General features: G+C 64.2%; 48 protein-coding genes (1 of these 48 running past the window's edge). 31 read left to right on the plus strand and 17 right to left on the minus strand.

Translation table 11 applies throughout. The annotated features are described in order from the left end of the window. The 3 genes from ACPUER_RS07835 to ACPUER_RS07845 all read right to left on the minus strand — a co-directional run. The coding region (locus tag ACPUER_RS07835; protein WP_425130828.1) for an NAD(P)-binding domain-containing protein at positions 1–141 on the minus strand (141 nt) is incomplete at its 3' end. A gap of 15 nt (positions 142–156) precedes the next feature. After that, on the minus strand, positions 157–1,683 hold the full coding sequence (locus tag ACPUER_RS07840; RefSeq protein ID WP_425130783.1) for a CoA-acylating methylmalonate-semialdehyde dehydrogenase: 1,527 nt from the start codon (positions 1,681–1,683) through the stop codon (positions 157–159). A gap of 124 nt (positions 1,684–1,807) precedes the next feature. Beyond that, positions 1,808–3,127, minus strand: coding sequence for an MFS transporter (locus ACPUER_RS07845; RefSeq protein WP_425130784.1), 1,320 nt, complete (start codon positions 3,125–3,127; stop codon positions 1,808–1,810). A 157-nt stretch (positions 3,128–3,284) separates the two neighbouring features. On the opposite strand from ACPUER_RS07845, the gene ACPUER_RS07850 reads away from it, so the two are divergent. Next, on the plus strand, positions 3,285–4,244 hold the full coding sequence (locus ACPUER_RS07850) for a LysR family transcriptional regulator (RefSeq protein WP_425130785.1): 960 nt from the start codon (positions 3,285–3,287) through the stop codon (positions 4,242–4,244). 67 nt (positions 4,245–4,311) lie between these two features. Here ACPUER_RS07850 and ACPUER_RS07855 read toward each other — a convergent pair whose 3' ends face one another. Beyond that, entirely contained in the window at positions 4,312–5,034 is a 723-nt protein-coding gene (locus ACPUER_RS07855; protein ID WP_425130786.1) for a haloacid dehalogenase type II, read from the minus strand. A gap of 199 nt (positions 5,035–5,233) precedes the next feature. Beyond that, complete coding sequence (locus tag ACPUER_RS07860; protein ID WP_175958814.1) at positions 5,234–5,872, minus strand: hydrolase; 639 nt, start codon at positions 5,870–5,872, stop codon at positions 5,234–5,236. A gap of 196 nt (positions 5,873–6,068) precedes the next feature. Between ACPUER_RS07860 and ACPUER_RS07865 the strand changes: the two genes are divergently transcribed. Both ACPUER_RS07865 and ACPUER_RS07870 read left to right on the plus strand, forming a co-directional pair. Then, on the plus strand, positions 6,069–6,962 hold the full coding sequence (locus ACPUER_RS07865; RefSeq protein ID WP_175958815.1) for a LysR substrate-binding domain-containing protein: 894 nt from the start codon (positions 6,069–6,071) through the stop codon (positions 6,960–6,962). Between the two features lie 208 nt (positions 6,963–7,170). Continuing rightward, positions 7,171–9,420 (plus strand): putative bifunctional diguanylate cyclase/phosphodiesterase, encoded by a 2,250-nt coding sequence (locus tag ACPUER_RS07870; protein ID WP_425130787.1) that lies wholly within the window; start codon positions 7,171–7,173, stop codon positions 9,418–9,420. Between the two features lie 22 nt (positions 9,421–9,442). Here the strand turns inward: ACPUER_RS07870 and ACPUER_RS07875 are convergent, their stop codons facing one another. Both ACPUER_RS07875 and ACPUER_RS07880 read right to left on the minus strand, forming a co-directional pair. Further along, entirely contained in the window at positions 9,443–10,510 is a 1,068-nt protein-coding gene (locus tag ACPUER_RS07875) for a diguanylate cyclase (RefSeq protein ID WP_425130788.1), read from the minus strand. A gap of 58 nt (positions 10,511–10,568) precedes the next feature. Beyond that, the gene (locus tag ACPUER_RS07880; protein ID WP_425130789.1) at positions 10,569–11,573 is read right to left on the minus strand and encodes a chemotaxis response regulator protein-glutamate methylesterase; all 1,005 of its coding nucleotides are present in this window, start codon (positions 11,571–11,573) and stop codon (positions 10,569–10,571) included. Between the two features lie 329 nt (positions 11,574–11,902). Here ACPUER_RS07880 and ACPUER_RS07885 point away from each other — a divergent pair, with 329 nt between their 5' ends. Further along, a complete protein-coding gene (locus ACPUER_RS07885; protein ID WP_244137175.1) occupies positions 11,903–12,352 on the plus strand; it encodes a hypothetical protein in 450 nt (149 codons plus the stop codon). Between the two features lie 49 nt (positions 12,353–12,401). Here the strand turns inward: ACPUER_RS07885 and ACPUER_RS07890 are convergent, their stop codons facing one another. Further along, positions 12,402–12,626 carry a hypothetical protein gene (locus tag ACPUER_RS07890; protein WP_072436500.1) on the minus strand — a complete coding sequence of 75 codons (225 nt, stop codon included), beginning with the start codon at positions 12,624–12,626 and terminating at the stop codon, positions 12,402–12,404. 344 nt (positions 12,627–12,970) lie between these two features. On the opposite strand from ACPUER_RS07890, the gene ACPUER_RS07895 reads away from it, so the two are divergent. From ACPUER_RS07895 to ACPUER_RS07915, 5 genes are all read left to right on the plus strand, one after another. Then, positions 12,971–13,660, plus strand: coding sequence for a DUF969 domain-containing protein (locus tag ACPUER_RS07895; protein WP_034179849.1), 690 nt, complete (start codon positions 12,971–12,973; stop codon positions 13,658–13,660). After that, positions 13,657–14,607, plus strand: coding sequence for a DUF979 domain-containing protein (locus tag ACPUER_RS07900; protein WP_072436502.1), 951 nt, complete (start codon positions 13,657–13,659; stop codon positions 14,605–14,607). Before ACPUER_RS07895 ends, ACPUER_RS07900 begins: the two co-directional genes overlap by 4 nt. Positions 14,608–14,626: 19 nt before the next feature. Further along, positions 14,627–15,649, plus strand: coding sequence for a DUF2891 domain-containing protein (locus ACPUER_RS07905; protein ID WP_175958819.1), 1,023 nt, complete (start codon positions 14,627–14,629; stop codon positions 15,647–15,649). Between the two features lie 121 nt (positions 15,650–15,770). After that, positions 15,771–16,094: a hypothetical protein gene (locus ACPUER_RS07910; protein ID WP_204422694.1), complete on the plus strand. Its 324-nt coding sequence runs from the start codon at positions 15,771–15,773 to the stop codon at positions 16,092–16,094. 296 nt (positions 16,095–16,390) lie between these two features. Continuing rightward, positions 16,391–17,455 (plus strand): asparaginase, encoded by a 1,065-nt coding sequence (locus ACPUER_RS07915; RefSeq protein ID WP_425130829.1) that lies wholly within the window; start codon positions 16,391–16,393, stop codon positions 17,453–17,455. Between the two features lie 108 nt (positions 17,456–17,563). On the opposite strand, the gene ACPUER_RS07920 is transcribed toward ACPUER_RS07915, so the two are convergent. After that, positions 17,564–18,538 (minus strand): LysR family transcriptional regulator, encoded by a 975-nt coding sequence (locus tag ACPUER_RS07920; RefSeq protein ID WP_175958822.1) that lies wholly within the window; start codon positions 18,536–18,538, stop codon positions 17,564–17,566. A 142-nt stretch (positions 18,539–18,680) separates the two neighbouring features. Here ACPUER_RS07920 and aspA point away from each other — a divergent pair, with 142 nt between their 5' ends. Beyond that, positions 18,681–20,087: an aspartate ammonia-lyase gene (gene aspA / locus ACPUER_RS07925; protein ID WP_425130790.1), complete on the plus strand. Its 1,407-nt coding sequence runs from the start codon at positions 18,681–18,683 to the stop codon at positions 20,085–20,087. Between the two features lie 103 nt (positions 20,088–20,190). Then, on the plus strand, positions 20,191–21,696 hold the full coding sequence (locus tag ACPUER_RS07930) for an amino acid permease (protein ID WP_425130791.1): 1,506 nt from the start codon (positions 20,191–20,193) through the stop codon (positions 21,694–21,696). 50 nt (positions 21,697–21,746) lie between these two features. Here the strand turns inward: ACPUER_RS07930 and ACPUER_RS07935 are convergent, their stop codons facing one another. Then, positions 21,747–22,430, minus strand: a complete 684-nt coding sequence (locus ACPUER_RS07935; RefSeq protein ID WP_425130792.1) for an alpha/beta hydrolase — start codon at positions 22,428–22,430, stop codon at positions 21,747–21,749. Positions 22,431–22,691: 261 nt separating this feature from the next. Here ACPUER_RS07935 and ACPUER_RS07940 point away from each other — a divergent pair, with 261 nt between their 5' ends. The 7 genes from ACPUER_RS07940 to ACPUER_RS07970 all read left to right on the plus strand — a co-directional run bounded on the left by ACPUER_RS07940 (position 22,692) and on the right by ACPUER_RS07970 (position 28,987). Beyond that, positions 22,692–22,934 (plus strand): antitoxin, encoded by a 243-nt coding sequence (locus ACPUER_RS07940; RefSeq protein WP_072436899.1) that lies wholly within the window; start codon positions 22,692–22,694, stop codon positions 22,932–22,934. After that, on the plus strand, positions 22,931–23,338 hold the full coding sequence (locus tag ACPUER_RS07945) for a type II toxin-antitoxin system VapC family toxin (RefSeq protein ID WP_425130793.1): 408 nt from the start codon (positions 22,931–22,933) through the stop codon (positions 23,336–23,338). The genes ACPUER_RS07940 and ACPUER_RS07945 overlap by 4 nt, the downstream gene beginning before the upstream one ends. Before the next feature lie 567 nt (positions 23,339–23,905). Next, positions 23,906–26,284 (plus strand): MCP four helix bundle domain-containing protein, encoded by a 2,379-nt coding sequence (locus ACPUER_RS07950; RefSeq protein ID WP_425130794.1) that lies wholly within the window; start codon positions 23,906–23,908, stop codon positions 26,282–26,284. Positions 26,285–26,306: 22 nt separating this feature from the next. Continuing rightward, positions 26,307–27,035, plus strand: a complete 729-nt coding sequence (locus ACPUER_RS07955; protein WP_425130830.1) for a methyl-accepting chemotaxis protein — start codon at positions 26,307–26,309, stop codon at positions 27,033–27,035. Next, a complete protein-coding gene (locus ACPUER_RS07960; protein ID WP_425130795.1) occupies positions 27,032–27,604 on the plus strand; it encodes a hypothetical protein in 573 nt (190 codons plus the stop codon). The genes ACPUER_RS07955 and ACPUER_RS07960 overlap by 4 nt, the downstream gene beginning before the upstream one ends. 22 nt (positions 27,605–27,626) lie before the next feature. Continuing rightward, a complete protein-coding gene (locus tag ACPUER_RS07965) occupies positions 27,627–28,586 on the plus strand; it encodes a chemotaxis protein CheX (RefSeq protein ID WP_425130796.1) in 960 nt (319 codons plus the stop codon). 35 nt (positions 28,587–28,621) lie between these two features. Further along, positions 28,622–28,987: a response regulator gene (locus tag ACPUER_RS07970; protein ID WP_060238818.1), complete on the plus strand. Its 366-nt coding sequence runs from the start codon at positions 28,622–28,624 to the stop codon at positions 28,985–28,987. A gap of 465 nt (positions 28,988–29,452) precedes the next feature. On the opposite strand, the gene ACPUER_RS07975 is transcribed toward ACPUER_RS07970, so the two are convergent. The 7 genes from ACPUER_RS07975 to ACPUER_RS08005 all read right to left on the minus strand — a co-directional run bounded on the left by ACPUER_RS07975 (position 29,453) and on the right by ACPUER_RS08005 (position 36,340). Further along, a complete protein-coding gene (locus tag ACPUER_RS07975; RefSeq protein WP_175958831.1) occupies positions 29,453–30,070 on the minus strand; it encodes a DUF746 domain-containing protein in 618 nt (205 codons plus the stop codon). Positions 30,071–30,172: 102 nt separating this feature from the next. Then, on the minus strand, positions 30,173–31,276 hold the full coding sequence (locus ACPUER_RS07980; RefSeq protein ID WP_425130797.1) for an ImpA family type VI secretion system protein: 1,104 nt from the start codon (positions 31,274–31,276) through the stop codon (positions 30,173–30,175). Beyond that, the gene (tssG, locus tag ACPUER_RS07985; RefSeq protein WP_310140124.1) at positions 31,273–32,346 is read right to left on the minus strand and encodes a type VI secretion system baseplate subunit TssG; all 1,074 of its coding nucleotides are present in this window, start codon (positions 32,344–32,346) and stop codon (positions 31,273–31,275) included. The genes ACPUER_RS07980 and tssG overlap by 4 nt, the downstream gene beginning before the upstream one ends. After that, positions 32,346–34,235, minus strand: coding sequence for a type VI secretion system baseplate subunit TssF (gene tssF / locus ACPUER_RS07990; protein ID WP_425130798.1), 1,890 nt, complete (start codon positions 34,233–34,235; stop codon positions 32,346–32,348). Before tssF ends, tssG begins: the two co-directional genes overlap by 1 nt. 32 nt (positions 34,236–34,267) lie before the next feature. Then, a complete protein-coding gene (gene tssE / locus ACPUER_RS07995) occupies positions 34,268–34,825 on the minus strand; it encodes a type VI secretion system baseplate subunit TssE (protein WP_175958835.1) in 558 nt (185 codons plus the stop codon). Beyond that, complete coding sequence (locus tag ACPUER_RS08000) at positions 34,818–35,669, minus strand: type VI secretion system accessory protein TagJ (RefSeq protein ID WP_425130799.1); 852 nt, start codon at positions 35,667–35,669, stop codon at positions 34,818–34,820. The genes tssE and ACPUER_RS08000 overlap by 8 nt, the downstream gene beginning before the upstream one ends. Continuing rightward, complete coding sequence (locus ACPUER_RS08005; protein ID WP_175958837.1) at positions 35,666–36,340, minus strand: TagK domain-containing protein; 675 nt, start codon at positions 36,338–36,340, stop codon at positions 35,666–35,668. Before ACPUER_RS08005 ends, ACPUER_RS08000 begins: the two co-directional genes overlap by 4 nt. 529 nt (positions 36,341–36,869) lie before the next feature. On the opposite strand from ACPUER_RS08005, the gene tssH reads away from it, so the two are divergent. The 13 genes from tssH to tssM form a co-directional block, all read left to right on the plus strand. Beyond that, on the plus strand, positions 36,870–39,563 hold the full coding sequence (gene tssH / locus ACPUER_RS08010; protein ID WP_175958838.1) for a type VI secretion system ATPase TssH: 2,694 nt from the start codon (positions 36,870–36,872) through the stop codon (positions 39,561–39,563). 38 nt (positions 39,564–39,601) lie between these two features. Next, positions 39,602–40,144, plus strand: a complete 543-nt coding sequence (tssB, locus tag ACPUER_RS08015; RefSeq protein WP_006750147.1) for a type VI secretion system contractile sheath small subunit — start codon at positions 39,602–39,604, stop codon at positions 40,142–40,144. Between the two features lie 27 nt (positions 40,145–40,171). Further along, a complete protein-coding gene (gene tssC, locus ACPUER_RS08020) occupies positions 40,172–41,665 on the plus strand; it encodes a type VI secretion system contractile sheath large subunit (protein WP_175693566.1) in 1,494 nt (497 codons plus the stop codon). A gap of 92 nt (positions 41,666–41,757) precedes the next feature. After that, a complete protein-coding gene (locus ACPUER_RS08025; protein WP_175671864.1) occupies positions 41,758–42,243 on the plus strand; it encodes an Hcp family type VI secretion system effector in 486 nt (161 codons plus the stop codon). 86 nt (positions 42,244–42,329) lie between these two features. Then, positions 42,330–42,836 (plus strand): type VI secretion system lipoprotein TssJ, encoded by a 507-nt coding sequence (tssJ, locus tag ACPUER_RS08030; RefSeq protein ID WP_175958840.1) that lies wholly within the window; start codon positions 42,330–42,332, stop codon positions 42,834–42,836. A 31-nt stretch (positions 42,837–42,867) separates the two neighbouring features. Beyond that, entirely contained in the window at positions 42,868–44,211 is a 1,344-nt protein-coding gene (tssK, locus tag ACPUER_RS08035) for a type VI secretion system baseplate subunit TssK (RefSeq protein ID WP_175958841.1), read from the plus strand. A 288-nt stretch (positions 44,212–44,499) separates the two neighbouring features. After that, positions 44,500–47,229 carry a type VI secretion system Vgr family protein gene (locus ACPUER_RS08040; RefSeq protein ID WP_244137176.1) on the plus strand — a complete coding sequence of 910 codons (2,730 nt, stop codon included), beginning with the start codon at positions 44,500–44,502 and terminating at the stop codon, positions 47,227–47,229. A gap of 30 nt (positions 47,230–47,259) precedes the next feature. Continuing rightward, positions 47,260–49,230, plus strand: a complete 1,971-nt coding sequence (locus ACPUER_RS08045; protein ID WP_310140100.1) for a phospholipase D-like domain-containing protein — start codon at positions 47,260–47,262, stop codon at positions 49,228–49,230. 12 nt (positions 49,231–49,242) lie between these two features. Further along, on the plus strand, positions 49,243–50,886 hold the full coding sequence (locus ACPUER_RS08050; protein ID WP_425130800.1) for a DUF6396 domain-containing protein: 1,644 nt from the start codon (positions 49,243–49,245) through the stop codon (positions 50,884–50,886). Further along, positions 50,883–52,073 carry a DUF6396 domain-containing protein gene (locus ACPUER_RS08055; protein WP_425130801.1) on the plus strand — a complete coding sequence of 397 codons (1,191 nt, stop codon included), beginning with the start codon at positions 50,883–50,885 and terminating at the stop codon, positions 52,071–52,073. Before ACPUER_RS08050 ends, ACPUER_RS08055 begins: the two co-directional genes overlap by 4 nt. Positions 52,074–52,090: 17 nt before the next feature. Then, positions 52,091–52,354: a PAAR domain-containing protein gene (locus ACPUER_RS08060; RefSeq protein ID WP_310143702.1), complete on the plus strand. Its 264-nt coding sequence runs from the start codon at positions 52,091–52,093 to the stop codon at positions 52,352–52,354. Between the two features lie 53 nt (positions 52,355–52,407). Next, positions 52,408–53,667: a type VI secretion system protein TssL, long form gene (gene tssL, locus ACPUER_RS08065; RefSeq protein ID WP_425130802.1), complete on the plus strand. Its 1,260-nt coding sequence runs from the start codon at positions 52,408–52,410 to the stop codon at positions 53,665–53,667. Positions 53,668–53,692: 25 nt separating this feature from the next. Continuing rightward, positions 53,693–57,671 carry the 5' portion of a type VI secretion system membrane subunit TssM gene (gene tssM, locus ACPUER_RS08070; protein ID WP_425130803.1) on the plus strand. The gene runs 119 nt beyond the window's last position, so 3,979 of the gene's 4,098 nt are visible here — the first part of the coding sequence; the start codon lies at positions 53,693–53,695; the stop codon falls past the right edge of the window.

Here is a 57,671-nt window from a genome sequence, read left to right on the forward strand (position 1 = left end):
GGCCGCCGCCGCGCCCGCGCGCACCGCGGCGTCGACCGCGTTCGCGTCGAGGTCGAACACCGTCAGCGCGTGGCCGGCCTTGAGCAGGTTGGCGGCCATGGGGCCGCCCATGTTGCCGAGCCCGATGAATGCGATTTCCATGTGCGAGTCCCTCAATCAGCGCAGCGCGATCGTCGTGTTCACGCCGCCGGCCGTCGCATCGTCGTCGAACCAACGCGCGGTGACCGTCTTCGTCTGCGTGTAGAACTGCACGACCTGCTTGCCGTACGGGCCGAGATCGCCGAGCTTCGAGCCGCGCGAGCCCGTGAAGCTGAAGTAGGGCACCGGCACCGGAATCGGGATGTTGATGCCGACCTGGCCGACGTCGATCTCGCTCTGGAACTTGCGCGCGGCCGCGCCGCTCTGCGTGAACAGCCCGACGCCGTTGCCCATCGGGTTGCGGTTGACGAGCGCGATCGCTTCGTCGAGCGTGTCCGCTTCGAGCACGACCACCACCGGCCCGAAGATTTCTTCCGTATAGATCGACATGTCGGTCGTCACGCCCGAGAAGATCGTCGGGCCGACGAAGTTGCCGCGCTCGTAGCCGGGCACCGTCACGTTGCGGCCGTCGAGTTCGAGCCTCGCGCCGGCCTTCACGCCTTCGTCGATCAGCGCGGTGACGCGCGCATGCGCGGCCTTCGACACGACCGGCCCGACATCGGTGCCCGGCTCGTGACCGGCGTTGATCTTCAGCGCCTTCGCCTTCTCGACGAGCTCGGGCAGCCAGTCGCGCGCCTGGCCGACGAGCACGACGACCGACGTCGCCATGCAGCGCTGGCCGGCCGCGCCGAAGCCCGCGCCGACGAGCGCGTTGATCGTCTGCTCGCGGTGCGCGTCGGGCAGCACCACCGCGTGGTTCTTCGCGCCCATCATCGACTGCACGCGCTTGCCGTGCTGGCTGCCGAGGTTGTACACGTGCGTGCCGACGCGCGTCGAGCCGACGAACGAGATCGCCTTGATGTCCGGGTGCGTGCACAGGCGGTCGACCACCGTCTTGCCGCCGTGCACGACGTTCAGTACACCTTTGGGCACGCCGGCCTCGATCGCGAGTTCGACGAGCTGCATCGTCGACAGCGGGTCCTGCTCCGACGGTTTCAGCACGAACGTGTTGCCGCACACGATCGCCATCGGGAACATCCACAGCGGAATCATCCCGGGAAAGTTGAACGGCGTGATGCCCGCGCACACGCCGATCGGCTGGCGCAGCGTGTAGGTATCGACGCCGCCCGCGACGTTCTCCGCGAATTCGCCTTGCTGCAGCGTGCCGATCGAGCACGCGTGCTCGACCACTTCGAGGCCGCGGAAGATGTCGCCCTGCGCGTCGGGCAGCGTCTTGCCTTGCTCGGCCGTCAGCGTGTGCGCGATCCGTTCGAGATTGCGGCGCACGAGATCCTGGAACTTCAGCATGATGCGCAGCCGGGCGCCGATCGGCGTCGTCTTCCACGTCTGGAATGCGCGCTGCGCGGACGCGATCGCGGCGTCGATCTCGTCGAGCGTCGCATACGGCACGCGGCCGATCGTTTCCTGCGTCGCGGGGTTGACGATGTCGCCCCATTCGGTGCTTTGCGATTCGACGAACGCGCCGTCGATCAGCAGCTTGGCGGTGGGCAGGGCGAGGGTGGTCTGGGGAACTGCGGCGTTCATGGAACTCTCCGGGAAGGAAGCGGTGTTGCGATGAAAAGGTGGGCCTGCGTCCGCCGCACGGGCACGTGCACGCACGACGGACAGCAGGACAAAACTGAAGTCGATTGGATCTCGATCGGCGTGCTCAGGGGCGCGGCGGCCGCATCAGTGCGGTACACACGAGCGCGAACCCGCCGAAGCCGACCAGGTACGCGATCACGTAATGCGGCTGGCCGCCGCCGGCCTTCAGCAGCGACGTCGCGATCATCGGCGCGAAGCCGCCGCCGATCACGCCGGCGAGCTGCACCGACAGCGAGAGGCCGCTGTAGCGGATTTCCGCCGGGAACTGCTGCGCGAACAGCAGCGATTCCGGCGCATAGAGGACCGGGAACACGACGCCGAGGCCGAGCACGATCGCCCACCATGCGTATGAGGTCTGCTGCGTGCCGAGCATCATGAAGAACGGTGCGGCGAACGCGCACATCAGCACGAGGCCGATCGCGAACATCCGGCGCTGGCCGATGCGGTCGCTCAGGTGGCCGCACAGCGGCATCGTGACGAGCGACAGCACCGCGCCGGCCGTGATCGCGTGCAGCATCTCGGCCTTCGGCAGATGAAGCTGCTGGGTCGCGTACGCGAGCGCGAACGTGACGACCATGTAGAACCACGTGTTCTCGGCGGCGCGCGCGCCGACGATCGTCAGCACCTCGCGCGGATGGCGGCGCAGCGCGGCCGTCACCGGCGACTTCTCGGCCTTGCCCTGGCGCTGCATCCTCTCGAAGTCGGGCGACTCGGGCACCTTCGCGCGGATGAACCAGCCGAGGCCGACGAGCGCGATGCTCGCGAGGAACGGCACGCGCCAGCCCCACGACAGCATGTCGGCTTCCGGCAGCGCGGCCACTGCGGCCATCGCGAGCGACGACAGGATCAGGCCGAGCCCGACACCCGTCTGCGGCAGGCTGCCGAACAGCCCCTTGCGGCCCTTCGGCGCGTGTTCGACGGCCATCAGCACCGCGCCGCCCCATTCGCCGCCGACGGCCATCCCCTGCAGGAAGCGCATCGCGATCAGCAGCGCGGCCGCCCAGTAGCCGATGCTGTCGTACGACGGGATCAGCCCGATGATCATGCTCGGCACGCCCATCAGCAGCAGCGTGATCATCAGCATCGACTTGCGGCCGATCCGGTCGCCGAAGTGGCCGAACACGATGCCGCCCATCGGCCGGCCGATGAAGCCGACCGCGAACGTGCCGAACGCGGCGAGCGTGCCGACGACGGGGTCCAGCGACGGGAAGAAGATGCGGTTGAACACGAGCGCGGCGGCCGTGCCGTAGAGGAAGAAGTCGTACCACTCGATCGTCGTGCCGGCCATGCTGGCCCAGCCGGCCAGCAGGTAGTGCTTCGCGGTGCGGGCGGGAGCCGGCGTCGCGACTGTCGCATGCTCATCGAGGGTGGATCGGGTCTGCATGGTGTCTCCGTGGTGGGTGCCGCGGCTCGTGGTCCGCAGGTCACGGTCGAGTATAGTTATGCGCAGATTCATGATGTACCGACAAAGAAACCGGTTGGATGTGCATTTCTGCATATCGACGGCCGGCCCGGAGACTCCAGCCCTTTTTTCCACGCCGATGCGACATGCCACCGAGCCGGTTTCCGGCAACCTGAACTGGGACGACCTGCGCTTCTTCCTCGAAGTCGCGCGCACGCAGCGCGCGAGCGGCGCCGCGAAGCGGCTCGGGGTCGACTACACGACCGTCGCGCGGCGCGTTCGCGCGCTCGAGGCCGCGATGGGCACGCTGCTGTTCGACAAGTCGCGCTCCGGCGGCTTCACGCTGACGGCCGAAGGGCAGCGGCTCGTCGCGTATGCGGACGCGATGGAGACGACCGTGCAGTCCGCATGCGACCAGGTCGCGAACACCGGCGAGGCGCTGTCGGGCCACGTGCGGATCGGGTCGACCGAAGGGTTCGGCTGCTTTTTCCTGGCGCCGCAGCTCGCGCAGTTTCGCGCCGCGCATCCGCATGTGACGGTCGACCTGCTGCCGGTTCCGCATTTCGTCAACCTGCCGAAGCGCGAGGCCGACCTGGCGATCACGCTCGAGCGGCCCGAGCGCGGGCCTTACGTGTTCACGAAGCTGTGCGACTACCAGTTGCGGCTCTACGCGACGCGCGACTATCTCGCGAACCATGCACCGATCGCGTGCACCGACGATCTCGCGCGGCACGCGTTCATCAGCTATGTCGACGATCTCGCGTTCAGCAGCGAGCTGCTGTACCTGGACCGCGCCGTGCCGGGCGCGACGGCCGGGCTGCGCACGACGAGCGTGATCGCGCAATATTTCGCGGCGCTGCAGGGCGGCGGGCTCGCGATCCTGCCGTGCTTCATGGCGGCCACGCAGCCGGCGCTGGTGCCGGTGCTGCCGGACGACGTGGTCGTCACGCGGTGCTTCTGGCTGACCTGCCGCGAGGATCTGCGCAAGCTGCGCCGCGTGACCGCGCTGTGGGATTACCTGCGCGCGGCGGCGGAGGCGAACCGGGAATTGCTGATGGGGGCGTCGGGGACGTTGAAATTCGTCGGCGAGCCGGATTAGCCGGTGACGGAAGCGACGGCGATTCGCGCGGCGCTCGCGGCGAAGGGGCGAACCGCGCAGCCGGCATTCAACCCGGGCAACCGAGCCGATCCGCGAGTTCGTTCAGGTCCTTGACGTCGAAGTCCCATGCTTCGTCGGCTTCCAGGTCGGTCGTCTGGCCGGGCCCGTGTTCGGTCGGGCGCAGCACGAACGCGGTCGACAGCCCCTGCCGGCGCGCGGCGGCGAGATCGCCGTTGTGCGCCGCGACCAGGCACAGCTCGGCCGGCGCGACGCCGAGAATCTCGACCGTGTCGCTGTACACCTGCGGCGACGGCTTGTACGCGCGGACGACTTCCGCGCCGAGGATCGCGTCCCACGGCAGCCCCGCGCGTTTCGCGACGTCGACCATCAGCCGGATGTTGCCGTTCGACAGCGGCGCGATGATGAAGCGCCGCTTCAGCCGGTGCAGCGCGGCGACGGCGTCGGGCCACGGGTCGAGGCTGTGCCATGCGAGGTTGAGCGCGTCGATGTCGGCGTCGGGCACGTCGACGATCCCGTAGCGGTCGAGCGTGCGCACGAGGTTCTCGCGATGCAGCACGTCGAGCCGCACGTAGCGGCGGCGCCCGCTGCGGACTTCTTCCATCGACGGCGAATATTCGGCGCGCCACGCATCGGCGAACTCGAACGGATCGAGCGCCGGCGCGTGGCGTTCCAGAAAGGCGGCGGCGCCGCGTGCGACGCCGCTTCTCCAGTCGACGATCGTTCCGAAGACATCGAAAACGAGCGCCTTGATTTCGGCAGGGTTCGTCATGGTGATCCAGTGAAGGTCGTTCGATGAGGACACACATCGCCGTGCCGCCGGAATGCGCGACGCCGGTTCGATCGACATTGAATCACGGATACGAAAACGCGGCTTGGCGGGGCCGCGATGGCTTCCGGGGGCTGCTGGAACGGGGGCAAGGGCGCGGCCGCCGGCCGGAAAACACCGGCGGCCGCGCGCGCCGGGCCGGTCAGCTCCTGTCGTACGAGAACTGGATGCCGGCCGTGCCGCCGGTTTCGATGAACAGGTTCACGAACGCCGGCGCGGTGGCGCTGCGCGCCCAGTCGCGCTGCAGCTCGCAGAACAGTTGCGCGACGCTGATCATCCGGCCGCCGGCCTGCTCGATGCGGCGCAGCGCGGCTTCGTGCGCAGCGACCGACGTGCCGCCGACCGCGTCGACGACCACGTACACCTCGTAGCCGGCCTTCAGCGCGTCGAGCGCCGGGAACGTCAGGCACGCTTCGGTCCACAGCGCGGTCATGATCAGCTTCTTGCGGCCGGTCGCCTCGACGGCCTTGCGGAATTCGACGTCTTCCCACGAGTTGATGCTCGTGCGGTCGTAGGTCGGATAACCCTCGAGCGCCGCGCGCAGTGGCGGGATCGGCGGCTTGTTCAGGCCGGTCTTCACGTTGACGGTCGAGTGGACGATCGGCAGGTCGTACGCGACGGCCGCCTTCGACGCGCCGACGATGTTGTTGATCAGCAGCTGGCGATCCATCGACGCGATGGAGTTCACCTGGACCGGCTGGTAGTCGATGACGATGAACGCCGCATTCTGCGGGGTGAGCAGGTGGTCATTCGCGGGGTCGCGAATCGGTTCGCTTGCCATGGTTGCCTCCAGAGACAGTGCAGGAAGTGAGGGGGAGCTCCGAGCTTGGTGAATCGTCGGTGGCCGAGGCAGCCGACCGGAAAAAATCCCGGCCGCCGCGACAACGTCGATCCAAGTCGAAACAGGATGCTATTCATGCAACAACCGGCGTTCCAGTCCCTTAAAATGCCGTCAGTGTTCTATGAGTGGAACAATCATGGATGACCTGAACGACCTCTACTATTTCGTGAAGGTGGTCGAGCATGGCGGGTTCACGCAGGCCGGGCGCGCGCTGGATGTTCCGAAATCGACGCTGAGCCGGCGTATCGCGGCGCTGGAGGCGAAGTACGACGTGCGGCTGCTGCAACGCACGACGCGTCATTTCACGGTGACGGAAACCGGGCGCGAATTCTACGAGCGCTGCCTCGCCGTGCTGGTCGAGGCCGACGCCGCGCGCGAGGTGATCGAGCGGCGGCACGCGGAGCCGCGCGGCATCGTCCGCGTGAGCTGCCCGACCGCGCTGCTCGAATATCGCGTGAGCGAACTGGTCGCGCGCTTCATGGTGCTCCATCCGCAGGTGCACGTGCATCTCGAGGCGACCAACCGCCGCGTCGACCTGCTGAGCGAAGGGTTCGACCTTGCGCTGCGCGTGCGCTTTCCGCCGCTGGAGGACAGCGATCTCGTGATGCGCATCCTCGGCGACAGCCCGCAGCGGCTGGTGGCCGCGCCGCAATGGTTGAACGGGCGCGACGCGCCGTCGGACCCGGCCGAGCTGGCCGGCGCAGCGAGCCTCGACTGGGGGCCGGCGCGGCATCACGTGTGGCAACTGGTCGGGCCGAACGGCGAGCACGCGCAGTTGCGCCATCATCCGCGCTTCATCACCGACGACATGCATGCGCTGCGCGACGCGGCGATTCACGGCGTCGGCATCGTGCAGTTGCCGTGCATGGTCGTCGAGGACGACCTGCGCAACGGCACGCTGGTCGACGTGCTGCCCGGCTGGGCGCCGAAGGGCGGCGTGATGCACGCGGTATTTCCGTCGCGGCGCGGGCTGCTGCCGCGCGTACGCCTGCTGATCGACTTCCTGGCCGAACACATCCGGAAGGATTGACGGGCGGCGCATCAACCGCGCGTAAGCCCTGATGCGCGCGGACGCGCGGGGTGTCACGGATTGGTGTTAAATACATTTCGGCGCGCGCTGGCTCGACGCGCAAACGGGGCTCACCGGGCATCGGCGTAAACCCGGAGCGAAAACGGCACGAAGGATCGAAAACGAATCGGGCGCATCAGACCCGATCGGACAGACGGCAGGATTCAACTTGAATACCGAACCGCAAAGTTCTCGTTACAGCCTCGGGCTCGCCGCGGAAGTGCTCGCGTCGGAGCAGAGCGTGCTGAGGCTGATCACGCGCAACACACCGCTGCCGGAACTGTTGATCGAAGTCTGCCGGCGCGCCGAGACTTTGCTCGGCGACGGCGCGTCGTGCACGATCCTGCTGCTCGATGCGGACGGCGTGCACGTGCGTGTCGGCGCGGCGCCGTCGTTGCCCGCGCAGTACAGCGCCGCGATCGACGGCGCGTCGATCGGGCCCGCCGCGGGCTCATGCGGCACGGCGATGTACGAACGCCGGATGATCGCCGTCGAGGACATCGAAACCGATCCGCTGTGGGCCGACTACCGCTCCGTCGCGTTGCCGCTGGGCCTGCGCGCGTGCTGGTCGGTGCCGTTCCTCGACGAGGCAGGTGCGGTGCTCGGCGCGTTCGCCGTCTATCACCGCACGCCGCGCCGGCCGAGCGACGAGGAAGCCGCACTGTTGCGCGATATCGGCAACAGCGTCGGCCTCGCGGTTCACCAGGACCGGATGGTGCGGCAGCTCGCGCGCAGCGAGGAACATCACCGGCTCGTCGTCAACAGCCTGAATGAAGGAATCCTCGTCGTGTCGCGCGACGGCGTCGTGATTGCGAGCAACCCGAGCGCGAACCGGATGATGCGCGTGAGGGGCGACCTCGTCGGCCGCCGGTTGTCGACGGTGATCCTGCGCAAGCTGCGCGAGGACGGCACGCCGATCGCGCCGGACGACTGGCCGAGCCGGCTCGCGCTCGTGACGGCCACGCCGCTGCTCGGCTACACGGTCGGCTTCGGCCTCGCGGACGGCGACGTCATCTGGGTGCGCGGCAACGCGGTGCCGATCGTGAAGCCGGGCGAGACGCAGGCCGACTCGGTGCTGGTGTCGTTCAACGACATCGGCCCGGTGCGCGAAGCGCAGCAGCAGTTGCGCTACATGGCGACGCGCGATGCGCTGACGGGCCTCTACAACCGCCGCTGGCTCGGCGACCGCATGCGCGAACTGTTCGGCGAGCGCGATGCGGCGGCCGGGCCCGCGCGCGTCGCGATCCTGTTCATCGATCTCGTCGGCTTCAAGAAGGTCAACGACACGGCCGGTCACGACGCGGGCGACGCGCTGCTGCGCAGCGTCGCGGCGCGGCTCGAGGCCTGCGCGGGCGGCCGGCACGCGCTCACGCGCGTCGGCGGCGACGAGTTCGTGATCCTCGTCGAGGACTGCGACGATCCCGACCGTCTCGCGGTGCTCGCGCGCGAGGTGATCGACGCGATCGCGAAGCCGTTCGCGATCGCGAACAACGAGTACTGGCTCGGCGTGTCGATCGGGATCAGCGTCGCGCCGCGCGACGGCGGCGACGCGGTCACGCTGATGCGCAATGCCGATTCGGCGATGTACGACGCGAAGCAGCACGGCCGCAACCACTTCACGTTCTTCACCGCGCAGCTCAACCTGCGGCTGCAGCGCCGCTTCGCGATCGAGCAGTCGCTGCGGCGCGCGCTCGCGTCGGACATGCTGCGCCTCGCGTATCAGCCCGTCGTCGATGCGCGCAGCGGCCGCACGGTCGGCGCCGAGGCGCTGCTGCGCTGGACGAGCCCCGAACTCGGGCCGATGTCGCCGGCGGAATTCATCCCGGTCGCCGAAGATACGGGGCTGATCGTCGCGATCGGCCAGTGGGTGCTCGAAACCGCGTGCCGGCAGATGGCCGAATGGCGCCGTACGATCGCGCCGGACCTGATGCTGGCCGTGAACCTGTCGCCGCGGCAGTTCCACGAAGGGCTCGTCGAATCGGTCGGCCGCTGTCTCGCGCAAACGCGGCTCGATCCGTCCGCGCTCGAGCTCGAGATCACGGAAGGACTGCTGATGAACGACACGGACACCGTGCTGCCGATGCTCGAAGCGCTCACGGACATGAACGTGCGGATCTCGGTCGATGATTTCGGCACAGGTTATTCGTCGCTCGCGTACCTGAAGCGCTTTCCGCTGCACAACCTGAAGGTCGACCGTTCGTTCGTGTCGGGCGTGCCCGATCATCACGATTCGGTCGCGATCACGCAGGCGGTGGTCGCGATGGCGCATTCGCTCGGGATGAAGGTCACGGCCGAAGGCGTCGAGACGCAGGCGCAATCGAGGTTCCTGCAGCAGATCGGCTGCGACATGCAGCAGGGCTACCTGTTCAGCCGCCCGCTCGAAGCGAACGACTACGCGCGCCGGCTCGGCGCCGCGTGAGCGCGGAGTGCGGAGTGCGGGCTCAGTCGTTGCGCGGCGCGCCGAAACCGCCGGCGCCTGGCGGCGGTGCCGACGCATCGATCTCGACGCGGTTCTTGCCTTCGTGCTTCGCACGGTACAGCGCGCGGTCGGCGGCCTCGATCAGCACGGTCGTCGGCAGGCCGGGCGCCGGCACGATGCTCGCGCCGCCGATGCTGATCGTCACGGTGTTGCCCGTCGACGAATGCGCGTGCCGCAGCCGCAGCGCCTCGACCGCGAGACGGATCTTCTCGCCGAGCAGCCGCGCGGCGCCCGGCGACGTGGCCGGCATCACGACCGCGAATTCCTCGCCGCCGAAGCGCGCGGCGAGATCGCCCGACTGCCCGAGACAGCGCTCGATGGTCGACGCGATCTGCTTGAGCACGCTGTCGCCCGACACGTGCCCGTACGTGTCGTTGTACAGCTTGAAATTGTCGACGTCGATCATCAGCAGCGACAGCTCGCTGCGCTCGCGCGTGCCGCGCCGCCATTCGGCGGCCAGGTATTCGTCGAGATAGCGGCGATTGGACAGCCCGGTCAGCCCGTCCGAGTGCGTGAGGCGCCGCAGTTCGAGATTGGCCTCGAGCAGCTGCTGCTGCGATTGCCGCAGCGCGCGATAGGCCTCGTCGCGCTGCAGCAGGTTCATGTACGAGCGCGAGTGGTAGCGGATGCGCGCGACGAGCTCGATGCGATCGGGCAGCTTCACGAGGTAGTCGTTCGCGCCGGCCGCGAACGCGGCGCTCTTGATCACGGGCTCTTCCTGCGTCGACAGCACGATGATCGGCACGTCGCGCGTCGCCGGATTCGCGCGGTACGTCTTCACGAGGATCAGCCCGTCGGTGCCGGGCATCACGAGGTCCTGCAGGATCACGGTCGGCCGCGTCTCGATCGCGGTGGCCATCGCGTCGTCCGAGCGCGGGCAGTAGTGGAAGTCGATGCCTTCCTCGTCGACGAGCGCGCGTCGCACGGCTTCCGCGACGATCGTTTGATCGTCGACCAGCAGCACCATTGCCGGCACGTCGACGGGCGGCGTATGCGGGCCGCCCGGCGGGCGAGTCAGGTCGCTAGTCATGATCGAGGCGGGTTGTTGCAAGGGCAGGCATGGGTGTTGCGCGTGTTCATCGTCGGGATCAGATTCGCGCGAGCGCCGCCAGCTCGCCCGCGATGCGGCCGAGCGGCAGGATCGCGCGCGCCGCGCCGAGCGTCGCGGCCGCCTTCGGCATGCCGTACACGGCACTCGTCGCCTCGTCCTGCGCGATCGTATGGCAGCCCTTCATCCGCAGCGCCTTCAGGCCGATCGCGCCGTCGCGCCCCATCCCGGTGAGCAGCACGCCGATCGCGCGGCCGGGCCAGTGCTCGGTCAGGCTGTTGAAGAACACGTCGACCGACGGCCGATACGGCGTGGCGGCCGGCTCTCGCGTGTATTCGAGCGTGCCGGCGCGCGTGATCCGCAGGTGATCGTCGGTCGCGGCGAGCAGCGCGACGCCAGGCTGCGGGCGGTCGCCTTCGCGTGCGACGCGCACGGCGAGCGGCGTCTGGCCGTCGAGCCATTGCGCCATGCCTTCGGCGAATGCGCGGTCGACGTGCTGCACGATCACGATCGGCGCGCTGAAATCGGCCGGCAGGGCGCCGAGGATCGACGCGAGCGCGCCGGGGCCGCCTGCCGATGCGCCGATCGCGACCAGCGGGCCGCCGCCGGCGCGGGTGGCCGCGCCGGCAATGCGCGTGCCGCCGGGCGCATCGAGCAGGCGGCCGATCTGGTCGATCTTCGCAAGCAGCAACCTGGTCGTATCGCCGGCCGCGCCATCGCCGAGCCGCGGCGTGTCGACCGCGTCGAGCGCACCGGCGCCCATCGCTTCGTACACGCGCCACGCGTTCGCGCCGATGCAGCTCGTCACGATCAGGATTGCGCACGGTCGTTCGGATCGCATGATCCGCCGCGTCGCTTCGATCCCGTCGAATTTCGGCATGATCAGGTCCATCAGCACGACGTCGGGCGGCTGCGCGGCGCACAGTTCGACGGCCTGCGCGCCGTCGGTCGCGACCCACAGCACGCGGTGCTCGGGCCGACGCGCGATCGCGCGGCGCATCGCCTCGACGGCAAGCGGGAGGTCGTTGACGATGCCGATGTTCACAAGCGGAATTCTCCGGTCGGTTCGTAATGTTGGATATGGGCCGGGTTCATGGAAGGGGCTGCCTGTTCGGCGCCGCCGGGCGGCATCGGTGGCCGGCGGCGCGGTATTCTTTTTCGGTTGGCGACGCCCCGAATGCTGTCATGCGGCGCGGGCGGCGGCAATCGAAAAATTTGCGCATGGTGCTGTTCCAGTACGTTTCCTCTATGACGATGACGGTGCGGCGTTTCCGGCGGTAACGGAACCGGGGCGGCGCAGTCGTGCATGCCGGGGCCATGCGATCTCGGCACGGCAGGCCGCCGAAGGACGCATGTTACCGTGCCGGCTTCGACATGAAGAACGAGGAGAACCGGATGGCTGCGCCCGACACCACGCTCGTCAGCCGCGACCCATACGCGCCGGTCGTGATCGAACGCGATGGCCGGTTGCTGTACCGGATCGACATCGAGAGCGGGCACGCGTCGTTCTACCGCGAGTTTCCGGTCGAGCCCGACGCGGTGCGCGTGCTGCGCGACGACGCCGAGCGCTACTACTTCCTGTTCGCGGCGCTTCATCATCCGTACCAGTTGCGCGCGACGAACCTGTCCGACGCCGAGCGCGAACGCTACTTCAGCACGATCCTGTTTGCCGGCCGCGACGAGGTCGAAGCGTTCCTGGCGCAGCTCGATCGCGACAGCAACGGCGCCGTATCGAACCTGCTGAGGATCTTCACGCGGGCCGACCACGGGCAACTGCGCGCGGGCCGGTGGTTCGGCGCGGGCGCCGGCACGCCGGCCGCATAGCCGGTCGCAACCGCGCACCCGGCCGCGCACCGGATGCGCGGCCGCGCCGTCAATGGCTGCGCGCGTACCCCTGGATCAGCGCGCGCATCATCCCTTCGACCGTCGCGTCGAGCAGGTCGGATTCCTGCTCGGCCTCCTCGACGAGCGCGGCATAGGCGGTCGCGAGCGTCACGCGGTCGACTTCATTGCGCTGTTCCATCAGCGTGACCATCCCGTCCTTCGCCAGATGAGCGGAGAACGCGCGGCTGCCGATGGTCTGGAATACGTCAATCATGGCGGCTCTCCCGTACGTTGCAGATGCTTTCCAGTTTAGTCGGCGCACCGGGGCTCCGCCACGCGCGGCGGAGCGTGCCGGCTGCCGCCGGCCGCGCGAATGCGGGGAAGCGCATGCCGCAACGCGTGCGGCCGCGCCGCCCGACCGACGATCGATTCATCTGATGAAACGCCGCCGACATATGGCCTGTGCACGGTGTCCGCATGCTTCAACGTTTACCCGAACCGGCAAATCGTCGACTTTTTATCGATAAAGTCTCGTGTTAGATTTCGCGGTCAGAGCCCGGTCCAAACCGGGCAGGCGGCCGCTGCAAAGGCGCCGCGCGTCCAACACAAGGAGGAGCAATGCTGGTGCTGATTGGGGTGCCGATCGTCGTGATCGGTTTCGCGCTGCGCTTCAATGCGCTGCTGGTGGTCACGATCGCGGGGCTCGCGACGGGGCTGGCGGGCGGGCTGAATCTCGTCGACATCGTCAGCGCGTTCGGCAAGGCGTTCACCGAAAACCGCTACATGGGCCTCATCTGGCTGACGCTGCCGGTGATCGCGCTGCTCGAGCGCAACGGGCTCAAGGAGCAGGCGAAGCGGATGATCTCGCGCGTGCAGGCGGCGACCACGGGCCGCGTGCTGATGCTGTACTTCGTGCTGCGCCAGGCGACGGCCGCGCTCGGCCTCACGTCGCTCGGCGGCCATGCGCAGATGGTGCGGCCGCTGATCGCGCCGATGGCCGAGGCCGCCGCCGTCGACCGGCACGGCGAACTGCCCGAGTCGGTGCGCCAGCAGATCCGCGCGCACGCGTCGGGCGTCGACAACATCGCCGTGTTCTTCGGCGAGGACATCTTCATCGCGATCCAGTCGATCCTGCTGATCAAGGGCTTTCTCGAACAGAACGGGATCGTCGTCGAGCCGTTGCACCTGTCGGTATGGGCGATCCCGACCGCGATCGCCGCGCTGCTGATCCACTGCACGCGCCTCGCGCTGCTCGACCGCCGGCTCGCGCGCGGCTGCGGCTTGCTGGCGCAGGAGGGCGCGCGATGATCGGCCTCGAATCGCTGTACACGCTCGCCGGGCTGATGTTCGCCGCGTTCGCGTGCTTCAACCTGACGGACCGCACGAACCCGCGGCGCGTCGTCAATTTCGCGTTCTGGGCGATCTACGCGGTCACGTTCCTGTTCGGCGCGCTGCTGCCGCATTTCGTGACGGGCTGCCTCGCGATCGGGCTCGCGGTGATCGCCGGCTCGGGCAAGCTCGGGCGCGGCAAGTCGGACGAAGCCGGCGAAGCGGCGGCCGTGCGGCGCGAGTCGCTCGCGCAGCGTTTCGGCAACCGGCTGTTCCTGCCTGCGCTGCTGATTCCGGTGGTCACGCTGATCGGCACGTTCGCGCTGAAGCGCGTGCCGTTCGTCGACCCGAAGAGCGTGACGCTGATCTCGCTCGTGCTCGGCACGATCGTCGCGTTCGTCGTCGCGCTCGCGATGCTGCGCGATTCGCCCGTCCATGCGCTGAAGGAAGCGCGCCACACGATGGACGCGGTCGGCTGGGCCGCGATCCTGCCGCAGATGCTCGCGGCGCTCGGCGCGCTGTTCGCGCTCGCCGGTGTCGGCGGCGTGGTGTCGGGGCTCGTGAAGGACTGGGTGCCGATCGATTCGCCGTTCGCGGTCGTCGCGGCCTACACGGTCGGCATGGCGCTGTTCACGATGATCATGGGCAACGGCTTCGCCGCGTTCCCGGTGATGACGGCCGGCATCGGCCTGCCGCTGATCGTCCACCAGTTCCACGGCAACCCGGCGATCGTCGGCGCGATCGGGATGCTGAGCGGCTTCTGCGGTACGCTGATGACCCCGATGGCCGCGAACTTCAACGTCGTGCCGGCGGCGCTGCTCGAACTGAAGGACAAGAACGGCGTGATCAAGGCGCAATGGCCGACGGCCGTGCTGCTGCTGGCCGTGAACACGCTGCTGATGTATGCATTCGTATTCCGCTTCTGACTCGATGGACGAGATCCTCATGACCGATCGACTCACGCCCGAACTCGCGTCGAAATTCGCGTCGCTCGCGCTCGCGCACCTGACCCGCGAATATCCGAACAAGCTCACGCATTCGCTCGAAGGTCCGCACGACGTGCAGGGGCCGCGCGCGCTGCATCCGATCTTCTACGGCAGCTACGACTGGCACTCGTGCGTGCACGGCTACTGGCTCGTGCTGCGCGTGCTCGAACGCTATCCGGCGCTGCCGGAGGCCGAGCGCATCGTCGCGATCGTCGACGCGCACTTCACCGACGCGAATGTCGCCGGCGAGCGCGCGTATCTCGCGCTGCCGCACAACAGCGGCTTCGAGCGGCCGTACGGCTGGGCGTGGCTGCTCGCGCTGTCCGCGCAACTCGAGCGGCTCGCGCTGAAGGGCGTGCTGCCGCAGGCCGCGCGCTGGGCGAAGACGATGGCGCCGCTCACCGACCTGTTCGTGTCGCGCTTCGAGACCTTCCTGCCGAAAGCGACCTATCCGCTGCGCGTCGGCACGCACTTCAACACCGCGTTCGCGCTGGCGCTCACGCTCGACTTCGCGCGCGACACGCAGCGCGACGGGCTCGCGGCGCTGATCGTCGACACCGCGAAGCGCTGGCACCTGGACGACGTCGCATGCCAGGCGTGGGAGCCGTCGGGCGACGAATTCCTGTCGCCCGCGCTGATGGAAGCCGAGCTGATGCGGCGCGTGCTGCCGGCAGCCGAATTCGACGGCTGGTTCGCGCGCTTTTTGCCGGATCTCGCGCACGGCGAGCCGGCGACGCTGTTCGAGCCGGCGACGGTCAGCGACCGCAGCGACGGCAAGATCGCGCACCTCGACGGGCTGAACCTGAGCCGCGCGTGGTGCCAGCGTGCGCTTGCCGGCGCGCTGCGGGAAGGCGATGCGCGACGCGCGAAGCTGCTCGACGCGGCCGGCCGGCATCTCGCGAGCGCGCTCGCGCACGTGGCCGGCGATTACATGGGCGAGCACTGGCTCGCGACGTTCGCGTTGCTTGCGCTGGAAGCGTAGCGCGCGAGAGCGGAACCCCGCCGGCGGCAAGGTCATCGGCGCGCGGCTATACTCGCCGCTCGGTCCGCTTCGCGCCGCATTCATCTCGCGAAGCGGCCATCCGCCAGTTCGCCTCTTCGCCATGCACAAGCTCATTTCCTACATCGCCGCGATTCACGGGCTCGCAGGGCCCGTGTCGATCGTGTCGCATGCGACGTCGCACGACCGCTGGACCGACGACGATGTCGAGGTCGTGCGCGACGAAACCGAATACCGTTTCGACAACGGCGCGATCGTGCGCCGCTCGGTCGAGCAGGACCGCGCGCCGTCCGACCTGCTGTGCGCCGAATGCTGGATCGACTACGACGTGCTCCGCCATCCCGATGCACAGCCGATCAGCCCGTCGCGGCTGACGTTCGACAACGCATGTCGCGAGACCTTCTGGCTGCGCTACCACCTCGCGTGAACGTGCGAACGTGTGCGGCCGCATCATCCTGGCGGCGCGCGGGCAGGTTCGCGCGTATGTCTGCGCCGTCGGCATCGGCGTGCGTCCCGGAATGGTGTGCGCCAACAGAAATGAATTTGAATGATTTTGTGCTGAATCAATCGGTCAGGTCTTGTCACAACGAGGTTGCCTTTGCGTGGCATGCAACACCGCTTTCCATTGCCCAGCCGGCGCGCGGCGGCGACGACTCGATACACTTCCGTACCGGTTGGACGGGCCCCGGCAGCCAGGCCCGAGCAAGGAGGAGGCAGGACACGATGGAGATCCAACGCGCAGCGGTCGTCACGTACCGCGGCAATGCGATCGAGAACACGCACGTCGCCCATGTGGCGGTGGTGGATGCAAGCGGCAGGTTGCTGGCCCGGTTCGGCGATCCGTTCCGGATGACGCTGGCGCGCTCGGCGGCCAAGCCGGCCCAGGCGCTGTCGGTGATCGAGACGGGCGCGCCCGAGCGCTTCGGCTTCGACGATGCGGACATCGCGCTGATGTGCGCGTCGCACAGCAGCGAGGACCGGCACATCGAACGCACGCGGGCGATGCTCGCCAAGGTCGCCGCGCACGAATCGGATTTGCGGTGCGGTGGCCATCCGCCGTTGTCCGACGCGGTGTACCGGTCGTGGATCAAGCGCGACTACACGCCGACCGGCGTGTGCAGCAACTGTTCCGGCAAGCACGTCGGGATGCTGGCCGGCGCGCAGGCGATCGGCGCCGCGATGGCCGATTACCATCTGCCCGATCATCCGATGCAGGTGCGCGTGAAGCATGTCGTGGCCGATGCGTGCGGCTTGCGCGACGACGAAGTCGACTGGGCGATCGACGGGTGCAACCTGCCGACGCCGGCGTTTTCGCTGGATCGGCTGGCGCGACTTTACGCATCGCTGGCCGACGGAGCGGACACGGTGGAAGCGGGCGGCGGTGAGATCGGCGATCGCGTTCGCGCGCTGGCGCGCATTCATCGTGCGATGACGGCGCATCCGGAACTGGTCGCCGGTGACGGGCGCTATTGCACGGTGCTGATGAACGCGTTCGACGGGCAGGTGGTCGGCAAGCTCGGCGCCGATGCGTGCTACGGGCTCGGCGTGCGTGCATCGGAGAACACGCGGCGGCTCGGCGCCGACGGCGCGCTCGGGATCTCGGTGAAGATCGAGGACGGCAATCTCGACGTGCTCTACATGGTCGTCAGCGAGATTCTCGAGCGGCTGCAGATCGGTACGTCCGCGCAGCGCGCGCAACTGGCCGGCTTCCACCGGCCGCGGATGCTCAATACGCAGGGCGTCGAGATCGGGCACGCCACGTTTCCGTTCGAATTGCAGCTTGCCTGAGCGTCGTCCCTGCACCGATCACCGATGCCGCCGGCCCGCGAACCGGGCCGTGCGCATCGGCGCCCGCCCGCTGGCTGATCGACGCGAACGCGAACGCCAACGCGGGCGCTACGCGCGCGCGCCGCGAATCTTCGCCAGCTCGACGTCAGACAGTTCGCCGATCTGCGCGAGATGTTCCGCGAGAAAATCCTTCAGCACGCGCAGCTTCGCCGAGCTGCGCCGGTTCGCCAGATACGCGATGTAGATGAATTCGCCCGTCAGCCGGTTCTGCAGCCGGTAGCGCGGCAGCACGGCTTCGAGTTGCCCGCTCGCGAGCAGGTCGCGCACCAGCCAGATCTCGAACTCCGCGATGCCGAGCCCCGCGCAGGTCGCTTCGAGCAGCAGCTCCGAATGGTCGGTGACGAGATTGCCGGCCGGCAGCACGCTGTGCCGCGCGTCGCCGTGCACGAAATCCCAGCGCGGATCGCCTTCCGGGTGCACGTAGCGCAGGCAGTTGTGGTGCTTCAGGTCGTCCGGCGCCGACGGGCGCCCGTAGCGATCGAGATAGCCGGGCGCTGCGCACAGGATGCTGTCGTTGCGCGACAGCCGGTGGACGACCAGGTTGTCCAGGTAGTTCTCGCCCTCGTGAATGTCGAGATCGAAGCCGCCGGCCACCAGGTCGTTGTGGTTGTCGGTGAGCCGCACGTCGAGCTGGATCGTCGGGTAGCGCGCGAGAAACGGCGCGATCAGCGGCGCGAGGTGACGGCGCCCGAACGCGACCGGCGCGGTGAGCTTCAGCGGGCCGCTCGGCTGCGCATTCAGCTCGGCGACCACACGCAGCGTGTCGTCGAGATCGGCGATCAGCGTGATGGCGCGCTCCAGGTAGATGTGGCCGGCCTCGGTCAGCGTCACGCTGTGCGTCGAACGGTGCAGCAGCGCGACGCCGAGCGTTTCCTCGATCGCCGTCACCTTGCGCGCGACGGTCGACGTCGACACGTGCATCTCCTTCGCGACCGCCGAAAAACTCCCCGTTTCGACCACTCTCACGAACGCGCGCATCGCGCCGAGGTGATCGATGCCTGTCTCTCTCACGCCTTTTTTCATCCGATTCTCGCTGTTGCGTCCCACGCAAAACCGCTTTCGATAATACAGAGGCGAGCTTGTTTTTGCAAAGGCATAGAATGCGAACCCGTCGCGTCGGGAAGCGGCGCACGACGAGCGGCACGAGACACCCAGGAGGGGCACGATGGCAGAAAACGGCTTCCGCGTCGAAGCGGATCTTTTAGGCAAACGAAGCATTCCGGATGCGGCCTACTACGGCGTACACACGCTGCGCGCCAAAGAGAATTTCGACATTTCCGGCCGCAGTATCGCGACGCTGCCGTACCTCGTGATGGCGCTCGCGGCCGTGAAGGAAGCCGCGGCCGACGCCAACTGCGAGCTCGGGCTGCTGCCGAAGCCGTATCGCGATGCGATCGCCGCCGCATGCGTCGAGATCCGCGAAGGGCGCCTGCACGACCAGTTCGTCGTCGACGTCATCCAGGGCGGGGCCGGCACGTCGACCAACATGAACGCGAACGAGGTGATCTGCAACCGCGCGCTCGAAATCATGGGGCACGCGCGCGGGCAGTACGAATATCTGCATCCGAACGAGCACGTCAATCTCGCGCAGAGTACGAACGACGTGTACCCGACCGCGATCCGGGTCGCGACGTGCTTCGCGGTCGAGCACCTGCTCGACGCGATGGCGCGCCTGCGCGATGCGTTCGCGGAGCGGGCCGACGCGTTCGCGGGCCTGCTGAAGCTCGGCCGCACGCAGTTGCAGGACGCGGTGCCGATGACGCTCGGCCAGGAATTCTCGACGTACGCGGTGATGCTGACGGAAGACATTGCGCGCTTGCAGGAAGCCGGCTGGCTGATCCGCGAGATCAATCTGGGCGCGACCGCGATCGGCACGGGGATCACCGCGCATCCGCAGTATGCGGAGAAGGCGCTGGCGGCGCTGCGGCGCATCACCGGGCTCGACCTGAGCACCGCGCCGAACCTGATCGAGGCGACGCAGGATTGCGGCGCGTTCGTGCAGGTCTCGGGCGTGCTCAAGCGGATCGCCGTCAAGCTGTCGAAGATCTGCAACGACCTGCGGCTGCTGTCGAGCGGCCCGCGCGCGGGGTTCGGCGAGATCAACCTGCCGCCCGTGCAGGCCGGCTCGTCGATCATGCCCGGCAAGGTGAATCCGGTGATCCCGGAAGTCGTCAACCAGGTCGCGTTCGAGGTGTTCGGCAACGACCTGACCGTGACCTTCGCCGCCGAGGCCGGACAGCTTCAGCTCAACGCATTCGAGCCGGTGATCGCCAGCGCGCTGTTCCGCAGCTTCAGCCACCTGACGGCCGCATGCACGACGCTCGCGCAGCGGTGCGTGAGCGGGATCACCGCGAATCCCGAGCGGCTGCGCGAAACGATGGAGCGCTCGGTCGCGCTTGCAACCGCGCTGAACCCGTATATCGGCTACAAGCGCGCGACCGCCGTGGCCGCCGAGGCGCACGAGAGCGGCAAGTCGATCCGCGAGGTCGTGCTGGATCACCAGTTGATGACCGAAGCGCAACTGGACGACGCGCTGCAACCCGAAGCGCTGATCCGGCCGCGCGCGCTTTGACACCGGCCGCGCGGCGCCGGCGCGTGCCGCCGGCGGCCTGCGCGCGGCCGTTCAAAAAGCGCCCCGGAGCGGGGCGCGACACATCAATAAACGGAGACACAACATGAAACACACCAGCGAGCGGCCGGCCGATACGGCCGGCGGCGCGGATTCCCGTCATGCCGATCCCGACGCGATGTTCGCGTCGCACGAAGCCGGTTATGCGAAGCATTTGAAGCCGCGGCACGTGCAGATGATCGCGATGGGCGGTGCGATCGGCACCGGCCTCTTTCTCGGCGCGGGCGGGCGCCTGCAAAGCGCGGGGCCGGCACTGGCGCTCGTGTATCTCGTCTGCGGCGTGTTCGCGTTCCTGATCATGCGCGCGCTCGGCGAGCTCGTGATGCACCGGCCGACCAGCGGCAGCTTCGTGTCGTATGCGCGGGAGTTCATGGGCGAGCGCGCGTCGTTCGTCGCGGGCTGGATGTACTACCTGAACTGGGCGACGACCGGCATCGTCGACATCACCGCGGTCGCGATCTACATGAAGTACTGGGCCGTGTTCACGGACGTGCCGCAGTGGGTATTCGCGCTCGGCGCGCTCGGGATCGTGTCGGTGATGAACATGATCGGCGTGAAGGTGTTCGGCGAGATGGAGTTCTGGTTCTCGCTCGTCAAGGTGGGCACGCTCGCGGTGTTCCTCGCGGTCGGCGCCGTGTTCCTCGCGAGCGGCCATCCGGTCGCGGGGCAGATGACGGGGCTTCACCTCGTCGCGGATCACGGCGGGATCTTTCCGCACGGCATCCTGCCGGCCGTGCTGATCGTGCAGGGCGTCGTGTTCGCGTATGCGAGCATCGAGCTCGTCGGCGTCGCGGCGGGCGAGACCGCCGATGCGCGCAAGGTGCTGCCGAAGGCCATCAACGGCGTGATGTGGCGCATCGCGCTGTTCTACGTCGGTTCGGTCGTGCTGTTGACGCTGCTGCTGCCGTGGACCGCATACAGCGCGCACGAAAGCCCGTTCGTCACGTTCTTCGGCAAGCTCGGCGTGCCGTACGTCGGCACGGTGATGAACGTCGTGGTGCTGACCGCCGCGCTGTCGAGCCTGAATTCGGGCCTCTATTCGACGGGGCGCGTGCTGCGCTCGCTCGCGATGGGCGGGTCGGCGCCGCGCTTCGTGTCGCGGATGAACGCGCGCGGCGTGCCGTACGGCGGGATCCTGATCACGGTCGCGATCAATGCGATCGGCGTGCCGCTGAACTACATCGTGCCGGCCCAGGCGTTCGAGATCGTGCTGAACATGGCGTCGCTCGGGATCATCACGACGTGGGGTTTCATCGTGATGAGCCAGATCCTGTTCCGCCGCGCGGTCGAGCGCGGCGAGCTGAAGGCCGTGTCGTTCCGGATGCCCGGCGCGCCGTTCACTTCGTGGCTCACGCTCGCATTCCTCGTCGGCGTGCTGGTGCTGATGGCGTTCGACTACCCGGGCGGTACGTGGACCGTCGCGACGATTCCGGTTGTCGTGCTCGCATTGGTAATCGGCTGGAAGCTCGCGAAGCGCGGTGCCGAGCGTGAGCGGGCGGTTGCCGCACCCGCGGCCGTGCGCGTCGTCGCAGATCCTGCACAGAACGCGTGACGGTGCGCGCCGGGGGCAGGTCCGTTCGCGGGCCGGCTTTACCGGTGCGATCAGTTCAATCCGGTGCGTTCGCCGACCCATCGGCCGAAATCGGCGGCCATTTCCTGAGTCAGTTCGTGCCCGGCCGCATACAGCCGCGTGTCGTGTGCGACATCGAGCGCCGTGAGTTTTGCATCGGCGGTGTCGGCCCATGCGACGGGCAGCTTGTCGTCGAAGCGGCCGTGCACGATCAGCGCGTGCAACGGGCGAAGCGCATCGCGCGGCGCGATCAGCGGATCGATTTCCGGCAGGATGCGGCCGCACAGCACGGCGAACGCGGCGACGTCGGCCGGCGACGTGAGGCCGACGCTCGCGCTCATGATGCCGCCCTGGCTGAAGCCGGCGATCACGGCCGGCAGCGCGGAGCCTGCGCCGTCCTGCGCACGGAAGGCGCGCAGCAGCGTGATCAACTGGAGGCGGCTGGCGTCCGCGCGGGCCGCGTCGATTTCGGGGCCGTTCGGGCCGAAGCGCACCGGAAACCACGCGTGCTGGTCGGGCCCGAAGGTCAGCGGGCCGCGCACGAACGCGATCTCGATGCGCGGATCGATCACATCGGAAATGTTCAGCAGGTTGGTTTCGTTGCCGCCGACGCCATGCAGCAGCAACAGGTGGGCGGCGGGGCGGCCGGCAGCCGGGCGCAGCCGGTACTGGAGGCCCGAATCGGGATTGGTGGTCAGCGGCAGGGCGTCGGTCATCGCGTGGGTCCGGAAAGGGAACGATGCGACAGTCTAGAGCGTGCAGACTGGGAGGTGAATCGTCGGGTGGCGATTGATTGTTTCCTGGCGGGAACGAATCCGGCCGCGGTTCATGTCGGGGACGGATTGCCGATATCGCGACGCGCGACGCGCGGCGCGATGGCCGAAATACCCACCGACAACAGGCCGATCGGACGACTCGTCATCCTCACGCTTAGTTGATAAAATAGATACATTTTGTAGATACGTGGGGGCGTGAAGATGGATATTGCCAAGATCTTCAAGCATGGCGGATCGCAGGCCGTCCGGCTGCCGAAGGATTTCCGCTTCGAGACGACCGAGGTTCGGATTCGCCGCCACGGGGCGTCCGTCATTCTCGAGCCGGTGCCGCAAGACTGGGCATGGCTGACACCGCTGATCGGCCCGGTCGACGCCGACTTCGAGGCCGCTGCAACAACCCAGCCGGACGTTCAAGAGCGCCCGGGACTGGACGTGTTTGAATGAAGTTTCTGCTGGATACCAACGCGGTAATCGCCATTCTCAAAGGCGAGCCGGCCATGCTGGCCAGGCTGCGTGCGCATCGACCGGCGGACTTCGGAATTCCGGCGATCGTCGCGCATGAGCTCTATTACGGAGCTTACAAAAGTCAGCGAGTGGCAGCCAATCTGGCGCGCGTGGAGGGGCTTCAGTTCGAGGTCGTGTCGTTCGACGCGGAAGATGCTCAGCATGCCGGCGAAATTTGTGCGCATTTGACCGCGGCAGGAACACCGATCGGCCCATATGATGCATTGATCGCAGGGCAGGCGCGTGCGCGGCGGCTGGTGCTTGTCACGCATGACATGCGCGAATTCGAGCGAGTCCCGGAGCTGCAGATCGAGGATTGGCTCGCAGGCGCGCACGAAAACTGACCGCATTGCAGTCATGCAGCGACCGGAACGGATTCCTCCGCGCTGAATCCGGCTCGCTACCCGCATGCGATCCTGCCTGCGAGCGCGGCGCGTTCGTCTTACGGCGCCGCGCCGCGCCATGCGCCGTGCCTGAACGCGCGCGAACACGTGAAGGCATCGGGGCAGGCGGTCGGTTCCGAGCGCGTGATCGTGACGGCCGGCGCGGGCCCGCGCATCGCATCCTGTATTTTCCGCGTGACGGGGCGGCAATGAATCGACTCGCACGATAATGCGCAAACGTTTTACCGTTATTCAATAAAATCGATTGGGCGGAACGCGAATAAAACAATGAATATCCGTTACTCCGCCGATTCGGCAAACTCCGCAGCGTTGGTGGTCGGGTGTTAACGGCAAACCCGCAAAGAACTTTAGCTTTTTCCGGCCGTAATTAATCATTCCAATTTCCTCAATGATCGAATGATTAACGGTCATCGGACAGTCATACACCATCCCCGATAATTTGCCGCTCATATTCTTTCAATAGACCAATGGGCGGTCGAAGCCGGATCGCTGCGGGGAGCTGTACTCATGACCATCCGTCATCGCATTACGCTGCTAGTCGTCCTGACGTTCTTCGCGCTGTCCGCGATCGGCATCTATGCCGTGTACCAGACGCGCAAGAGCGCGTCCGAGGTGCGCCAGGTTACCCAGGGCATCGTGCCGAGCGCGCTCGCGTCGGCCGATCTCGTCGCCGAGGTGAAGAACATCCAGATCGCGACGATGACGCTCGTCTACGCGCCCGACGAGAATACCGCCGCGCAGGCGCGCGACGAGCTGAAGGCGAAGCAGGCCGCGCTGCGCGCCGCGCTCGACGCGCAGGCGAAATCTGCGGTCGGCCGCGCGCAGGAAGGCCTCGTCGCGCAGGCGAAGGACAGCGCCGCAAACTATTTCGCGGCGATCGACGACACCGTCAAGATGAAGGCCGACGGCAAGGCCGAGATGGCGCAGGCCTACCTGTTCGCGAACGTCGCGCAGTATCGCGACGAACTCGAAAGCATCGTCGACACGCTGCGCGTCGAGAAGAACCGCCAGAAGGACGACGCGGTCAGCGCGCTGAACGGGATGCTCGCGACGACGGCAACCGCGATCGCGGGCGTCGCGGGCACGGTGATCGTGCTGCTGACCGCACTCGGCTTCGTGCTGTATCGCCAGATCACGCGTCCGCTGATCGGGATGCAGACGATGATGAGCGAGATCGCGACGAGCCAGGATTTCACGCGCCGCGTGCCGGTGGGCCGGATGGACGAGATCGGCCATTCGATCGTCGCGTTCAACGGGATGATCGAGAAGATCCAGGAGAACGCCGCGCAGCTCAAGCAGAAGACGGCGGACATCCAGGCGATGCTGCAGAACATGCAGCAGGGGATCCTGACCGTCGTCGAAGGCGGCGTCGTGCATGCGGAGTATTCGGCGTACCTCGAAACCATCTTCGAGACGAACGACATCGCCGGCCGCGACCTGATGGCGCTCGTGTTCGACGATTCGGCGATCGGCGCCGACGCGCGCTCGCAGGTCGATGCGGCCGTGCACGCGTGCCTCGGCGAAGACAGCATGAACTTCGAATTCAACGCGCACCTGCTCGTCAACGAAGTCGCGAAGCGGATGCCGGACGGCCGCGAGAAATGGCTCGACCTGAGCTGGTCTGCGATCACCGACGAGACCGATACGGTCGTGCGCCTGATGCTGTGCGTGCGCGACGTGACCGAGATTCGCGAGCTGACCGCGCAGGCCGGCGAGCAGCAGCGCCGCCTCGAGATGATCGGCGAGATCCTGTCGATCAGCCAGGACAAGTTCCATGACTTCGTGCACAGCGCGAAGGGCTTCCTTAGCGAGAACGAGCGGATGATCCGCCAGCACGAGCGCGCCGATCATTCGATCGTCGCGGCGCTGTTCCGCAACATGCATACGATCAAGGGCAATGCGCGCACGTACAGCCTGCAGCACCTGACGAACATCGTCCACGAAGCGGAGCAGGCATACGAATCGCTGCGCCGCGCGGACGGCGGCCCCGAGTGGAACCGCGATGCGCTGATGGACGACCTGGCCCGCGTGCGCGAGGCCGTCGAACGCTACGCGACGATCAACGCGGTCACGCTCGGCCGCAGCGGCGAACCGGCGCAGGGCGGCACCGACTACCTGATGGTCGAACGCGCGCACATCAGCGAAAGCCTGCGCGTACTCGACGGCGCCGATCCGGCGAACGCGGCCGACTGGCAGGCGGCACGCGATGCCGTGCGCCGCATGCTGAGCCAGCTCGGCACGCAGGGCATCGGCGACACGCTTGGCGGCGTGATCGAGTCGCTGCCGTCGCTCGCGGCCGAACTCGGCAAGCCGGCGCCCGTCGTGCATATCGACAGCCACGGCCATCGCGTGCGCAGCGAGATCGGCGCGACGCTGAAGAACGTGTTCATGCACCTGCTGCGCAACTCGATCGACCACGGGATCGAGTCGTCCGAAGAGCGGCGCGCGGCCGGCAAGGCGGCGTCCGGCACGATCGACATCGCGGTCGGCGTCGGCGGCGGCGAGTTGTGGTTCGTGTTGAGCGACGACGGCCGCGGCCTCGCGCTCGACCGGATTCGCGGCATCGCGCGCGAGCGCGAGTGGATCGATGCCGGCAACGAAGCGGCGCTCACCGACGAAGCGGTGGCCGAGCTGATCTTCCGGCCGGGCTTCTCGACCGCGCGCGCGGTAACCGAGGTGTCGGGGCGCGGCGTCGGCATGGACGCGGTGCGCAACTTCCTGAAGCGCGACGGCGGCGACATCGCGCTGCGCTTCACCGACGATCGCGTCGGCGCGCCGTATCGCGCGTTCGAGACGATCGTGTCGCTGCCCGCGCGCTTCGCGGCGGACGGTGCCGGTCACGGCGCCGCGCACGAGCGCATTGCAGACGTCGGCGCAGCGGAGTGATGGCGTGATCGTGCAGGCGTGGATGATCCCGATTGCCGCCGCGCTGGCGGGCGGCTTCGTCGTCGCGATGACGGCGGCGGTCGTGTTTCGCGTGATGCGCAAGCGGCTTGTCGCGGCGCTGGAACGCGACGCGCATGCGTTGCGCGGCGCGCTCGACGCGGCCGACGCGAAGGCGGCAGAAGCGGCGTCGGCACATGCCGAAGCCGCCGACGCATGGGCGCAGCGCGAGGCGCAGCTCGAGGATGCGCTGGCGCGCGAGGCGTCCGCGGCCGGTGCGCAGCGCGACGCGCTGCAGGCGCTGTCGGCGAACCGCGCCGCGCTCGCGCAGCATGCGATGAAGATCGCCGACGAAGCCGCGCGCCTGCGCGGGCTCGCCGGCACGTTCGAGCGCTGGCACGAGCAGATGATCTCGCTGACCACGCAGAACCAGGACATGCGCTCGAAGAACCAGGAGCTGTCGGCGATCGTCGCGCACGTGTCGATCGTGTCGCTGAACGCGTCGATCGAGGCGGCGCGCGCGGGCACGGCCGGCCGCGGCTTCTCGATTGTCGCGAGCGAGGTGCGCGGGCTGGCCGCGCGCTCGCAGGAGCTGTCGAACAGCTATCGCGACAGCCTGAACCGCAACGATCTCGTGACGGCCGCGACGTTCCAGGACATCCAGGCCGGCGGCAAGATGATCACGGCCGCGCTAGCGACCGTCGAGACGCTGGCCGGGCAACTGCACGCGCGGATCGAAGGAGCGGCGGCGTGATCAGCGCGCAGGCGAAAGCCGGCTTCGAGCGGATCTTCTTTGATGCGGCGCGCACGCGGCTCGCGTCCGGCGGCGCGTGCGACATCCGGCCGTCGGCCGGCGATGCGCCCGATTCTGCGCGCGCGACTTCGCGATCGAAACCGAAGGTGCCCGAGTACGTCGTGGTGCTGACGATCTCGGCGCTGCATTTCCGCCTGCTGCTCGCGCTGCGCTTCAGCGACGACGATGCGACGCGCGGCCATTTCGCCGGCGCGACGGCGGGCACGAGCGGCCAGCGGCCGCTGCCCGAAGCGTTCATGGAAGTCGCGAACCTGTGCTGCGGCGCGATCAACCAGGCGCTGACCGTGCCGTTTCCCGATCTGGGAATGTCGACGCCTTCCCTGCTGAGCGGCGCGAGCATCGACTGGCTGCCCGCGCTCGCACCCGATTACGTGGCCGCCTACGATCTGACGTTCGACGGCGACGTGCGGGTCGGCGCGACGCTGTGCGTGTGTGCGAACGCACCGGTCGATTTCCATGTGCCGGAAACGGCCGCGGTGGATACCGGCGGCGAACTCGAACTGTTCTGATCGACCATGAGGAACCCTTGAGATGACCGAAGACCAACCCGTCAGCAAGGTGCTCGTGCTCGACGACAGCCGCACGCATGCCGATGCGATCAAGCGTTTCTGCGACGAGCACAACCTGGTCGGCCTGACCGTGCGGCGCAGCCGGCTGCTGAAGGTGCTGCGCTCGAATATCGATCTCGGCGCGATCCTGCTGGCCGAGGATTACGGCGGTTCGCCGGTCGAGAGCGCGATCATCGCGACGCAGATCGACGCGCTGCGGCCCGAGCTGCCGATCATCCTGCGCCGCGAATCGCTCGCTTCGCGCGACGGGCTGCCCGACGCGCTTGCGCGGGTGGCATGCGCAGCCTACGTCGCGGACGACATGACGCCGCTCAAGCGCGCGATCGACGAATACCTGTTCGGCCGCGACTACCCGAACGCGCTCGTGCGCGGCATCTCGGAGATCACCGAGGCGCGCATCGACAGCCTGTTTCCGGACATGACGATCGAGCACGAAACGCCGTGCATCGTGCGCGACCAGATCATCTTCGGCGAGGTGTTCAGCCTGATCGCGCTCGAAAGCGCGTGGTGCCGCGGCTACATGCTGCTGCAGACGAGCGAGCAGCCGCTGCTCGACATGCTCGGCGGCACGCGCGACGACGGCCGCGCGCCAGACTTCCGCGACGTGAACAGCCTGCTCGGCGAGCTGACCAACCTCGTGTGGGGAGCGTTCAAGAACCGCTATCTCGGCGACGCGGAGGCGCTCGCGCGCCATCCGGTGCAGGTGCCGCTCGTCGTCAATCACAAGCAGAAGTTCATTTCGTTCGGCGGCGACTGTCCGCAGCTCTGTTTCAAGTACCGGATGACCGACCGCGCATCGGGGCGGTCGGTGCAGCTCGATCAGCGTTTCGTGTTCAGCCTGAGCTGGTCGCCGGAGGATTTCCGCGAATCGGTACAGGACGTGGGGCCGATGGTCGAATCGGGTGAACTCGAACTGTTTTGAATGTTGAAGTAGTCACAACGAAAGAGGAACACGGCATGGCAAAGATTCTGGTGGTCGACGATTCGGGCACGGTGCGCGATGAAGTCGCGGGTTTCCTGCGCAATCACGGGCTCGACGTCGCGACGGCGGTGGACGGCAAGGACGGGCTCGCGAAGCTCAAGGCGACGCCCGGCGTGCGCCTCGTGATCAGCGACGTGAACATGCCGAACATGGACGGCCTGACGATGGTCGAGAAGATCCGCGGCGAACTGGCGAACGCGTCGGTCAACGTGGTGATGCTGACGACCGAAAGCAGCCCGGCGATGAAGGAGCGCGGCAAGGCGGCCGGCGTGAAGGGCTGGATCGTGAAGCCGTTCAAGGGCGACGCGGTGCTCGACGCGCTGAAGAAGCTCGCGGGCTGAGGGTGGGTCGGAGAGCGCGGCGACGGGAGCATCCTGTGCTATGGGGTTGTATCGAGAGAATCGTCACGGCCGGTGTACATTCGATGAATTGTATTTACATCGTGTCTTTCGCGCGTGCCGGCCAAGATGAGTCGGACGTTGTTGGGCGACGAGGCATAGGCACGAATCGAGTTCGTATTACCGGGCAAGGAAGGCAGTCGGGGGCGAACGGCGGCGAACAGTCGTTGGTTTGTCGAAGCCGTTTTCCTGGATCGATCAAACGTGCTGCCTGTGACACGATTTTCCGAAGGACGTCGGCCGATGGCACATGGTGTACTTGCGCTTCTTGTGGTGGCGTCGTCAAGGTGTGTGGGAGCGCATGCCGCGCGCAGTATCCGACGAGCTGGAGATCAAATGTATTAGCTAGGACAGCACCGACGGGTGGTCGGGCCGGTACGCCAGTGTTTGTGCATTGCAGTACGGGAACTAGCGTTCACGCGGCGTGGGCTTTTGACCGAGGCGCACGCGGGCCACGTAGTGTCCCGATGGATCGAGCGTCCACAGCAAGGCGCGCAGGCGTCGTAGCCACGACAACACCGTCGCTCGCGTGACGTGCATTTCGGCGGCGACCGAGTCGAGCGGATGTCGATGCGCTAGATAAGGTAGGAATTCAAACAACTTCTCCTTGTTTTTCAGATTTTGAATTGACGTGCCGTGAAGACGCGTGAAGGTTCGGTTGCAAGCGTCACAGCAAAATGTGGGAATGGGGTAGCTGCTGCTGCTGCGATAAACGAGCCACGTGTTGTCGCTTGCGCACCTCGGACAAGATGGCGGGGCGGGATCATCGGACAGGATCTGCCTAATGGCGCGTGTGAGAAACGCTGTCAACTCGGGATCGTCCGTGCGGCGAAGCGACGTATCGCTCGCCTCCATTCCGAAGCGGTGCCGAAAATGCCGGGCCACCTGATCCAGGCTGATTGACCACTGCGCCATGAGCTCAGTGATCTGATCGAGCGGACCACCCACTTCCTGTTCGCGGGTGATCCGAATTTCCGCGTCGAGGCGATCGAGTTCGCTCTGCAGTTCTGCTGCTGTCTTCGTCATCTCGTTTTTCCAACTTCGCGCTGAATATCGGGCCTTCCCTCGCTGTCCAGCGTGTCTGCACACCTGTGTATCCACACGGGCTAGGCAGCAAGATGTCCGTTGCTATCCACTCTCGGTTTCTTCCCACTGCGCCAGCAGCTCGGCTGGAATTGCCGTGACGACCTCGGCGTAAGGCTTGCCGACGAACTGCTCCGCACGTTTGAGCAACACAGGAATCGGGCTGCTGGGTTCGTGGGTCTCGAACCACGTTCGCGCCGTACGAATCAGAGCGAGCGCGGCCTGACGGTCCGCCGGTGCGGATCTCAGTTGGGCCGTTATGCGCTCGGTGGCGCTAACCGATCCGTCATTCGGCGGTTCGAGCGGCGCTGACGCATCACTTCCTGATGATTCGCCGGAGACCGATGGGGGATCATAGGATTCTTCCAACTGCTCGATCGCGTTCGCCGATGCGGGCGCATTCAACCTGCCGAGGAGCCGCGTGAGCGACGACAGCTCCGGCAGGTAGCCGTCGAGATGCACGGCGCACCATGCATCGATTGCAGCGAGATGCGTAATCGCATCGTCGAAACCTGCCATCACTTCGGGCTGTTGCGCGCGCACATCCTGCAACTGCTGCGTAACGGACTCGGGCGCGAGAGCATCGGCGGGGCGGGGATGCGCAAACGCACGCTCGACATCGCGCACCTGCAGCCGCGCGAGCGTCGACTTCGAAAGCACGATCTCGCGCACGTCGGCGAGCAGTCCGTCCGGATCAGCGAGCGCCTGTATCGCATTCATCCGCATTTCACGTGCGGCGTCGCGCCCACCGTCGACATCGGGCTGTGGATGCACCTGTTCGGCAAACGCATCGAGCCAGGCGGCCAGCAATCCTGTGCCATCTGCAAGACCTGCGGCACCGGCGAGCCGCGTGCGGCTTCGCGTGTACAACACAGCGACTCGAATATCCTTCGTGCGCAGCATGAGCCGCTGGCAGTCGCGTTCGATCTCGCTCCAGTTGACCGGATCGGGGGCACCGACGAATGCGCCGTACTGCACGTCCTGCCTGGGCGCCGCACTCGCGAACAGCACCACGAAATCGTGGTCATATTCGAGGTCGGGGCCGCAGGGCATGGAGTTGCTCACGGGCGCGAGCCAGTCGTGATGCGGCGTGTCCTTCGCGGTACCTTTACCGGATATGGACTGTCGGGGTGACTGCTTTTTGCTCATGGTCGATTGTCGGATTCAGTCGTGTGCTGTTCGAAATGTCGCACGTAACGCTCGGGCTCGAACCGCATGCCGGTAATCGGCCGGTCGGGGTTCGGACGGCCCAGCCACCCGGACCACCCCATGCGCTGCCGGCCGCCCATGACGGCTGGTGGCGCACTTTCGGGTTTGATGCGCAGCTCGAGCTCCCATTCCAGTTCATAGCCAACGAACGCACGCACCCATTCGACGAGACGCGGCAGATCCTGGCCCTGTGGCGTGAAGCGCAGATATGCGTCGAGATCGACCGGGCCGATCACGATGCGGAATCGGTGCTGACGGTCCGGCGCTACGCGCCCGAGCATTGCTGCCTGCCCCATCGTCGCGGCCGGACCAGGGCGCCCCATGCGTCCTTGATCGACTGGATCGATCGCGATCCAGTGGAACACGTTCTCCTCGATCGCTATCGGCACGCCGAAGTAGTGATCGAGTGTGGCGCGAAGTCCATCCGAGTTGCGAGATTCGCGTACGAGATGTGCTGATGCGGCAAGTCGCGCGTGGGAAGGCAGGGGGCGCCGGCCGATTTCGGCGGTATCGAGGCCCGTGAGGCTCGCGATGTAAAACGAAAACTGCTCGTCGTCTTTCCGGTCGAGGCCGGCCGTCGACTGTGCCGATGCCCACGCGCGATAGAACAGCGTCAGGAACCGGTGATGGAAGATGTCGAGGAAGTCGACCGTCGTCGTGTCGCGACGGCCCTCTTCGCGTTCGCGTGCCCATTCGGTTACATGGATTGGCAATGGCCCGTTCGGCCCGAGCATGCCGAGACCGAAGAGCCGCACCTTGAGTCGTCCCGCTGCTTCCTGGACGCTGGCGATTTCGCGCGGCGCGAAGGCGAGACTGGGTTGCTGACCGAGCCGGAACGGCTCCGCCTGCGGCCGGCGCGCGGTGCCGACCGGATCGACGGTGGAGTTCGCACCGACGCGTCGCAACAGCGACAGGAACCCGAAGCGCCACGGCTCCATTTGAAGACTTTCCAGCAGGTCGGGCGAGAGCGTGCTGTCGCGCACGAGCGCCGGCAGGGTGGCACGTTTCATCACAGCACTCCGCGTGTCCCGGTGCGCACGGGCCAGCGTGCGATACGGCCGCGCTGCATCGAATGCAATTCGGTCTGCGTGAAGCTGTTGATCGACACGTGCCGTGCCAGCCAGTGCTCGAGAATCGTACCGAATAGATAGGGGCTGACGCCGGAGAAGCCTGCCTCGTCGACCGTCACTGCACACTCGATGCCACGCCCGAACGTCATCGGACCCGTGCCCGGCAGCTTGCGTGTTACCGGGCGAGTCTTGACGCCGACGAGGCTTTCGACTTGCCGCGAATGTTCGTTGTTGTCGTTCGAAAGGTATAGGCGCAGCAGGTCGCGTAGTCCCTGACCGCCGTCACGGTGATCGAGACCTTCGAGCGGCAGGTAGTTGAAGTTGAGCTGGCGGATCAGGCGCCATGCCATCTCTCGCTCCGCATACGGGGCTTTGGGCGGACTCGGCGGGCGAATGAGACCGATGCTTTCGACGGGTGCGGACTCCTCCATTGCCAAGTCACGCACGCCGTCGCGCGGCACGAGCGTGGCGAGATCCCGGTTCGTCAGCAGCGCATCGACTGACAGGAAACGGATGTCTTCACCGTAGGGAGCCTCGTTCTGGTCAACCAGCGAGAGAAACACTTCGGTGCCGACATAAGGGGTTCGCGTGCCGTAACGGCGAGCCGAATCGGACGCGAGCCGCCGTTCGCGCCGTGTCGAGAAGTACCGCCCGTGGTTACCTTCGTCGTTGTTCAGCGTTTGATACAGCGGACGGAATTCCAGTTCGTCCGAGGTCGCTGCGACCTGCCCGTACACCGTCTCTACCGAAAACACTTCATAGTCCAGCGGTGCGAGTCGCGCGGGTACCAGATGAAATTCGGTCTCGCGGGGAGAAATCTCGATGCGATCCGTGTGCCGTTTGAAGAGGTTGATGACGGGCGTGCAGAACAGCGCGAAGCGCGACGCGTCGACAAGGTTCGCGAGCTGGCCCGGCGCCCGGTCGAGCAGCACGACGATTTCGACCTCGCGACCGTTCACGCGGGACAGGCCTTCGGCAAGGCCGTTGAGTGCGAAGAACCAGAACCGTGCCGGGCACGCGAAGTATTCGTGGAGCAGGTTGTGTCCGTGGAACTTCGTCCAGGTGAGTGGCAGCAAGTTCTGATCGGTGCACAAACCCTCGTGTTCGACCGCACCGTGAATCACGGCGGCGGGAGAGCGGCCCGGTACGCCGAATTCTCCGGGCGCGGCAATCACGGATGCGACGCCGGCGACGTGCAGCAGCTCGAACAGGTGCGAGGCGACCTGTTCGTCACCGGCCAGATACACGGGCAGCCGGTCGAGCCCCTTCAGATCGGCGATGCGAACGTCGCCGGTCGTCGCCAGCCGCAGCCGCAATGCACCGCGCACGTGTCGGTCGGGCGGAACATGGCGGTCGAGCGCCGGAATGTCGGGCGGAATGCCCGTCAGGCGCGCATCGGTGATTGTGAGCGGCCAGAGCGTGACGTCCTGTCCGCTCGTAAACTGGCAAGCGGTTTTTTCGCCATCCGGAACCCGCGCCTTGAACGACGTGCCGCGCGCAATACGATAGCCGGCGGCCAGATTGCCTTCGGCCTGACCGGGATACAGGCGCGCGACCGAGATCGACGGCGTGGGCGCGACGTAATTCGGGTAGATCACTTCCAGCAGCCGCCCCGTGAAGCGCGGAAACTCGGCATCGAGCTTGAGCTGCAGGCGCGCGGCCATGAAGCAGAACGACTCGATCAGGCGTTCGACGTAGGGGTCCGCCACTTCACCGGCCTGCATGCCGAGCCGGCGCGCGATTTTCGGGTGCGCCTGTGCGAACTCGGTGGCGAGCTCGCGCATGTAGATGAGTTCCTGGTTGTAATAGTCGAGTAGTCGCGGGTCCATCGGAAAGGTCTCGTTTTGTCGTTATGCCGTGCCTACCCGGAGCGCATGCCGGTGATCTGGATCTCGCTCGTCTCGAGATCGAGCGAGCTCTGCACCATGAATTCGAGCGGATACGGGTCCATGTGAACCAGGCCGCGCACCTCGAACGCGAGCACATTGTGATGGCCGCTGGCGTCGTCGCCCTGACGGGGCGACACCGCCAGCGAATCGGGGATCAGCCGTGGTTCGAAATCGGTGATGGCCTGCCGGATCATCCGCTCGATGTCGTTCCACTGGCGCGACGCGAGAAAGGTGCCCGCGAGCGGCGGCACGCCGAAATTGACGGTCGATGCGGCCGCCTGTGGGTGGCGTTCGCGCTCGATCCGATCTTCAATGCTTGTCGTGTTGAGCAGATAGGCGAGATCGCGCTGGACGATGTCGCGCATCTGCTTGCGTGTGACGGCATATTCCTCGGGTGCTTCGATGAGCCGATGTGGTGCGTCGTCCCGTAGCCGGTCGAGCAGGGTCGGCATCAGATGCGCGTTTGGCCGCCGCGGCGGGCGCGCGACGAGCGAGTTGCCCAGCGTGAGAGGTCGCTTGCGCTCAGTCATCGACCGGCTCTCCGGTGGTGGCGCCGTCCGCAACACGCGAGCCGAACTGCGCGTGGGCCAATTCGAATAGACCGAAATCGCCCCGATCCGTTGTCCAGGTTTTTTGTCCGTGCGCGATGACGGCGGTACGTCCAGCCTCATGCCAGGCCGTTTCGCGCCCCAGACGCAGTGCATCGGTCGCGGCCTCCGAGCCGGGGTAGCGGGCAGGCATGAAGCCGTGCACGGTACTGCCGTCGGTCAGTGTCAGCACACACGACGCCCAGACGAGATCGATGAGGTTCGCAGGAGGGACCATGCGCCACGCGGCGAGATCGGCGAACGGTACCCAGCGGTAGTGGCCGGCCGTCATGACTTCGCACACCGGTCCGAAACGCGAATCGCTGTCGGCGATCCAGCTCGCGCCCCCCCGGGGCGTGTGCGCTGCGATGAGCGGCGCCGCGTCGAGTGCTTTTTCTCGCGCTTCGTCGGCGTGTCCGCGTTGCCCGTCGCCAGCAAGTCGCAGTGCGAATGCCAGTTCCATGACCCACGGAGCCGGTTCGAGGACGAACCCAGGGCGTTCGAATCCCGCGACAACCTTCTGTCGCCAGCGCTCGGCCCGGACCAGGTCACGATAAACCTGGGCGGCCTGCGTTTGTTGCGGCTCAAGCTTCGCCCACGTCTGCAGTTGAATCGCGGCGCGTGCCCAGTCGCCTGTTACGCACAGCCACTGGAACAGCGCCCACCGATGGGCGGCGAAGGTCGGCTGCGCGCGAATATGCGATTCGATCCGCTCGATCTGCGCGGCGATCGGCACATCGTCCAGGCCGTGGCCAGACGGTTCTTCGGCAGCAAATGGCATCTTCATGCGTCGTCCTTGCATACAAGCGCGGCGGCCAGCGGGCTATCGACCGACAGCATGTGATGCTCGCGCCGGGTGAGCGTAGGCGGCAGGGCTGATGCGCGGTGGGCTTCGGCCGCATGGAATTCGGGGGGCGCAAAGAGGCGCAGGACTTCCGGCACGGGTTCGATCTCCAGCTCGGGAGTGAAACCAGTGTCCAGGTGGCCGAACGCGTCCTCGAGGCTGCGTTTGCCTGACAGCATCACTTCGATCGAACCGAAGGCGGCTGCGTTTGCCGGTGTTGGCCGGACGTCGTGCGAATCGGGTGTAACTGACGCAACAGGTGTCGCAGGCGAATCCAGCTGTTCGCCCCATGAGCAGGGAAGAGCGGTGTGCGGGTCCGTCAACGCACCCCAGTATTGCGCATGAAGTGTTTCGACGAGGTCGTCGGTGTGATCAGGAAACGTCATCGTCTGCAACCCGGTGCCGCGCTTCCCACGAGCGGCATTCGCAGTCCCGCCGTGGCTGCCGATCAGATCGAGGATCGACTGATTGCTCCCCACGCGATCTGATGATTCGAACAGGAGAGGGGCCGCGCTGTCCTGCTGCTGCTGGGGACCGCACGGCTCGTGACGCAGTTCGGGCTCGGTAAGCGAGGTGTCGGGCTGGCGGTGCCACGGCAAGCGGAATGAGCGCATGGAAGAGGCAGGTATGACGGAGTGCGCATTTTACCCACGGGAGTGTGTAATTCGCCCATTAGAAATGGGGTATCGCTATTTGAAAATATTATCGAGATTAAATCTCGAAATAATCAATTAATTGGGGTGGTGTGACTGTAGTAATTTGTGAATATCAAGATATTGGCTGGTCAATGTGGGAAATTGTTAAAAATTTGTTCACATCTATGGCGGAATTGATCAATTGCAACAAAGGCTTGCGTATCGTGCTTGCGCGTCGTAATGTTTGTGTAATACGTGCGTTTGTGCAACGCAGTTGGTAATTGCTGGGTTCTTGGTTAGAGTGAGGTGACAAGGCGTTATTCGGTGCGGATTTTCTCATTCGCATGGGTTGACGGAGCCGCAAATTACTTGGAATAATGCGCAGCCAGAGAGGATTTTACTTTCTTAATGTATGAAATGCGGCAGTAGTCCAATGCCGGCTGAATAAGATTCCTGATCGCTACGGCCAGAGCCAGGAACATACCGAATAAACAACAAGAAGGTTCGCATGACGATTTCACGCCAGGCTCTATTCGGCAAGCTCGGGGTTCAGCTCTACCGCAGCATCGAATCGGCGACACAGTTCTGCAAGTTGCGCGGCAATCCGTACGTGGAGCTCATTCACTGGTTGCATCAGCTCCTGCAGCAACCCGATAGCGACCTGCATCGCATCGTGCGGCACGCGGGCATCGAGCGCGACGTGCTCGATCGCGACTTCGCGCGGGCGTTGGCGATGCTGCCGGCCGGTGCCAGTTCAATCAGCGACTTTTCCTGGCACATCGAGGCGGCGATCGAACGCGCGTGGGTTCTCGCGACGCTGAGTCATGGCGATCGCCGTGTGCGCGGCGCGTGGCTCGTTGCTGCGCTTGTCTCGACGCCCGAGTTGAGGCGTGTTCTGCTGTCGATCTCTCCCGCGTTCGGCAAGATCCCTGTCGACGGGCTGGGCGATGAGCTGCCGGCATGGATCGACGGCTCGCCCGAAGCCGCCGATGCGCCGTACGACCACGGCGACCTTTCGGCGGCAACGCCGGGCGAGGCGTCCGGCGCGATTCCAGTCGCATCGAAGCGTGGTTCGCTCGACCAGTATTGCGCTGACCTGACAGCGCGCGCTCGCGTTGGCGAGATCGATCCGGTCATCGGCCGCGAACTCGAGATTCGCACGATGATCGACGTGCTGCTGCGCCGTCGGCAGAACAACCCGTTGGTGACGGGTGAGGCCGGCGTTGGCAAGACGGCCGTCGTGGAAGGGTTGGCGCGCGCGATCGCATCGGGCAATGTGCCGCCGAAGCTTGCCGATGTGCGGCTGCTGTCGCTCGACGTCGGCGCATTGCTCGCCGGCGCGAGCATGAAGGGGGAGTTCGAAGCGCGTCTGAAAGGGCTGCTCGAAGCCGCTGGAAAATCGCCGACGCCGGTGATCCTCTTCATCGACGAGATTCACACCCTGATCGGCGCGGGCGGCCAGGCGGGCACGGGCGATGCCGCCAATCTGCTGAAACCCGCGCTTGCGCGTGGCACGATCCGTACGATCGGCGCGACGACCTGGGCCGAGTACAAGCGCCACATCGAGAAGGATCCGGCGCTCACGCGACGCTTCCAGGTGCTGCAGATCGCGGAGCCGTCCGAGGCTGCTGCGATCGATATGGTGCGCGGGCTTGTGCAAACGTTTTCCCGACATCACGGCGTCGTGGTGCTCGACGCAGCGATCCGTGCGGCGGTGACACTATCACACCGGTATATCCCATCGCGTCAGTTGCCGGACAAGGCCATCAGCCTGCTCGACACCGCCTGTGCGCGTGTGGCGCTGTCGCAGCATGCGACGCCGCGTGAACTGGACGACGTGCGTCAGCGTCTCGCCGCCGCGCGTGCCGAGGAGGCGTTGCTCGTGCAGGAAGCCCGTATCGGCCTGGATACCGACAGGGCGTTGACGGGCGTGCGAGCGCGCATCGATACATTGGGAGCCGAAGCGGCGGCGGTCGAGCATCGCTGGCGCGCTCAGGCCGCCGCCGCGCAGGCGTTGCTGGCCGCGCGCGAGGCCATTGGACCCGACGACGGGAAAACCCCACGGGACGATGTGGCGGCGCTCCCGAAGCTGCGCGAACTCGAACACGCGCTCGTTGCGCTGCAAGGCGATGCGCCGCTCGTATTCCCCGAGGTCGACGAGGCGATCGTCGCGGAAATCGTATCCGATTGGACCGGCATTCCTGTTGGCCGGATGGTGACTGATGAGGTCGCCGCGGTGCGCAAGTTGCCCGAGACGCTCGAGGCACGCGTGATTGGCCAGACCGACGCGCTGCGTCAAATTGGCGAACGTGTGCAGACCGCACGCGCAGGCCTAACGGACCCGAGGAAACCGGTCGGCGTGTTCCTGCTCGCCGGTCCGTCGGGCGTCGGCAAGACTGAAACCGCGCTGGCGCTGGCCGAAGCGCTGTACGGCGGTGAACAGAACCTGATCACGATCAACATGAGCGAGTATCAGGAGGCACACACCGTTTCGGGCCTGAAAGGGGCGCCGCCGGGGTATGTCGGCTACGGCGAGGGCGGGGTGCTGACCGAGGCGGTGCGCCGCCGTCCGTATTCGGTCGTACTGCTCGACGAGATCGAGAAGGCCCACCGCGACGTGCATGAGATGTTCTTCCAGGTATTCGACAAGGGCTACATGGAGGACGGCGACGGCCGCTACATTGATTTCCGCAATACGACGATCCTGCTCACGAGCAACGTCGGTTCCGAACTGAGTACGAGTCTCTGCGCCGATCCGTCGCTCGCGCCGAATCAGGATGGCCTGCGGGAAGCACTGACGCCCGAACTACTCAAGGCTTTCCCGGCGGCATTCCTCGGGCGCGTGACCGTCGTGCCCTACCGGCCACTTGCCGACAGCGTACTCGCCAGCATCGTCCGCCTGCATCTGGGGCGCATCGTCAAGCGTATGGCCGACGGCCACGGCATCGCGCTGACGTATGACGACGCGGTCGTCAATTACATCATCGGCCGCTGTCTCGTGCAGGAGACCGGTGCGCGCGTGCTGATCGGATTTATCGAGCAGCACGTATTGCCGCGACTCTCCGCACTATGGCTCGACGCCTTCGCTTCGAAACGGGCACTGTCGCACATCGTGATCGGCGTGGCGGATCCGTCCTGCATGCCGGCGCAGGCACTCTCGTTTGACGCGATCGCCTTCCATTCAGACGAGCCGGTTCTCTGAGCTCGCCGCCCAACCACCACCGTCCAGGAGCCTCATGTATGTCCGCTTCCAGCAGTTCGCAGAAATTCATTGCGCGCAACCGTGCGCCGCGTGTGCAGATCGAGTACGACGTCGAGGTCTACGGCTCGGAGAAGAAAGTCGAGCTGCCGTTCGTGATGGGGGTGCTCGCCGATCTGTCGGGGAAGCATCCGGTCGAGCCGCTACCGGCGGTGTCGGACCGGCGCTTCCTCGAGATCGACATCGACAATTTCGATGAGCGCATGAAGGCGATCCGGCCGCGCGTCGCGTTCGCCGTATCGAATACGCTGACGGGCGACGGCCAGATGATGGTCGACATGACCTTCGAGAGCATGGAGGATTTTTCGCCGGCTGCGATTGCCCGCAAGGTCGAGCCGCTGCGCCAACTGCTGGAAGCGCGTACGCAACTCGCCAATCTGCAGACCTACATGGATGGCAAGTCGGGTGCAGAGGCGCTCGTCACGCAGTTGCTGCATGACCCGGCGCTGCTCAAATCGCTGGCTGCCGCGCCGAAGCCCGAGCGGCAAGCGGACGAAACTGCCGATCAAGACGGCGCGAACTGACCGACGAACCGATAAAGGATGAGCATCATGGCGAAACAGGAAGTACGGCCCGCAGTTGCGCAGACGGCCACCCAGTCCGATTTCACTCAACTGCTGGAACGCGAGTTCCGTCCCAAGACCGACGACGCGCGCGAAGCCGTTGAACTGGCCGTTCAGACGCTCGCCGAGCAGGCGCTGGCACAAACGGCGACCATCAGTGACGACGCCTACAAGAGCATCGCGGCGATCATCGCGCAGATTGATCACAAGCTCTCCGAGCAGATCAACCTGATCCTGCATCACGCGGATTACCAGGCGCTCGAATCCGCTTGGCGCGGCTTGAATCACCTCGTGTCGAACACCGAAACCGATGAACACCTGAAGATCCGCTTCATGGATGTCTCGAAGGCCGAACTGCATCGTACGATGCGTCGCTACAAGGGCCTTGCCTGGGATCAGAGCCCGCTCTTCAAGCAGATCTACGAACAGGAGTACGGCCAGCTCGGCGGCGAACCGTACGGGTGCCTCGTTGCAGACTACTACTTCGACCATACGCCGCCGGATGTCGATCTGCTCGGCTCGATCGCGAAGGTATCGGCTGCCGCGCACACACCGTTTATCACCGGTGCCGCACCGTCGGTGTTGCAGATGGAATCGTGGCAGGAGCTGGCGAATCCGCGCGACCTGACGAAGATCTTCACGCAGAATCTCGAATACACCGCGTGGAACTCGATGCGCAGCACCGAGGACGCGCGCTACGTAGGGCTCGCGATGCCGCGATTCCTCGCGCGCCTGCCATATGGCGCGAAGACCAATCCGGTCGACGAATTCGATTTCGAGGAAGACACGAACGGTTCGGACCATGGCCGCTATGGCTGGGCGAACGCGGCGTACGCGATGGGCGTCAACGTCAACCGCTCGTTCAAGCAGTACGGCTGGTGTTCGCTGATTCGCGGCGTCGAGTCGGGCGGCACGGTCGAGAACCTGCCGACCCACACCTTCCCGACCGACGATGGCGGCGTCGACATGAAGTGCCCGACCGAAATCGCGATCTCGGACCGCCGCGAGGCCGAACTGTCGAAGAACGGCTTCATTCCGCTCGTGCACCGCAAGAACACCGATCATGCGACCTTCATCGGCGCCCAATCGCTACAGAAGCCTGCCGAGTATCACGATCCCGATGCGACGGCCAACGCGAACCTGTCCGCACGCCTGCCGTACCTGTTCGCGTGCTCACGCTTCGCGCATTACCTGAAGTGCATCGTGCGCGACAAGATCGGCGCGTTCAAGGAACGCGAAGACATGCAGCGGTGGCTGAACGAATGGATCATGCATTACGTCGATGCCGATCCGACCAACTCGTCGCAGGAGACGAAGGCACGCCGGCCGCTTGCGGCCGCTGAAGTGGTCGTCGAGGAGGTCGAAGGTAATCCCGGCTACTACAACTCGAAATTCTTCCTGCGTCCGCACTTCCAGCTCGAGGGGCTGACCGTCTCGCTGCGGCTCGTGACGAAGCTGCCGTCGATCAAGGAGGCGGCTTAACCATCCGATAGGTCCCGCAGGGCCGGACATCGAATTGCTTCGGTGGACGATGATGCCCAGTTTCCAATCATTTAATAGAAGGAGTACTACGCATGGCACAAGACATTTTCCTGAAGATCGACGGCATCAACGGCGAGTCGCTTGACGAAAAGCACAAGGACGAAATCGAGGTTCTGAACTGGGAGTGGGACATCCAGCAGGAATCGACGATGCACGCCGGCAGCGGCGGCGGTGCGGGCAAGGCGACCGTCAAGGATCTGACGTTCGAACACAACATCGACCGCGCCAGCCCGAACCTGATGAAGTACGCGCTCACGGGCAAGCACATCGACCAGGCAACGCTGGTCATGCGCAAGGCCGGCGGCAACCCGCTTGAATACCTGAAGCTCACGATGAGCGACGTGATCGTCACGCGCGTGAAGCCGTCGGGCAGCAAGAACGATGCGGAAAAGAGCCGCGAATCGGTGTCGCTGTCGTTCGCGAAGGTCAAGCAGGAATACGTCGTGCAGAACGCGCAGGGCGGCAGTGGTGGCGCCGTGACCGCGAGCTTCGACATCAAGGGCAACAAGGAAGCGTAATCGCGTGGATTCCTCGCGACTGGCGCGGGCGCATCGCCTCCGCCGGTCGCGGGGCGTCCCGCACAGTGAATAAGGTTCATAGCCGCATGCGTTCGATACCGACCGTCGCCACGCTCGCCTGCGCGCTCGCGCTTTCCGCCTGCGCGAGCAGTGGCGAACCGAAGCCGAAGGAGCCGATCCGGCTCGACATGCGCGTGAACGCGCTGCCCGACGTCAATCCGGACGACCGGGGAAGGGCTGCGCCGATCGTCGTGCGCATTTACGAACTGAAGAACGACGGCGCCTTCAACGCGGCCGACTTCTTCACGCTGCAGACCCGGGACAAAACGGCGTTGGCCGACGACGTTGTGAAACGCGACGAGCTGCAGTTGCGCCCCGGTGAGCACCAGACGCTCGTTCGCCGGCCCGACCCGGCCACGACCACCATCGGCGTGATCGCGGTTTATCGTGATTTGCCGAACGCGGTTTGGCGCGCGGTCTACACGATGCCGGCCGCACCGGACAAGGCGTGGTACCGCCTGTTCACGCCGAAGCTGAAACTGACCATCGATCTCGAGGCCAAGGCCGTCAAGATCACGGAAGCCAAGAAATGAAACACGTCGCGCAACAAAACGGACGGCACGCATGAGCTGGTATGCCAAGGTCGCCTGGCAGGAAGGGCTATTCTTTCGTCCGCAGCTGTTCCAGCAGCAGGACCGCTATTTCGAGAAATACGCGCATCAGCGCGCGGCGCCGCTATCGCCGTTCTTTTTCGGTTTCACGCACTTCGCGCTCGATCACGAGGCGCTGGCGCTCGGCAAGGTCGTCGTCAAGTCGACCGCGGGCGTGTTTGCCGACGGCACGCCGTTCGATGCGCCGGGTAACACGCCGTTGCCGCCGCCGCTGACGATCCGGCCCGAACATCTGGACCAGGTGATCTATCTGGCCGTACCGGTCCGGTTGCCGAATTGTGAGGAGACCACCTTCGACGACACCCCGGATTCGCTCGCACGCTATCAGGTGTTCGACACCGAATTGCGTGACACGAATTCGATGGGTCTTGCCCCCGAATCGGTGCAGTTGTCGAACCTGCGCGTGCGTCTGCTGCCGGAAAAGGAGCTGGGCGATGCCTGGATCGGTCTCGCGCTCACGTGTGTGACGACGATTCGCGCGGATGGCAGCATCGCGCTCGACGACACGCTCGTGCCGCCGGTATCCGGTTACGGCGCAAGCGACCTGCTGACAAGCTGGGTCACGAAGATTCATGATCTCGCGCGCCTGCGCGCGAATGCGCTTGCGCAGCGGCTCGCCGGTACCGACGACACGACCGCAAGCGCGGCGACAGTTACCGATTACCTGCTGCTGCAGATCCTGAACCGCTACGAGCCGCTTCTGCAGCATCTTCTGCGTGTGCCGGCGACGTCGCCGGCTGACGTGTATGCGCTGCTGATCGGCATGGCGGGTGAGTTGTCGACGCACTTGCGCACCAACACGCGCCGGCCACTCGAGACGCACCCGCCGTATCAGCATACGACGCCGCACGTGTGCCTGAAGCCGGTCGTCGACGACACGCATCGGCTGCTCAATGCCGTGCTGGTGCGCAGCGCGCAGAGCATCGTGCTGGAGGACCGCGGTCACGGCATGCGCAACGCGGTGGTCGATCCGGTCGATATGCAAGGGTTCACCGCACTGGTGCTGGCCGTGCATGCGGCGATGCCGCAGGATGTACTGCAACAGCAGTTTCTTGCGCAGGCGAAGGCGGGGCCTTCGGACAAGCTGCCTAGCCTGGTGCGCAGTCACTTGCCGGGCATTGGCCTGCAGGCGCTGCCGGTGCCGCCGCGGCAGATTCCATTCAATGCGGGCTACATCTATTACGAGCTGACCCAGGGTGGGCCGCTTTGGGAGGAAGTCGTGCGGCATGGTGGCATCGCATTGCATGTGTCGGGAGAGTTCCCGTCGTTGAGGCTTGAGTTGTGGGGCGTGCGCTGAACAATGCGGCAATTATGAAGGCGTTAGATAGCGCAACACATAAAATAGTGGGTTTTATTGATTCTAATTTTGAAAATGAAAAAATCAAATGAAGAAAAATTGTCAGAAATATTTCTTGGACTTGTCACCACTGTTGGCGTATTGATTGTGGCGGCAATTATTTTTATTGTCGTTTTTTTTAATGAGCCGCATTCATTTGTTAACGAGTGGAAATAAGGGGGTATAGGCGTCACAGGCATAACACGAAACAGATGCTCAGTGATTCGAGCGATTCAAGGAGATGCCGGAATGGCGTTGTTTGATGCACCACGGACGCTGTCGGTTTCCGGCGCGGCTCTGCCGATGTACGGTGATCGTCCAATCCTCACGCCGGTCAAGCTTGCCGGTGCCGAGACGATCGGCGAGTTGTTCGAGTACAAGCTCGAGCTGAAAACTCCGGATGCGCTCGGGTTTTCGCAGAGCATCGCGGCGAATGTCAAACTCGACAAGCTGATCGGCACGGAAGTCACCGTCTCGATTCAGCTCGAGGGCAAGGGCCGTTTCATTCCCGGCTTGGCCGGCAATGCCGGAATGGCCAATCTTGGTGCGGGCGCACGCGAGATCACCGGTATCGTCAGCCATGCGACGATCGTGCGTGAAGACGGTCGTTCGATCGTGTATGCACTCACGCTGCGGCCGTGGCTCTGGCATGCAACCAAAAATTGCGACTGTCGCATCTTTCAGGACATGTCCATGGTCGAGATCACCGATGCGGTGCTCTCGTCCTATCCGTTCCCGGTCGAAAAACGCCTTACCACCCCTCGGCCGAACAAGGGATGGCCGAAGCGGGACATTCAGCGTCAGCACTTCGAGAGCGACTGGGCGTTCTTGCAGCGTTTGTGGGAAGAGTGGGGCATCTACTACTTCTTCGAGCATAGCGAAGGCAAGCATCGCCTTGTGCTGTGCGACTCAATGGGTGCGCTCAAACCGCTAGGTGAAGCTTATGCCGCGCTTCGCTACGAGCCGCCGACCGGTCGACGGCTTGACGAGGAACACATTCAGGACTTCTCGGTCGCCCATGCGCTGACAACGGGCGCGGTGACGAGCGTCGACTACGACTATACGTTGCCGCGCGCGGACCTGAAGGTGATGCGCGAAGATCCTCGTGACACCGGGCTCGCTCATCAGGAGCATTACACGTGGGGCGATTACGCGCAGCCGCAAGCTGGCGCGGCTGGGCTCGCGGGCGATCACAACGAGCCGCGCACGGAAGCGGAGTACCTGACGCTCGTGCAGATGGAGGCTTGGCGTTGTCAGGGGCTGAGGGGCTACGGCAAAGGCAACCTGCGAGGCGTGGTGACCGGCCAGACGTTCGTGCTGTCGCATTATCCGCAGGATGCGGCGAATCGCGAGTATGCGGTGATCGCCTGCAAGCTGACAATCGAGGAGATTGGCGAAGCGTCGGGATCCGGCCAGCGATACCGTTGCGAAGCGGATTTTACGGTGCAGCCGACCAATGAGCCGTTCCGGCTGCTGCGTACGATTGCAAAGCCACGTATGAACGGCGTCGAATATGGCGTCGTGACGTGTCCGGAGAATCAGGAAATCTGGACCGATGCACACGGTCGGGTGAAGCTCCAGTTTCTGTGGGATCGGCTGGGCAAGAACGATGAGCGATCGAGTTGCTGGGTACGCGTGGCCGGTGCCTGGCATGGCGATCAGTTTGGTGGAATCTTTCTGCCGCGTCGGGGACATGAGGTCGAAGTCGCATTCGTCAACGGCGATCCGGATTTGCCGATCATCGTGGGCAGCGCGACCAACGCGTTCAACATGCCACCGTTCGACTTGCCGAAGAACCAGGCGCTCGCCGGCTATCGCAGCCGGGAGATCGACGGCCGGCGCGCGAATACGCTCGCCTTCGACGATACGAACGGAAAAATCCAGGCCCACCTGTCGAGCGACGAAGGCGCCTCGCAGTTGAATCTCGGGTATATCACGCGCATTGCCGGCAATGCTGGGCGGCAGGATGAGCGTGGTCGAGGGGCTGAATTGCGCACGGACGGCAAAGCTGCGGTTCGGGGTGCCGAAGGGCTACTGCTCACGACCTTCAGTCGACCAGCCGCCAATGGCGACGCATTCAGCGTCGACGAGATCGATGCGCAGCTTTCCGAGTCCCAGGAGCTTGCAGAAGGGCTTGCGCACACTGCTCAGTCCGTTCATGCGCACGATGGTGAACAAACCACCATTGTGACGTCTTTGAAAGCACAGGCGAATGCTATTCGGGGCGGCGGCAAGCTGAAGCAGTTCCGGGACCCTCAGCTTGTACTCGCCAGTCCCGCCGGCATCGTTGCGAGTACGCCGGAACAGATTCATCTGAGCAGTGGCCGTGCTGCCGCGGTGACTGTCGGTACCGACATGTCGGTCAGCACGGGCGGTGGCTTGTTCGCGAGCATGCGCAAGGCGCTACGGTTGTTTGTCTATCAAGCCGGTATGCGCTTGGTGGCCGCGGCAGGTGACATCGATCTAAAGGCGCTGAAAGACAGTATCAACCTGCTCGCGAAACTCAATGTCACGGTCGTTGCCGACAGGATTCGCATCAGTGCTCAGCAGGAAGTGGAAATAAGCGGAGGCGGTAGCTACACGCGCTGGCGTGCCGGTGAGATCACAAGCGGTACAAACGGGAAATTCGAAGTGCATTCGGCTGGGCGCATATTCACCGGTCCGGACAACAAGAGCAGCCCGCTCGCGCTCGACGCCCCGGAATTGCCGGAAAACCTGCACTTCACGCTTGGCGCGCTACCTGGGGCCGCGAACCGGTACGTGGACGAGCCGTACGAATTGTTCAAGGGAACCGCAAAGATCGGAGAAGGTGTGACCGACGAGTTCGGGCGCGTGATCGTCATGAATCATCAGCCGGGAACAAGCGCGTATCGCGTCAAACTCAGCAACGGCGGTGAGTTCAATCTTAAGGTGCGCGATGCGCTTAATCACGATCCCGAGCATGTCGATCTGCGCTCGAATCGTGGCGAACGCGTGTGACGTGTGCTCGAAACGCTACGGGACAACTATATGGCCGACGACATCAAGACGCACAATCCAGTTGATATTGCAATCGACGAAGCTGGGCGTAGGGCGCAAGGCACCGTGCAATGGCTGCTGGAAAAGCGCGAGAAGAATCCGATTACCTACGGTAACTCATTGGATTTCTTTGTATGTGGCCGTGAAGGCTTCGAAAGAATCGAGAAGGACATCCGTGACGCCAAGGCAACCGTGGATATTGTCTGCTGGGGGTTCGATCCGGCGATGGAACTCGTCCGCTCTGGGGCGAAATGGAAGCGTGGGAAAACATACGGTGAGTTGCTGCATGAAGTCACTACTAGATCGCGGAATCCCGTTCGCGTTCGCTTGCTGATTTGGTATGACTTGCTCGCATCGACCAAGCAGAACAACATGCCTGGTTACACCGATGCGAAACACGGACCACTTGGATCGCCATACGCAAATCATGCTCGTCACGATTACTGCGTGAAGTGGTGGCAGGATCATCTCCCTTCGTCGCAAAGGGCGCAAGGAAGGAATCCGAATCTGCAGATTGTTTTGCGAAGTATTTCCAGATCAGATGTCAAGGCTTTAATCGATCAGGCTCCAAAGGAGCAAGATCCACCCGCGTTCGAATGGTATAACCCCGTAGACGAGGCCGGGCTTCTGTGGAATTTTCCGACGCATCACCAGAAGCCGATACTGATTGATTACGAGCATGAAGGAGGCCTTCATGCCATTGGATATGTCATGGGCCTCAACTCCGTGACGGACTACTGGGACAGCGAAAACCATCGAATCGACGACTCGCTGCGCGAGACTTGGTCGGCAAAAAATGTCGATGGCGAGCACGCGCAAGCACAAGCTACGCAGAATCCCGGAAATCGAACTGGTACGGGGCAATACAAGCATGCGAGGCCACTGCAAGATTACGCTTGCCGGGTGGTCGGGCCGGCACTCAAGCGTCTGCACCAGAATTTTGAGCAAGGCTGGAATTTGTTCGCGCCCAAAGCGTGGAAGACGAAGGAGTTGGCAGCGTTGCCACCTCGGATCCCCACCTTGCCGAAAAATTCACGGCAGGCTGTACAGATAGTTCGGACTCAGGCTCACGAGCGGGAAAAAAGCATCAAGGAGCTGTATTTCCAGGCGACAAGCTACGCACGTAACTACATCTATATCGAAAATCAGTACTTTTATTACCCGGAATTCGCGCGTCATTTGAAGGATCAGCGAGAAAAGTTCTGTGATGCTTGGGATCGCCTGTCCAAGAAGCCGATTGCCGAAGTCCCCAGGCTCCATCTGTTCATTGTCATTCCACATCCAGAGGACGACGGAATGGTGCCGCGTACCTTTGACACATTGACGGAACTCGGTCACGGAAAAGCGATGCCGAATCAGGCGGATTTGGTGGATTCTGGAAAGATGAGTCAGAACTATAAAAGAGCAAAGTATGTTCAATACGACCTGAATCTCAAGGATGAACACGGAAATCCGCTCAAGGTCAAGGCAAGGCACAAGGTGCTCGATCGTCCGAGCGTGGAGGCGTTGGAGGGCACGCTTGGCCTGAAAGTGAGCGTGGCGCGACTGCGCACAAGCGGGATGGTGGGAGGGAAGATGGCGTATCGCGAGATTTATATTCACTCGAAGCTGATGCTGATCGATGACGTATTCGTGACGCTCGGGAGCGCCAACCTGAATCAACGAAGTATGTCGGTGGATAGCGAAATAAATATTGCTGCGACTGGGGAGGAGTGGGCTGCGAAGTTGCGTGAGCGGGTGTTTGGATTGCAATCGGGGGGGAAGATCGTTGGGGCCGGGGAAAGAGAACAAGTTACCAGCGTATTCAGGATATGGAATGAGCAAATGGTTGATAACGATGACTTGCGGCAACGTGAAGAAACAATACATGGATTTTTGTTGAGTTTTGAAGATTACAGATCGACAACGACCATGCACGCCAATGTCACTATTCCGTCATCTGGTGAAACGGCGACGGTATGAGTGGAGGTTAAAATGAATTTTTTGATAAGACTTGTGTGCTTTATTTACGTCACTATATTCTTGCACGCCACTAGCGTGCAGGCTGGTCCATTGATTGCCTTGACTAATAAACTTACCGCTGCCATGTCTGAACAACCACGTTACGAGAAACTGCCGTTGTTTAATCCACACCGCAAGGAATTCAAGTGCGTGTATCAGAATCAGCACGTGCCCTCGACCGATCCACAGGCAGAGCAGATGTTCCAGCAGGCGTTGGCGCTCGACGATCCGGACGTTTACTACAAGCGGCGCGACTACGCGAGGATTTATCGACTATACGAGCAGGCGGCTGAGCGCGGTCACTGGAAGGCGATGCTCAATCTCGCGGCATTGATTCTGAGTGGCTATCCCGGCGTGCCTGAACGCAATCCGGAAGTGGCGATTCGTTGGGTAGAGACGGCGATGACGCTGGGTGTGCCGGATGCATACGATCAGATGGGTGTGTACCACCAGAGGGGGCTGGTCAAAAGCGGAAACGCCACCAGTGCTTATGCGTTCTTCCAGAGAGCAGCGGATATGGGAAGTCCGTCGGCCATGACGTTTCTGGCCAGCAAGCTAGCCGGAACGTATGACGATCCGGGGGGCGAGTTCTGGGGGAATGTGACCGTTGCGACACAGATGCTTGAGTGTGCTTTGGCACAAGGGTATGGAGACGCTGCCCATAAGCTTAGCTACATTTATGCACGATCGGAAACGCCGCCGGCCAGGCGGCGTGCGCTAGAGACATTGCATGAGGGTGTAAAGTTCGGAAGTGCAAAATGTGCAAATGCGATTTTCACTCAGTTCGATGGATTCAACTTGGTGGAGGGGCGTAATCTTGCCGGCTATATTGATGTGGCTCGTGCCGAGCGTTACAGCAAGATTGCCGATATCTTGGAGCATTATCAAGGTCGCCTGAAACTCCCGAACCTAGACAAGATCCTTCCTCTCCCCCCGACACCATTGCCGAAATGGGATGGTGATGTCGAGACGCTGATCGATGCAGCCAAGGCGGTGACACTGCCTTCGAAGAAAGAACTATCCAAATTGGAAGATCGAGCGCGCATGCCCGAGGGGCAAGGTGTCTTGTCGCTCGCGCAAAGTCCCTATGCCGTGAGCGGTGACAAGGTGGTGCCGGAAAGTGGCTACTGGCTCGGGCTCTACGGCTTGTCGACCATGCGTAAGGACCAACTGAAATTTGCCCGCAGTGGTCACCCCGAACGCTATCGGGCCGGCGAGCGTTTCGACCCGCCGCACGTAAACTGGCTGGAAGCCGAACAGGTGCAGTGGCATTACCTGGGCGAATCTCGACCAGTGCCGCCGAGTCGATCGGTATTTCTGGCGCAACTGCGTGATGCCGGATTTTTGCGTCAACTTGAGACGCAGCCTGAGAAGTTGTCGTGCCACGGATTGGAGCGATGCCCGCAAACGGGTATTTGGGAGGCAAGCGTCGGAGTGAATCATCCGCTCGCGGCCTTGTACAACCGCTGGGATCAGCAAGCATTCGTACTGGAGGGACAGCCGTTTCCGAAACCAGTTGATCGTCACCTGGAGATTGACCCAGTGCATGTGCAGTGGACCTTCATGGGTAGCCCCAATGCACGGACGGACGACGGTTTCGAAAGGATTGCGCTGTGAGCAAACCTGGAATGAGTGTGGTCGGGCGGAGCTTGTGCGTTGCGGTCATGAGCCTTTGCCTGTTCGCGGTCAGCGTGCAGGCGGGGCCGTTAACTACCGTGACCAACAAATTGACTGCCGCGATGTCTGACCAGCCTCGCTACGAAAAACTTCCGCTGTTTAATCCACACCGCAAGGAATTCAAGTGCGTGTATCAGGATCAGCACGTGCCGCCGATCGATCCACAGGCAGAGCAATGGTTCCAGCAGGCGTTGGCGCTCGACGATCCGGACGTTTACTACAAGCGGCGCGACTACGCGAAGATTTATCGACTATATGAGCAGGCGGCTGAGCGCGGTCACTGGAAGGCGATGCTCAATCTCGCGGCATTGATTCTGAGTGGCTATCCCGGCGTGCCTGAACGCAATCCGGAAGTGGCGATTCGTTGGGTAGAGACGGCGATGACGCTGGGTGTGCCGGATGCATACGATCAGATGGGTGTGTACCACCAGAGGGGGCTGGTCAAAAGCGGAAACGCCACCAGTGCTTATGCGTTCTTCCAGAGAGCAGCGGATATGGGAAGTCCGTCGGCCATGACGTTTCTGGCCAGCAAGCTAGCCGGAACGTATGACGATCCGGGGGGCGAGTTCTGGGGGAATGTGACCGTTGCGACACAGATGCTTGAGTGTGCTTTGGCGCAAGGGTATGGGGATGCCGCCAATAAACTCAGCTACATTTATGCCCGACCGGGGACGCCATCGGCGAAGCGACGTGCACTAGAGGTGCTGCACGAGGGGGTGAGGCTTGGAAGTTCCAAATGTGCTAGCAATATCTTTACCGAATTCGATGGATTTGATTTGACCGACGGTAGCAATCTTGTCGGTTACATCGATCAAGCCCGCGCCCAGCGGTATAGCAAGATTGCCCGAGTCTTGGAGCATTACCGGGGTCGTCTTAAGCTCCCGAACCTAGATAAGGTTCTTCCGCTCCCTCCGAGACTCTTGCCAAAATGGGATGGTGATGTCAAGACGCTGATCGATGCAGCCAAGGCGACGACACCATCGTCCACGAAGAACGCGGTGCCGCCTCCTGACGGTCGAGGACATATATCACGGGACGTCGACGCATTACCGTTCGATCACGGTCTTGATGCCATATCAACGATTTATGTACTTTCCGCAGTCGATCGATTTCTTGTCTCTAATTGATTTAAATGGAGAAAAACATGTCCAGGCAGATCATTGTGGTCAGTGACACGCTGGCACCTCATGGCGGCGAGATATTAACGGGAAGTAGTTCGGATAGTATTGAAGGAAAAGCCATTGTGCGTAAATTCGATCTCGTCCGTTGCGCAGAGCACGGAGTGAATCGAATCGAGGAAGGGGACGAAACTTTCCTGGTCGATGGAGTGCCGGTTGCTCTCGAAGCACATCATGCTGGTTGCGGATGTGTGCTGGTGAGTCGATTGAAAACCATATCGGTATCGTGAATTAAATAAATTCGCATTGTTATGTAAATGTTATTAAAAATCGATGTTTCTTTATGACTAACCAATCAAGCGAGGCCTTGGCGCCCCTCGTCGATCAAATGCCATCACCGGATAATCGGCAAGAAGCTCCGGGAGCCATGGCGATCCCGTTGCCGAAAAGGCTGTTGGCGGTCCAGAGCGCACAAAACCGGTTGCTTGAAGCAGCAAGTGCACTCCTGCGTGCGCAGGCGGATATGCCGGAACATCTTGAACCTGAGCAGATACTTGCATTACACATGCTCCTCGATCAGGAAGTGCGCGTATTCGAGAAACTCTGCGAACAGGCAAACATCCGGCGAGATCACATGATCGGCGCGAGCTACTGTCTGTGCACGGCACTGGACGAAGCCGCAACACAAACCGCGTGGGGCAAGAAGGGCTCGTCGGCAATCGAATGGATCCAAGGAGGGCTTGCGACCACTTTTCACGGAGACCTCAAGGGCGGCGACAAGATCTACCTGTTGATCGGCCGCTTGCTGGAGGACCCTCACGAGCATCGTGACCTCCTGGAAGTAATTTACCGGATTCTCAGCCTCGGTTTCGAAGGTCGCTACCGAGGCGTGACCGACGGCAAGCGCAAGCACGACGCGATTCGTCAGCGGCTCTACAACGTGATCACGTCGCAGCGCGAACCGGTGCCGCTGGCGCTATCGCCTCACTGGCAATCGACCGCGAAAGGCAAGCGCCTGTCATTCACCGATTTTCCGGTATGGATCACCGTCACCGTCCTGTCGGTGATCCTGCTCGGATTGTTCGGCTGGTTCAAGTACGAACTGGTCAGCCGTAGCGCGGACGTTCAGAAACAGATTGCCGACATCGCCCGCATGACGCCGCCTCCCGCGCCGCCGCAACTGCACCTCAAGCAATTGCTCCAGGATGAAATCGCCGCCGGCACCGTCAGTGTCGACGAAGACGCTCGCCACAGCGCCGTTACGTTCCGCGGAGACGCGATGTTCAAGCCCGGCGGCGCTTCGGTTCAGGCATCGATGAATCCGCTGATTGCGAAGATCGCCACTGAGATCGCCAAGGTGCCGGGCAAGGTAACGATCATCGGCTATACGGACAGCGTGCCGATTCGCAGCCGGCATTTCGCATCGAACCTGGCGCTGTCGGAAGAGCGGGCTATCCAGATCATGCAAATGCTGCAAACCGCGGGGGTCCCGGCAAACCGTCTCGAAGCCGTCGGCAAGGGCGATGCCGACCCGGTCGGCGACAACCGCACCGCGCAGGGGCGCGCGCAAAACCGCCGCGTCGAGATCGACGTCGCACGATAAGCCAGATCCGTTTCCGGAATACCACATGAAGAAGTTCCAGTTCCTGTCGTTTCTGGCCTCGCGCCAGTTCCTCGCGTTCCTCGCACTGATCGTCGTTGCACTGGTGATCTGGTTCGTCGGCCCGTTTTTCGCGTTCGGTGGGCTCAAGCCGCTCGCTGGCGCCGGTATGCGCGTGCTGCTGATCGCGCTGTTGCTTGCCGGCGTGCTGCTCTGGCTCGTGGGCTGGTCGACGAGCGTCGTGTTCGCCGCATTGCTTTGCTTGCTGCTCTGGTACGCCGCGCCGCTGCTCTCGTTCGGTCACGTGGCGCCATTCGAGCCGGTGTCGGCCCGACTCACCGCGATCGCGCTGGTGATGGCCGTTTTCGTTCTTTTCGGGATGTTTCGCCTGTGGCGGAAAATGCGCGAAGACGATGCGTTCCTGAAGAAGATGCTGCGCATGGATCGCCGCGAGAATGAATCGCCTGCCGCACCACGCTTGCGGAAAATCGAAGCGGTCGTGACGAGCGCGCTCGCGCGCCTCAAATCGATGCGTACCGGCGCGCGCGGTCTTGGCAAGCTGTTCCAGGGCAAGCGCTATTTGTACGAGCTGCCTTGGTACATCACGCTCGGCTCGCAAGGGGCCGGCAAGACCAGCGTACTGATGAACGGCGGATTGGCGTTTCCCGTTGCCGAGCAGATGCAGCGTGCGGCCGGGGCGCCGGCCGGTGATGCTGCCGCGGTGGACTGGTGGCTGACCAATGACGCGGTGCTGATCGACACGGCCGGCTACTACACGCATCATGGCATGTCGACGGCCGAGGACGTCGATGCGCCCGTCTCGGACACGGGAAAGCCGGCCACCGGCGTTCCGGGCAAGGACGGCGCCGATGCCCAGCCGGCTGCGAAAAGCGCTGAAGACGATACGAAGCGGAATGAGGCGTCGCAATCGAAAGCCGCCGCCGTGTCGACAGCCGGCGGTCCAGTCGTTCGGCCCGGTCACGGTGCGGGCGAACGCCGACAGAAGGTCGATCGCGCGGAATGGCTTGGATTTCTGGGCATGCTGCGCCGGCATCGGCCTCGCGCGCCGATCAACGGCGCGTTGCTGACGATCGATCTTGCCACGTTGGCCGGTGCCGACGAACAGGCGCGTGTGGCTGAGGCTGCCACGTTGCGCGCGCGGCTGGCCGAACTGAGGCAGGAGCTGGGTATTCGTTTCCCTGTCTATGTAATGGTCACGAAGATGGACCGTCTGACGGGTTTCGCCGAGTATTTCGGGGCGCTGACGGCCGAGGGGAGGGCGCAGGCATGGGGCTTCACGCTTCCGTATGGTAAGGAAACGGTTGCAAAGGAAGGGCTGCGTGCCCGCTGCCACGCGGAACTTGCCGAACTCGCGCAAAGGCTTGGCGCTTCGATCGATACGCACTTGCAGGATGAGTACGATGCGCGCAAGCGCCGGTCGCTTGCGGCGCTGCCCGAGGAGTTTGCTGCGCTGCTCGGACCGCTGCTCGACCTGATAGACCGGGTGTTTCTCGATTCACGGTACGACGATACCCAGCTCCATTCGACGTTGCGCGGCGTGTATTTCACGAGTGCACGACAACGGGACAGCGAGATAGTCGTGGAGCGCGGTACAGTCGTTCAACGTCTTCTGTCGACTCAGGACCACGCCCGCGTTTCACCGGCGCGAGCCGAGGGCAACCAAGGGTTCTTCCTGCACGATCTGCTGACCCGTGTCGTGTTCCCGGAAGCGCATCTGGTGAGCCCCAACCTGCGGTGGGAATACCGCTACCGACTCTTGCGCCTGATCGGCCACACATTGGCGCTGCTGTTGTTCGTGTGGCTGGCGATCGGCTTGCGCGTGAGCTTCGGCCACAACGGGGACTATCTCGCCACGATTGGCCGAAAGGTACAGGCGCTTACGGCCCGCGTCACGGAGTTGTACAAGACGCCGAAACTGCAAGCCGTGCCCGATACGCTGACAGACGCGCGTTATTTGCCGACCTTCCCGGGACTCGACCTGTCCGATCCGGACAGCGCGTGGCGCTACGGTCTCTACACGCCGGCGGACATTGCAACCGAAAGCCACCGCACCTACGACGCACTCGAAGACAACCTGCTGTTGCCGCAGATCGTGCACCGCCTGGAGAACGTCATGTCCGGCGCGATTGCGAGCAAGGATTCGAAGGCCGCCTACGATGCGCTGCGCGTATACCTGATGCTGTACGACAAGGCGAAGTTCAATGCCGCCGACGTCAAGGCGTGGGTGCTCGACGACTGGGCGAAGACCGATAGCGCGGCTGCTTTCGGTGGAAGGGCGTCGATGATCGACCACGTGCAACAGCTTTTCTCCGGAGAACGCGTGGTGCAGTCTCCGGTGATCCGCAACGACGCGCTGGTGCAGCAGGCGCGCGCTTTTCTCGAGGGTAGCAACGCCACCGACCGCCTTTACCAGCGCGCAAAGGCGGCCATGCTGAAGGAAGCGCCCGACGAGTTTACGTTGCTGCGCGCGGTAGGCCCGCAAGCCGGCACGGTATTCACGCGAGCAAGCGATGCACCGTTGTCGCGCGGCGTGTCGGGGCTCTTCACGTTCGATGGCTATCGGAATCTGTTCGACAAACGGCTGCCCGAGTTCGTGCAGATCGCGCGCGACGACGACGCATGGGTGATGGGGCGCTCATACTTGGGCGAGGCTCAAAAAAAAACGGCTGAGACCGTGAGCAACGCCGCCGGCGCGGACGATGCGTTGACCGACGCGGTTCGCCGCGAATATCTGATGGAATATGCCCAGCAGTGGGACGCGTTTCTCAACGACATCCGGACCGTGAGTGGCACCAGCCTCGCGTTCAATCTGAAGGTGCTGCGCAGCTTCGCGGCACCTGATTCGCCGCTGGTGCGGCTTGCCCGCGTAGCCGTGCACGAGACGACGCTCGCGCAGCCGATGACGGTGTCGGACGGTTCGCTGCTGCAGCGGGCCGCCGACCAGATCAATCAGAAGGCGGACAAGGCGCTGGGTATCCGGGCGTCGGAGCGCGTTGAACGGGAACTCGTCGACAATCACTTTGCGGCGCTGCGCGAGGTCGTTACCGGGAGCGTGGATGCGCAATCCGATACGCAACGTGCTGCCACACAGGCGGACAAGACGGGGCTGGATGGCGTTACCAACTTGCTGAACGACTATTACACGGCGCTCACCGTTGCCGACAATGCGTTGTCGAACAACAGCATGCCACCGGCGAGCGACGTAGCTGCGAAACTGAAAATGACGGCCGACACGATGCCGGCACCGTTTCGCGCCGTATTGCTGCAGCTTGCCGTCGATGGTTCGCGAGAAGTCAATCAGGGGATCGGCCAACTGCTGTCGCGCCAGATGCAGGCGGTGGTCGGCGACACTTGCCGGCTGACGATCGAAGGAAATTACCCGTTTTCGCCCGACAGCAAGCGCGACGTCGGTATCGACGACTTCACGCGCGTGTTTGCGCAGGGCGGCGTGATCGATGATTTCTTCGTGAAGACGCTGGCACTGTTCGTCGATACGTCCGCGAAGCCATGGCGCTATCGGACGCTGCCAGGCGCGACCGAGCCCGTACAGGGGCCGGACCTGGAGCCGTTCGAGCATGCGAAGGCAATCCGCGACATCTTTTTCAACGATCCCGGCCACAAGCAACTGACCTGGAAGGCTGACATCCGAATTCCCGAACTCGACCCGACGATCATGAGTCTGTCGCTCGACATCGATGGACAGACTACGCTCTATCAACATGGCCCGGTCGCGCCTTTCACGGTCACGTGGCCGGGACCGCGTGGCGGCGTCCACACGGAAATCACGGCCAGCCCGCGCATCCGGCCGGACACGTCGACGATTTCAACCGATGGCCCTTGGGCGTTGATGCGCCTGCTCGAGAAAGGTCGCGTGACGGAGACGGCGACGCCGGGCCGCACGCGCGTCGCGTTCAGTTTCGACGGGCGTCAAGCGGCGCTCGACGTCGCGAGCGCCGGGAGTGTCGCGAATCCGCTGACGAGCGACG

This window comes from Burkholderia sp. DN3021, assembly GCF_049805555.1.
In the GTDB taxonomy this organism is placed as follows: domain Bacteria; phylum Pseudomonadota; class Gammaproteobacteria; order Burkholderiales; family Burkholderiaceae; genus Burkholderia; species Burkholderia pyrrocinia_C.

Coding starts and splice junctions, on each gene's coding strand:
- ACPUER_RS07940 (WP_072436899.1), top strand. CDS start 22,692: ATGGATATTGCCAAGATCTTCAAGCATGGCGGATCGCAGGCCGTCCGG.
- aspA (WP_425130790.1), top strand. CDS start 18,681: ATGGCAGAAAACGGCTTCCGCGTCGAAGCGGATCTTTTAGGCAAACGA.
- ACPUER_RS07970 (WP_060238818.1), top strand. CDS start 28,622: ATGGCAAAGATTCTGGTGGTCGACGATTCGGGCACGGTGCGCGATGAA.
- ACPUER_RS07910 (WP_204422694.1), top strand. CDS start 15,771: ATGCACAAGCTCATTTCCTACATCGCCGCGATTCACGGGCTCGCAGGG.
- ACPUER_RS08040 (WP_244137176.1), top strand. CDS start 44,500: ATGGCGTTGTTTGATGCACCACGGACGCTGTCGGTTTCCGGCGCGGCT.
- tssF (WP_425130798.1), bottom strand. CDS start 34,235: ATGGACCCGCGACTACTCGACTATTACAACCAGGAACTCATCTACATG.
- tssK (WP_175958841.1), top strand. CDS start 42,868: ATGAGCTGGTATGCCAAGGTCGCCTGGCAGGAAGGGCTATTCTTTCGT.
- ACPUER_RS08045 (WP_310140100.1), top strand. CDS start 47,260: ATGGCCGACGACATCAAGACGCACAATCCAGTTGATATTGCAATCGAC.
- ACPUER_RS07980 (WP_425130797.1), bottom strand. CDS start 31,276: ATGAGCAAAAAGCAGTCACCCCGACAGTCCATATCCGGTAAAGGTACC.
- ACPUER_RS07950 (WP_425130794.1), top strand. CDS start 23,906: ATGACCATCCGTCATCGCATTACGCTGCTAGTCGTCCTGACGTTCTTC.
- ACPUER_RS07905 (WP_175958819.1), top strand. CDS start 14,627: ATGACCGATCGACTCACGCCCGAACTCGCGTCGAAATTCGCGTCGCTC.
- ACPUER_RS07865 (WP_175958815.1), top strand. CDS start 6,069: ATGGATGACCTGAACGACCTCTACTATTTCGTGAAGGTGGTCGAGCAT.
- ACPUER_RS07930 (WP_425130791.1), top strand. CDS start 20,191: ATGAAACACACCAGCGAGCGGCCGGCCGATACGGCCGGCGGCGCGGAT.
- ACPUER_RS07885 (WP_244137175.1), top strand. CDS start 11,903: ATGAAGAACGAGGAGAACCGGATGGCTGCGCCCGACACCACGCTCGTC.
- ACPUER_RS07840 (WP_425130783.1), bottom strand. CDS start 1,683: ATGAACGCCGCAGTTCCCCAGACCACCCTCGCCCTGCCCACCGCCAAG.
- ACPUER_RS07855 (WP_425130786.1), bottom strand. CDS start 5,034: ATGACGAACCCTGCCGAAATCAAGGCGCTCGTTTTCGATGTCTTCGGA.
- ACPUER_RS08000 (WP_425130799.1), bottom strand. CDS start 35,669: ATGAAGATGCCATTTGCTGCCGAAGAACCGTCTGGCCACGGCCTGGAC.
- ACPUER_RS07955 (WP_425130830.1), top strand. CDS start 26,307: ATGATCCCGATTGCCGCCGCGCTGGCGGGCGGCTTCGTCGTCGCGATG.
- ACPUER_RS07975 (WP_175958831.1), bottom strand. CDS start 30,070: ATGACGAAGACAGCAGCAGAACTGCAGAGCGAACTCGATCGCCTCGAC.
- ACPUER_RS08025 (WP_175671864.1), top strand. CDS start 41,758: ATGGCACAAGACATTTTCCTGAAGATCGACGGCATCAACGGCGAGTCG.
- ACPUER_RS07850 (WP_425130785.1), top strand. CDS start 3,285: ATGCGACATGCCACCGAGCCGGTTTCCGGCAACCTGAACTGGGACGAC.
- tssH (WP_175958838.1), top strand. CDS start 36,870: ATGACGATTTCACGCCAGGCTCTATTCGGCAAGCTCGGGGTTCAGCTC.
- ACPUER_RS07900 (WP_072436502.1), top strand. CDS start 13,657: ATGATCGGCCTCGAATCGCTGTACACGCTCGCCGGGCTGATGTTCGCC.
- ACPUER_RS07945 (WP_425130793.1), top strand. CDS start 22,931: ATGAAGTTTCTGCTGGATACCAACGCGGTAATCGCCATTCTCAAAGGC.
- ACPUER_RS08005 (WP_175958837.1), bottom strand. CDS start 36,340: ATGCGCTCATTCCGCTTGCCGTGGCACCGCCAGCCCGACACCTCGCTT.
- tssJ (WP_175958840.1), top strand. CDS start 42,330: ATGCGTTCGATACCGACCGTCGCCACGCTCGCCTGCGCGCTCGCGCTT.
- ACPUER_RS07845 (WP_425130784.1), bottom strand. CDS start 3,127: ATGCAGACCCGATCCACCCTCGATGAGCATGCGACAGTCGCGACGCCG.
- ACPUER_RS08050 (WP_425130800.1), top strand. CDS start 49,243: ATGAATTTTTTGATAAGACTTGTGTGCTTTATTTACGTCACTATATTC.
- ACPUER_RS07935 (WP_425130792.1), bottom strand. CDS start 22,430: ATGACCGACGCCCTGCCGCTGACCACCAATCCCGATTCGGGCCTCCAG.
- ACPUER_RS07965 (WP_425130796.1), top strand. CDS start 27,627: ATGACCGAAGACCAACCCGTCAGCAAGGTGCTCGTGCTCGACGACAGC.
- tssB (WP_006750147.1), top strand. CDS start 39,602: ATGTCCGCTTCCAGCAGTTCGCAGAAATTCATTGCGCGCAACCGTGCG.
- tssL (WP_425130802.1), top strand. CDS start 52,408: ATGACTAACCAATCAAGCGAGGCCTTGGCGCCCCTCGTCGATCAAATG.
- ACPUER_RS07915 (WP_425130829.1), top strand. CDS start 16,391: ATGGAGATCCAACGCGCAGCGGTCGTCACGTACCGCGGCAATGCGATC.
- tssE (WP_175958835.1), bottom strand. CDS start 34,825: ATGACTGAGCGCAAGCGACCTCTCACGCTGGGCAACTCGCTCGTCGCG.
- tssC (WP_175693566.1), top strand. CDS start 40,172: ATGGCGAAACAGGAAGTACGGCCCGCAGTTGCGCAGACGGCCACCCAG.
- ACPUER_RS07875 (WP_425130788.1), bottom strand. CDS start 10,510: ATGACTAGCGACCTGACTCGCCCGCCGGGCGGCCCGCATACGCCGCCC.
- ACPUER_RS07890 (WP_072436500.1), bottom strand. CDS start 12,626: ATGATTGACGTATTCCAGACCATCGGCAGCCGCGCGTTCTCCGCTCAT.
- ACPUER_RS07895 (WP_034179849.1), top strand. CDS start 12,971: ATGCTGGTGCTGATTGGGGTGCCGATCGTCGTGATCGGTTTCGCGCTG.
- ACPUER_RS07920 (WP_175958822.1), bottom strand. CDS start 18,538: ATGAAAAAAGGCGTGAGAGAGACAGGCATCGATCACCTCGGCGCGATG.
- ACPUER_RS07860 (WP_175958814.1), bottom strand. CDS start 5,872: ATGGCAAGCGAACCGATTCGCGACCCCGCGAATGACCACCTGCTCACC.
- tssG (WP_310140124.1), bottom strand. CDS start 32,346: ATGAAACGTGCCACCCTGCCGGCGCTCGTGCGCGACAGCACGCTCTCG.
- ACPUER_RS08060 (WP_310143702.1), top strand. CDS start 52,091: ATGTCCAGGCAGATCATTGTGGTCAGTGACACGCTGGCACCTCATGGC.